Raw genomic sequence first — 56145 nt, forward strand, 5'->3', positions numbered from 1 at the left:
GCACTACACGTACCGGGAGGACGACCTTCCCCGTACGGTGCACACCCCGGACAGCCCGTACGACCCGCGCGAGCCGGCCGACCGGTCCACCGTCTACGACTACTACGAGGACGGCCTGCCCTCGTCCGTGCGGGACCCGAACGGCCACCGGACCTCGGTGGAGTACGACGAGGCCGGACGGGCGACCAGCAGCACGGACCCGCTCGGCCGGGTCACCGAGGTCAGTTACGACGCCGAGGGCAACCCGGTCTCCACCATCACCCTCGGAGAGCGTGAGCGCCTGTCACCGCAGGAGCGGGCCCGCCGGACCGCGGTGGACACCTACGACATCGTCGGCCGCCGGGAGACGCGGGCGCTCGGCAGCGAGGGGCCCAGGTACACCTGGGGCTACGACGCCAAGGACCGGACCACCGAGTACGGCGACCCGACCGGCGTACGCACCGTCGTCTACGACGACGAGGACCAGATCGACAAGGTGACCCGTAACGAACCCGCCACCAACCTGGTGGAGGAGTTCGACTACGACTACGACGTGCGGGGCAACATCACCCTGCGCGCCTACCCGGACGGCACCCGGATCACCGCCGACTACGACGGGGACAGCCGGATCACCTCGTTGACCGCCTCCGGTGGCTCGGCCGGCGCGGTCGCCTCCACCTGGCGGTTCGGCTACGACGTCGCCGGCCGCCGGACCAGCACCACGCTGCCGACGCCGACCGGGCTGATCGAGCAACGCGGGTACGACGACGCCGGTCGCCTGACCAGCATCGGCACCACCCGCGCCCCGGCACCCGAGCAGTTCACGCTGCCCGCCGCCGAATCGGGCGGTGCCGCCGCCGGTGACGACCGGCCGAAGCCACCGACCGACGTGACCGCACAGCCGGGCGCCGGCCTGGCGGTGGTCTCGTGGAAGCCGTCGAAGGAGCACGGGCACGACGACGTCGCCGGCTACACGGTCACCGCGCAGCCCGGCGGCAAGTCGGTCACCGTCGGCCCGACCGCGAGCAGCGCGATCGTCAACGGGCTCGACGCGGGTGTCGCGTACACCTTCACCGTCACTGCCCACGACCGGTACGGCGCCGGTGCGCCGTCCGTCGCCTCGGCCCCGGTGGTGCCGGTGGCGCTGCCCCAGGATCCGATCTCGGCCTACCAGCTCGACCTGGACGAGGTCGGCAACCCGACGAAGGTGGTGACCACGCGGGGCGGCGTTTCGGAGACGGTCGCCTACGCCTACGACAAGGTCGACCGGCTCACCTCGGCCTGTTACGCGGTCGACTCGTGCGGCGGCAGGACCAAGCCGGTCGGGCGGATCGACTACGAGTACGACCTGGTCGGCAACCGGACCAGCCAGAAGCGCACCGGGAACGCCGGTGACGACACCACCACCTACCAGTACGACGACGCCGACCAGCTCATCAAGCGGGTGCTCCGGGAGCCGAAGCACGTCACCACCACCGAGTACGCCTACGACCTGAACGGCAACCAGATTCGTTCCGGCACCGACAAGTTCGAGTACAACCTCGACAACTCGCTGGCCAAGGCGACGGTCAACGGCCGGGTGGCGACGTTCGCGTACGACGCCACCGGGTTGAGGTTGACCACCACCACCGATCCCGGCGAGCAGGCACAGACGCAACGCTGGTCGTGGGACGTCAACGGCACCCTGCCCCAGATCGCCGTCGACACGGTGACCAACTCCACCGGCCAGACGATCGAGAAGCGGGACTTCGTTTACGGCCCGGATGACGAACCGCTGGCACTGCTGGACGGGGCGGCCGGGGTGCATTCCTACACCCACGACTCGCTCGGTGGTGTGGCGAACATGCTTTCGCCGACCGGAACGCCGCTGGTCGGCTACGACTACGACCCGTTCGGCAACCCCCGTGCCGGCCCGACCCTGGCCGGTCAGGGCGGCCAGGAGCACTCGCCCAGCGGCTCGGGTGGGCAGGGGCCGGGCACCCAGGCGAGCGCCCCGGAGAACCCGATGCAGTTCGCCGGGGCCTACCAGGATTCCAGTTCCGGCAACGGCAACTACTACCTGCGGGCCCGGAACTACAACCCGGAGACCGGGAGGTTCTCCTCGGCCGACCCGATGCCCCAGGGGGGTGCGGCGACCTCGGCCTACACGTACGGGGACAACAACCCGACCTCGTACACCGACCCGACCGGGGCGACCCCGGAAGCGGCTGCCACCGGGGCGGGGGAGACCGGGCCGAGTCCGGAGGACGTGGCCAAGGCCCAGCAGTTGCAGAGCAAGAGTGTGTTGGACATCGTCCTGGAGGCCGGTGGCCAGATCCTGATGGAGTTCCTCGGGATCAACGACATTCTCAACTGCATCAAGGGTGACCTGGGCGCCTGCGTATCGATGGTGATCGGCGCGTTGCCCTGGGGCAAGATCTTCAAGGCGAAGAAGATCGCCGAGGCGATCTTCCGGGCCGGCAAGGCCGTCGTCACCTTCTTCCAGGAAATCAAGTGGGCCCGCGCCATTCTCCAGGGCGCGGAGCAGGCGGCTCAGGCTGCGAAGGCGGCTGCGGCGAGAGCGGCGGCAGAGGCTGCGGCGAAGGCGGCAGCGGCCAAGGCCGCAGCTGAGACGGCAGCCAGACGGGCCGCCGCCGCCGCTGCGGCCAAGGCGAAGGCAGCGGCGGCGAAGGCCAAGGCCGCGACGAAGAAGAAGCCGGACTGCAAGGACAGCTTCGTCGCCGGCACGCCCGTCGTGCTCGCGGACGGCAGTCGCGTGCCGATCGAGCGGGTGCGGTCTGGCGACACCGTGCTCGCCACCGACCCGGAGACCGGCCGGACCGAGGCACGGCAGGTGACCCACACCATCCGTACCGACGACGACAAGGCGTATGTCGAGGTCACCGTCAAGGGCGAGGATGGCAAGGGGCAGGCGCTCACCACCACCGACCACCATCCGTTCTGGTCGGTGACGCAGGGCCGCTGGGTGGAGGCCGGAGATCTACAGCCCGGGGAACTCTTGCGTACCTCCGCGGGCACCTACGCGCAGGTCGGTGCGATCCGGCACTACCAGGCAGAGCAGGTCACCTACAACCTGACCGTCGACGGCATCCACACGTACTATGTGGTCGCAGGCGACACGCCGGTCCTTGTGCACAACGTCGGGGGCCTGCCGTCCGCGCCAGGGCTCATCGACGTGGGCGTGAGTGGGCCGTCCTGCCCGCTGTCGACCCGCGGTGAGTACTACAACATGAGCACGGCCACGAAAAAGGGTAAGCCCGCTCTGACGCCGGACGAGGTGCAGAACCTGCACGACTACGCGCGGGGCTCGAATAGGTGGCTGGAGGCGAACGGCCCGCAGGTCGTGCAGTCGACCAGGTTGTTGCAGGCAGATATGCGCGCTGCCATCGAAGCGGAGCGGAGGACCAACCCCGGCAGTTATCCGGCGGGGTGGGTGCCGGGCCACATGCCGGACACGGGAGTGACTGGTATGGCGAATCCGCCGTCGTGGTTGCCCTCCCCATCGAGGGCAAATAGCATCGCGGGCGGCGGCCTCAGCTCCCGGATCGGGAAGACTCTGCGAGGCTTCCTCGTTGACGGCGTGTACATCACGTGATGCGGTGAGGGGATGCGATGAGCGGAGACGTTCTCCGACGTCTGCGAGGGTTGGAACTTGCAGATGTGGGACAGGCTCTAGACGATTCTGATCGAACGGAGACGCTCCTGGGAGAGCTGCCGAGCGTTTACGCGGCAGCTCTCCGCATCGCAAACGGATTCACGGTTCACAGCGGCATGAACCGCGTGTTCGGGATCCGTGCGGACCGGCACATGGATCTCCGGTCCTGGAACGAGGAGGAAGGATGGCGATTCGCCTGGGGTGGAAAGGCGGATCCCTCCTTCCTCATGTTCGGCGAGACTGCGTTCGGAGATCAGTACGCGCTGCGTTGGACCGGAAGTTCCTACGAAGACGTTGTCTACCTTCTTGATGTGAATCTTTTGAGTGTGCGGCCCATCTTCGACTCGTTTGCACACTTCTTGGATCAGGAGATCGTGCAGAATGCACTGAGTCCCTCCCATCCGGTGGCGGTGGCCTGTGTCGGCAAATTCGGCCGCGTGTCTCCTGACGAGAATGTTGTCCTTACTCCTTCCCTCCTGTTGGGCGGGTACGAGGATGTTTCGAACATGGTGAAGATCGAGAGTTACACGGCGATGATTTATGGAGGCGACATCTACACGGCAGTGGTGTCGGCACCCGACGAGGCCGCCGTCGTGGGCGTGGAGCCCTGGGTCGATGACGTCGGCCGGCAAAGATTGCGTGTCGTATTCGCGGAGGAAGCCTGAGCACCTACAGGTGGGGGTCGAGGCGAAAGCCTCGACCCCCATCCCGTTGGTGGCGCAGCAGGGCGCTAGCTGTTGATGGTGAAGGTGTCGCCGTAGACCTGCCAGGTCAGTGGCGTGTTCAGGTCGAGGTTGCCGTTGCGCAGGAAGACCCGTTGCGCGGTGTCGACCCGACTGGTGTCGCTGTGCGCCTCCTCGGTCTTCATCGCGGCCACCCGCGCGTCGAGGAACGCGTTGAGGTAGTCGACCTCGCTGCCGCCCTGTGCCGGCGTACGGGCGACCCGCATCGCGGCGGCACGGATGCCGCCGAAGCTGACCGCGCTGTTGCCGGGGCCGTGCATGACGATGGCGTCGTAGTAGGCGAACTGCCCGAGGGCGCGCAGCCCGTCCTGCTTGGCCTGGTTCACCGACGGGTTGAAGTAGGTCCCGTCCCGTTCGGCGTCCTGCGCCGCCTGGAACACCGGATCCTGGGCGGCGGTACGCCAGTCGGCGGGGAAGTTGGGGTCGAGCCCGGCGTGCGAGTCGGAGCCGTTCACGTTGCGCAGCGCCGGCAGGTACCTGGCGAGGACGTTGTTCGGGGACTGGTTGGTGTAGCGCTGCACCACCTGGAGCATGTCCCCGGTCCCGGAGCAGAAACCGATGATGCCGGCGGTGTACCCGCGCCCGTCCCGGATGTCCTCGATGTAGCGGTACTGCGCCCGCCAGTCCAGTGACGAGTTTTCCGCGCTGGACACCAGTTGCATGGCGATGTCCTTCTTGTGCGGGTCGGTCAGGTCCACCCGGCCGGGCGTGCTGGGTGTGGGGGTGGGCGTACCGCCGCCGGAGCCGGCGCCGTAGACGGTCAGTTCCCAGAGCGAGTAACCGTACGGGGTGCCCCGGCTGGTGCCGTACATCCGGAGGTAACGCCCGGTGCCGGTGAGCCCGGTCAGGTCGTCCACCCCGCCGTCGCCGCTGCTCGTGGAGTAGATGGTGGTCCAGGTCGTCCCGTCGGCCGAGGTCTGGATCTGGTACGCGCTGCCGTACGCGGCCTCCCAGTCCAGCTTGACGTGCGTGATCGTACGGGTCCCGCCGAGGTCTACCCGGAGCCACTGCGGGTCGACGCCCTCGGCGCTGGCCCATCGGGTGCCGGCGGACCCGTCGACCGCGTTGCCCGGTCCGAGGGTCGAGGTTTCCACCGACGAACTGGTGGTCGGGCGACCCTGGGAGAGCACGGTTTCGGCCGCGCTGGCGGAGTTGCCCCAGACCAGCGGCAGCGTGGCCGTCACCGCCACCGCAGCCGTGGCGGCGGCGAAACCGGCCGTTCTACGTGGACTTTTCACCTGATCTCCCCAAGAAAACTGTTAAGACTGTTTACATCTCGTAGGGAACCACTCCCGTCGATCCGGGTCAACCCACCAAAGCTGGACTTAATACTCGTACCCGGTCCCGGTGCGCCGCACGCGCCGGGCCCGGCGGCCCCGGAACGAACGCTGCCCCGGTCGATGACCGGGGCAGCGTTCCGCGGCGGGGTGGGCGCCACGCGGTTCAGTGGGTCTCAGTACCGCTTGATGATTCCCGGCAGGATCTTCTCGGCCAGCCGGATGTCGGTGAAGTACTCGCGGCAGGGTGACTCCAGGGCGCCGGTGTAGTGGTCGCCGCCACCGCCACCGCCGCCGCTGTGGATGCCCTTGGCGATGATCTTCCCGGCGGAGTTGATGGTGAAGATCGGGCCGCCGGAGTCACCGGGCGCGGTGCAGTGGCCGTGCTTGGTGCCCTTGGTCATGTTGCGGGCGACGGTCCCGTCGCTGTACTTGACCGTCACGTTGACCGAGGTCACCTTCCAGTCGCAGATGGTGCCCTTGGTGCTGCCGCCGGTGCAGTAGCGGTCCCCGGTCTTCGGGGCCCGCGACGAGATCCCGCCGACGACTCGACTCGTGTTGGAGGTCGGGCCGCCGGTGTACACCCGCGGGAAGGTCGAGTAGCCGCTGTTCATCTTGACCAGCGACAGGTCCCCGCTGTAGTACGACGCGCCGTTGATCTTCGTCGAGCCGCTGGCGTTCGCCCAGTTGTCGTCGATCACCTTGCCGACCGCGGACGAGTACCCGTTCATGTAGACGTTCTGGTTGAGGCTGGTGCAGTGCCCGGCGGTGATGAAGTACCGCTGGCCCTCGTGGGTCCAGGAGAACCCGATCGTGCAGCCGTCCGGGCCCATCCGCGCGCCACCGTAGAACGGGCTGGTGTCGTTGTGCCGGGCCTGGATCTCGCCCGCGTTCTCGCCGGGAGTGAGCCGCAGCGCCACCATCCGCGTTCCGTACCGCACGGCCAGGGCCAGACGCATGCCCTGGGTGACGCCGGATGCCTCGACCACCACCCGGTTGCCGGGTGCGTCGATGTAGGCGGAGTACATGTGCTCGGAACCGGCCAGGCCGGCGGACAGCACCTCGTCGCGCGCCGCGGCGAGCTGGGCGAGGCTGTACGTCACCCGCGGGGTCGCGGGGTAGTAGAGCACCGGGAAGGCCGGTACGTCGGCCGCGCGGGGTGCGGACAGCGGCGCCACGGCATCGGTCTCCTTGACCGACGACTCGCCCGGCACACTCTCGTCCACGCCCTGCTCGTCCGGATCGACCGACGGGACCGCGATGCTGCCGGCGGCGTAGGCCACCTTCGTCGGACTCGCCGTGGTGAGCACCGGGGCGGCCACCCGACCGGTCAGCGCGTCGTAGTAGGGCGGCGCGAGGTCGGTCGGATCGGCCTCGGCACGGGCCTCCGCCGTCTCCAGCGCGGCCGCGTCCCGCGCCGACAACTCGGTCAGCCCGTCGCCCGGGTCGGCGGTGAAGACCGCCACCGCGGTATCGGTGGCGGCGGCGTCCTCGGTCACCTCCGTGTCGGCGCTGGCCACCCCGGGCAGGGCTAGCACCACGCCGGACGCAAGCAGCCCGAGCACCAGGGCTCGGGCCATCGCCGGCCGCATTCGTACCCTCATACAGATTCCTCCCGTGGGGCGGGTCCACTTCGGACCGCCGTTGGTGACAGCATGCGGAGCGCCAGTGGGCCGGGAGTTGAACAGAATCTTGACAAGCAGGTGAGGGTCACGCAGGGTGCAAATCTTGAACGACGTGAATGTTCGTCTGCTCGGCAGTGCCGATGGTTCGATCCGACCGCAGCAACGCCTGGTGCTGGCCGCGCTCGCCGTCGACGCCGGCCGGCTGGTGCCCTGGGACGTCCTGGTCGACCGGGTCTGGGGCGAGGACCCACCGGCCCGGGCCCGGCAGACGTTGTACACCCACATCGCCAGGATCAGGAAGTCCGCGCCGGTGAGCCGGGTCGCCGGCGGCTACCTGCTCGACATCGACCCGGACCGGGTCGACCTGCACCTGTTCAGCCGCCTGGTCGAGCGGGCGAGATCGACACCGGTCGGATCCGGGCACGGAGGACCCGACGAACCCGAACGTGCCGACACACTGCGCCGCGCGCTGGAGTTGTGGCGCGGCGAGCCGCTGGCCGGGCTGCCCGGCGACTGGGCCGGGCGCACCCGTGAGCAGTGGCGGCAGCGCCACCTGGAGGCCGTCGCCGCCTGGGCACAGGCCGAACTGGACCGGGACAACCCGCAGCCGACCCTGCGTCCGCTGACCGCGCTCGTCGACGAGCACCCGCTGGTCGAACCACTGGTGGCAACACTCATCCGGGCACTGCACCGGGTCGGGCGTACCGCCCAGGCGCTGGAGCGGTACGTCGCGTACCGCCGCCGGCTCGCCGACGAACTCGGCATCGACCCCGGTACCGAAATGCTGGAACTGCACCGGCTGCTGGTGAGCGAACCGGCGCCGGCACCACCGGCGGACCGGGTGTTCGCCGAACCGGCCACCGTACCGGCGCAGTTGCCCGCGGCGGTCACCGGCTTCGTCGGACGGCACCGCCCCCTCGCCCGGCTCGACGCGCTCGCCGACACCCGCGCCGGGGTGGCGATCCTCATCGGCATGGCGGGGGTGGGCAAGACCGCACTTGCCGTGCACTGGGGCCGGGAGTCGCGGGCACGCTTCCCGGACGGGCAGCTCTACCTCAACCTGCGCGGCTTCGAAACGGACCAGACCGTGGTGCAGTCGTCGACCGCGCTGCGGATCCTGCTGGAGACGTTGGGCGTACCGGCGCAGCGCATCCCGGTCGAACCGCAGTCCCAGGTGGGGCTCTACCGGAGCCTGCTGGCGAACAAGCGGATGCTGGTGCTGCTCGACAACGTGCGCGATGTCGAACAGGTACGACTGCTGCTGCCCGGTACACCCGACTGCTTCGTCGTCATCACCAGCCGCGATCAGCTCACCGGGCTGATCGCGAAGATCGGTGCCCATCCCGTACCGCTGGAGCCGCTGGACCAGCAGGAGGCGCGCGACCTGCTGGCGGTACGCCTCGGCGAGCGGGTCGCCGCCCAACCCGAGGCGGTCGGGCGGATCGTGCAACGGTGTGCCCGGCTGCCGTTGGCGCTGGCGATAGCGGCAGCCCGCGCCGCCGTACAACCCGACCTGCCGCTCGCCGCGCTCGCCGACGACATGTACGCCGAGACCGTGCTCGACTCCTTCGCCGCCGATCCGGGCACCGACCTGCGGGCCACCTTCTCCTGGTCGTACCGGGGACTCGGTGCGCCGGCCGCCCGGATGTTCCGGTTGCTCGGGGCGCACGTCGGGCCGGACATCTCGCTGGCGCTGGCGGCGAGCATGGCCGGGGTCGGCCTGACCGACGCACAGCACCTGCTGCGGGAGCTGACCCGGGCCCAACTGCTGATGATCGCCTGCGCACCGCAGCGCTGGGTCTTCCACGACCTGCTCAAGGCGTACGCCGCCGAACTGCTCGACGACACCGAGCGGGCGTACGCCACCGTGCGCCTGCTTGACCACTGCCTGTACCACGCCCTGCGGGCCGCCGCCCGGCTCGAACCGAACCGGAAGCTGATCACCGTCGCACCGGTGTCGCCGACCCCGGCCGGACCGGCGCCGGCCAGCCTCGACACGGCCATGAGCTGGATGCAGGCCGAACATGCGGTGGTCGAGGCGGCGGTCGCACGGGCCGAACGCGACGGCTACGACACCCACGCCTGGCAGCTTGCCTGGACCCTGTTCACCTACCACCGGCGGCAGGGGATGGTTCGGGAGTGGGTGGACTGCCAGCGGACAGCGGTACGGGCCGCGGCCCGCGCCGGTGACCCGGTCGGGCAGGCGAACGCCCACTACCAGTTGGCCGCCGCGCAGTTCCGGTACGGCTGCCACGACTCGGCCGAGCAGAACGTACGGCAGGCACTGCGCCACTACGGCGACCTCGCCGACCACTACGGGCTCGCCAGCAGCCACTATCTGGTCACCAACCAACGGGAGGCGACCGGCGACTTCGCCGGGGCACTGGAGCACGCCGACGCGGTGTACCGGCACTACCGGTTGGCCGGGCATCTCGCCGGGCAGGGCCGGGCGCTCTGCGCCATGGGCTACTACCAGGCGAGACTGGGCCGGTACGAGGCCGGGCTGGTGCAGTGCCGTGCGGCGTTGACCCTGCTGCGCGAGGCGCGTGACGTCACCGGGGAGGCGTTCACCTGGCACAGCCTCGGCTACATCCACCAGCAGCGCGAGGAACCGGACGCGGCGGTGGCCGCGTACGGGACGGCGGTGACCATCCACCAGGAGCTCGACGACCGTAACAATCTCGCGCCGACGCTGGAACACCTGGGTGACGCGCAGTTGGCCGCCGGTGACCCGGTGGCGGCGGGGGTGAGTTGGCGGCGGGCGCTGGACCTGCTGACCGGGTTGGGGCGCGCCGACGCCAGCGGCCTGGCGGCAAAACTCGACCGGCTGACCGGTACGGCCATCCACCGGTAATCATCCCGACGGCGGCGACACAGGACAGGGTGAAGGTCGCCGACGAGTTGGGAGTTCGGATGGGTCCACCGCACAGACGAGACGAGAGCTGGTTCACCGGGATCTACACCGAGCACCACGCCCACATCGTCAGCTACGGGCAGCGGCGGCTCGGTGATCCCGAGGCGTCGGCCGAACTCGCCCAGGAGGTCTTCGTGATCGCCTGGCGGCGCCGCGCCGAGGTACCGGACCGCACCCTGCCCTGGCTGTACGGGGTGGCCCGGCGCCTGCTGGCCAACCACTGGCGGGCCCGGCGGGCCGCCCCCGACGTACTGCCGATCGGTGACCCGGAACGGCTCTGGGAACCGGTCCCGTCCGGACCCGAGGCGAGTGTCGCGGTCGCCGACATCCGTACCGCGCTGGCCACCCTCACCGACCTCGACCAGGAGATCCTCCGCCTGGTCGGCTGGGAGGAGCTGACCGTGTCCGAGGCCGCCCAGGTCCTCGGGTGCACCCGTACGACCGCCGCGGTGCGGTTGCATCGCGCCCGCAAGCGACTGACCGCCGCGATAACCACCTGTACGGCCCGTCCCGTGCAGCAGCCGGCGCCGGCCCGGTCCTGAGAGGAAGTCTGATGTTCGGAGAACAGCAAACCCGTACCCTGCTCGGACCGGCCGACCCGGTCCGGCCCGGCACCGTCGCGCCGCCCCGGCTCTCGGCGCACGACCTGATCATCCTCGCCGAGGCCGCGCCCGCACCGGTCGGTGACCGGCGCACCGCCCGCCCGACCCGGCGACTCGTCCTGTCGGCGGGCGCCGTGGTCGCGCTGGCCGCCGCCGGAACCGTCGTCTACACCTCCGACGACCGGAGAGTGCAGGTGCCGCACATCGTCGACCAGCCCGGAGGGGCCGACGCGGCGGGTCCGGTGGGTCCGGTGGATCCGGGGAGCCGGGTGCTGGTGCCGATCGCGTACCAGTTCGCCGAGAGCACCACCCCGGCCGCCGCCGAACTGCGCGCCCTCGCCGGACGCCTCGAAGACGCGCCGTACGAGAACAGCACCGGCAGGTACGCCTACCACTCCTCGAAGTCGTGGGGTGATCCGCTGATGGGCAACGGTCCCTATGTGATGGGGATGGTCAGCGAACTCAAAATCTGGCAGGCCGCAGACGGGTCCGGAAAGCAGATCCGGACCGAACTCGACCCGGAGTTTCCGGACGAGGCGTCCCGCGACTACTGGACCCGCAACCCCCCGCAGCCGAACAAGAAGTTCCCGGAGGCCGGCGGTGCCGACTCGCTGCCGCCGATCGAGATCCGGCCGCTGCCGGCGGACCGCGCGGGCCTGTCCGACCTGCTCAAGGTCGAGCACGGCGCCGGCGCCGTGAGCAAGGAGACCATGACCGTGTACGGGCGCTACGTCGTCCCGCGCCGGACCCGGGCGGAGATCCTGCGGGTGCTGGCCGACGTACCCGGTTTCCGGTGGCGCGGCGAGGTGACCGACCGGGTCGGACGGGCGGGACTGGCCATCACCTTCGACGACCGCGTACACGACCAGCAGCACCTCCTGATCTTCAACCCGAAGACCGGAGAACTCACCGCCCACGAACTCGTGCTGCTAGACCCGATGCAGATCACCAGCTACACAACCCTCCTCGACACCACCCGCACCAACACCCCCGGCTGACCCTCCCGTCCCACCCCTCCCGTCCCTCCCCGCCCGTCCTCGCCTCCCGGCCCTCCCCGCCCGTCCTCGCCTCGGCGATCTTGCAGTTGTGGTGCCTCATAAAAGTGGTTAATCCGGCATCCTGGGCGCCACAACTGCAAGATCAACGGGGGTCGAGGCGGGGGTGGGGAGGGTGCGGGTGATGGGGGTGGCGGGGTAGGGGGTGGTGCGGGTGGTGCCGTGGAGGTGCCAGTAGAAGTCGTTCAGGACGGCGGTGGTGGGGGCGTGGCGGCGGATGATGGCGGTGGCGGTTGGGGGGAGGTTCGCGGGTTGCTCGCCCTCGGCGTACCGGCGGACCAGTTCGTTGCGTTCGGCGGCGGTGAACCGGCCCTCGACGGTCGGGCCGACCAGGGCGGTGACCAGCCAGTTGACCAGCGTCGTCACCGCGTACGCGGCGTCGTGGCTCGCGTTCGTGACGAGGAAGTCCCGCTCGGCGGGGGACAGATCGAACCGGGGCGAGGTCGCCAGGCCGAAATCGGCGAGGTAGAGCCGCCGGCCGTCGGTGAGGATGTTGCGAAAGTGCGGGTCGAAGTGCACCAACCCGTTGCCGTTCATGAAGGCGACGTCGGCGACCAGGTTCCGTTCCACCATGACGCAGGCCGCCTCGACCGCGTCGCTGCCGAGGGCGACCTGTTCGGTCAGCCAGACGTCCAGCGTCTGCGGCAGGCGTTCGAGGAACAGCACCACGGTGGCGGTGGACCTGGCCGTCGCCAGCAGCCGCTCCCGTACGGCCGACGAACCGCCCCAGTACGCGACCGTCGCCTCCACGTCGAGGTGTTCCTCCGGCGTCGGCAACACCCCGGGCAGTACGCGCCAGTGGTACATCAGCGGGAAGCTCTCGCTCTGCCCGGCGAGCACCCAGTTCGTCGTCATGACGTTCGCGGCCAGTTCCCGCCACACGCCGAAGCTCGGGCCACCGACGCCGTACTGGTTGGCGGTGGGAAGTTGGAACATGTTCGCGGTGGACCTGACGTTGCCGGGCTGCCGTTCCAGGTCGGTCAGGGGTACGCGCTTCGCGAAGACCGGTACGCCCTCGACCTCCAGCGCCACCGCCGCGCCCCCGATACCGGAGACGATCGGCGGCGCCTCGTCCACCAGCCCGCCGAGTTGCCGGTCACCGAGCAGTGCCAGGGCGGTGGAGACGGCCGAATATCTGTGCAGCCGGGCGGAGTGGGACATGCCGGAAAGTCTATGGAGTCACATCGATCGACATTGGCCGGCGAATAAATCGGGCCAGCCCAGCGAGCGGGGGGAGAGACGAGTGTGGTCAGCGGCCCTTGACCGTGGTGACGAACGCCTGCCACGCCGTGGGGTCGAAGGTCAGAGCGGGCCCCTGGCGGTCCTTGCTGTCGCGTACGCCGACGATGCCGGGCAGGTTGTCGGCCACCTCGACGCAGGTGTCACCGCCGTTGGACGAGCGGGTGGACTTGCGCCAGGTCGCGCCGGTCAGCTCCATGTCTACGCCTCTCCCTTGATCAGGTTGGTGGACCGGTGGCCGGTGGGGCAGTGGTGTCAGCGTCCCTTGACCGTACGGACGAACGCCTGCCACGCCGTAGGTTCGAAGGTGAGCACGGGCCCCTGGCGGTCCTTGCTGTCGCGTACGCCGACGATGCCGGAGAGGTTGTCGGCCACCTCGATGCAGGTGTTGCCGCCGTTGGACGAGCGGGTGGACGTACGCCAGGTCGCGCCGGTCAGCTCCATGTCTGTGCCACTTCCTTGATCAGGTTGACAGATTGCCGGTGCGGCAATGCCTCGCCCCGAATACGCTCCCACGTCTCCTGGAGAGTCGCAATGTCGTTGGTGTGGCTGAAGACCTGGCCTCTGAGTTGGTTGTCCAGGTAGGCCACCCAGCTGCCGTCGTCGAATCCGGCGAGCAGGAACGGGCCGTTCAACCCGACGTGTACGCCGACCTCGTATGGCACCACGTGGATGTCGATGTGCGGCAGTTCGGTCAGGGCAACCAGGTGATCGAGTTGTTCGACCATTGCCTTTCTGTCGCCCACCCGCCGATGCAGGGTCGCTTCGTCCAGAACGGCGATGAGCTGGGCTGGCTCCTCGCGGGTCAGGATGGACTGCCGTTCCAGTCGCGCGGTGACCCGGCGGTCGACCTCCTCTGCCTTCAGTGGACGACCGGAGAGGATGACGGCGCGGGCGTACGCCTCGGTCTGGAGCAGGCCCGGCACCAGGTTCGGCTGGAACGTGCGGAAGAGCTTCGCCTCCTGCTCGGCCTCCCGCCAGGGGCGGAACCAGGTCGGCTCACCTTCTCGCAGGGCGATCTTCAAAAGCTGGACCAGTAGGCCGCCGGTTTGTAACACCTCGTCCACCCGCTTCAGGAGCGGGACGTCCGGCGGGCGGGTGCCCACCTCCGCCGCGCTGATCGACGAGGCCGAAAAGTTGATCTTTTTGCCGAACTCCTCCTGGTTCATCCCGGCGGTGGTACGCAGCCGGCGTAGCTGGAATCGGATCAGATCCATGGTCGGGGTGTCGGTTGTCATATCGCCTCCCGTGATTGCCGCCGGTATGGGGGACGACCGTAGTCGGGTGCTGCCCGAACGGGTGACCGACTGCCCGGTAGTCGACAAGGAAGTCCTCTGTTGGGGCAGGGCGGTGGCAGCGCGGTGGCAATGTGTGGCGTGGTTGTGGAACCGGTACGAAGTGGGCGGAGGCCCATGGGCTCCTCGTCCGTGAGTCCTGATCATGTTTGGTGCAAACCCCGGTCGGGCAAACCTGGCCGCAACCGAAACATGAACGAGAGGTGGCCCGAGGGTGTCCAAGGAGACCGAGAAGCAGCGCTGGCAGCGCAACTTCGCCGATCTGCTCCAGGAGTTGAGGGTCGCACAGACCGGCGTGCAGATCCTGTTCGCGTTCCTGCTCACGCTCCCGTTCAGCAACGGCTTCCCGGACACGAGCCAGTTCCAGAAGGACGTGTACGTGGTGGCGCTGCTCGCCGCCGCCGCCGCGACCGCGCTGATCATCTCGCCGGTTGCATTCCACCGGGCGTTGTTCCGTCAGGGTCGCAAGCCCGAACTGGTGCTCTTCGCGCACAGCATGGCCACCGGTGGGCTGGGCTTCATGCTGATCGCGATGGTCAGCTCGGTGCTGCTGATCACCGACTTCGTGTTGCCGCGACCGATCGCGTTCGTGCTGAGCGGGCTGACCGCGCTCTGGTTCCTGACCTTCTGGGCCGGGCTGCCGTACCTGCGGCGCAAGTGGGGCGAGGACGACGACGAGGACGAGGACGCGGCCGAGGACGACGAGCCGAGGGTGTTGCCGGGGAGCTGACCGGGGCCGAGACGTGGTTTCGGAGCGTCACCGGTCGATGTCGAAGAGTTGAGCCAGATTCACTAAAAAAACTATCGCGGTTGAGGTAGATATTCCTTGCCGGGCAGGGTAACGTTCCTGGTGTCGAGAGAGCACGATCAACAAAGACGCGGACGGACTGCCCGGGATGTGAGGACACGACCGGCAGAGAAGTTGGGGCCAGGCACCTGAAGAGGGCTCCGGCTTGATCGAGTGTCGTCGAAAGTGCATGGGGCCAGGTGGTTTGCTAGGGGCTCCGGCAGCGACAGACACCGCAGTGGTAGCAAGTAGCAGTAGCAAGGTAAGTGGAAGTAACGGTTAGTAGGAACAGCAAGGTAAGTAGAGGAATCAGAGGAAAGGGGAGGGAAAGACACCGTTGGATCGCCCGTCGGCGACGCTCTTGTGCGTCGGACGGACACCGTAGTCCCATCGGAACGAAAGGTGGTCTCCGGTCACGATTATGCGATCCTCGCACCGCCAGCCGCTTCAGACGGCCGGTGCGCACACGAGAGACCGGCGTCAGCGCCGGTAAATGGTGTTCAACCCAAGACCCTGGGCCCCGGTGCTTCGGCACCGGGGCCCTCGTGACGCGGAGGTGCAATGGGTCAAGACCCGAACACGACGTTCGACGACGAGCACTACCCCGCCTACACCATGGGCCGGGCCGCGGAGATGCTCGGGATCACCCCGGGATTCCTGCGCAGCCTGGACGAGGCGAAACTGATCGAACCCCAACGCTCGGCCGGCGGCCACCGCCGATACTCCCGTTACCAGTTGCGCCTCGCCGCCCGGGCGCGGGAACTGGTCGACCAGGGCACCGCCCTCGACGCGGCCTGCCGGATCATCATCCTCGAAGACCAGCTTGAGGAAGCGCTGCGGATCAACGAGGAGCTGCGCGGACGCGAGTGACCGACCCCGGTACGCCGACCGGTCGGCGTACCGGCACAGGTGCCGTTCGTTGCCGGAATCCTGGGGAGTGCACGAACCTACCGCTGGGTAACAGAGCGCAGTAGCGTTGTCCGTGCAGGGCAACGCGGGCTTGCACCGTACCTCGCTAGGGGGTTGCCATGACCACCACGCAGAACGACCGGCCGGCGGCGGACGGCACCGACGAACCGGGGCCGACCAGCTCGAAGGACGGAGCCGGACCACTGCCCAAGGAGGCCGGTCAGGTCTCCGAAAAGGAGGCCCGCCAGGTCGCCGAGGCGGCCCGGCAGACCGACTGGGGCAAACCGAGCTTCGGCAAGGAACTCTTCCTCGGCCGGTTCCGGCTCGACCTGATCGACCCGTGGCCGCGAACCGACCCGGACCGCGCCGGCAAGGCCGAGGAGTTCCTTGCCCGGCTCGACACCTACGTGCGCACCGAGGTCGACGGCGCCCGGATCGAACGCGACGCGAAGATCCCGGACGAGGTGTTCCACGGGCTGGCCCGGCTCGGCGCCTTCGGGATGAAAATCGACGAGGAGTACGGCGGCCTCGGGCTGTCGAACCTGCACTACTGCAGGGCCCTGACCCTCGCCGGGTCGGCCAGCCCGGCGATCGGGGCGCTGCTCTCCGCCCACCAGTCGATCGGTGTGCCGCAGCCGTTGAAGATGTTCGGTTCCGACGAGCAGAAGCAGCGTTTCCTGCCCCGGCTCGCCGCCGGTGAGGTCTCCGCCTTCCTGCTCACCGAGCCCGACGTCGGCTCCGACCCGGCCCGGGTCGGCACCACCGCCGAACCCACCGAGGACGGCACCGGGTACCGGCTCAACGGGGTCAAGCTCTGGGCCACCAACGGCACCGTCGCCACCCTGCTCGTGGTGATGGCCCGGGTCCCGGCCGCCGAGGGTCGGCGCGGCGGGATCACCGCGTTCGTGGTCGAGGGCGACTCGCCGGGCATCACCGTGGAACGACGCAACGAGTTCCTCGGCCTGCGCGGGCTGGAGAACAGCGTCACCCGGTTCCACGACGTCTTCGTGCCGAACGAGAACGTCATCGGCGCCGAGGGCAAGGGGCTGAAGATCGCCCTGACCACGCTCAACACCGGACGGCTGTCGCTGCCCGCGATGTGTGTCGGTGCCGCCAAGTGGTCGCTCAACGTGGCCCGCGAATGGTCCGCCGAGCGGATCCAGTGGGGGCGCCCGGTCGGGCAGCACGAGGCGGTGGCGAAGAAACTCTCCTTCATCGCCGCCAGCACGTACGGCCTGGAGACGATGCTCGACCTCTGCTGCCTGCTCGCCGACGACAACCGCAACGACATCCGGATCGAAGCGGCCCTGGTCAAGCTCTACGCCAGCGAGATCGCCTGGCAGATCGGCGACGAACTGGTCCAGATCCGGGGCGGGCGGGGTTACGAGACCGCGGACTCGATCGCCGCCCGAGGTGAACGCGCCGCCGGGGTCGAACAGCTCCTGCGCGACCTGCGGATCAACCGGATCTTCGAGGGCTCCACCGAGATCATGCACCTGCTGATCGCCCGCGAGGCGGTCGACGCCCACCTCGCCGTCGCCGGAGACATCATCGATCCCGACGCCGGACTCGGCCGCAAGGCCCGCGCCGCAGCCACCGCCGGAGCCTTCTACGCAAAATGGCTGCCGACGCTCACCGTCGGTCGCGGCCAGCAACCCACCTCGTACGCCGAGTTCGGCCCGTTGGCCCAGCACCTGCGTTACGTCGAGCGGTCCTCCCGGAAGCTGGCCCGGTCGACCTTCTACGCGATGTCCCGCTGGCAGGGCAAACTCGAACGCAAGCAGGCGTTCCTCGGCCGGATCGTGGACATCGGCGCGGAACTGTTCGCGATGGCGGCGGTCGCCGTCCGGGCCCGCGCCGAATCCGAGCAGCGCCCCGAGGGCGTCGAACTGGCCGACCTGTTCTGCCGCCAGGCCCGGTCCAGGGCCGAAATCCTTTTCCACACGCTCTGGGAGAACACCGACTCGGTCGACGCGGCGGCGGCCAAGCGGATCCTCGCCGGCCGGTACGCGTTCGTCGAGGACGGTGTGATCACCCCGGCCGCCGAGCGGGAGTGGGTCGCCGCCTGGGAGCCGGGCCCGTCGACCGTGCCGGACGTACGCCGCCGCATCCCACCGGACCCGTCCACTGCCGCCGCCCGGCCGGAGGCGGCGGATTCGTCACCAGACGATCAGGATGACCAGGGCGACCACGGCCAGGTTGAGCGGGATCAGGAGCAGGTAGGCGATCCGGGGGATGCCCCGACCCCGCTGGGCGGCCCAGAGCAGGGCAGCCGCGTAGAGCAGCAGAAGGACGCTCAGTAGGCCCAGCAGGATACGCACAGTTGTCGACTCTATCGACCGACACGCAGGCCGAGGCGCCTAAGTTCCAGGGCGGCCAGCGCATCGACGGTGGATTCGTCGCCGCGCCGCCACGCCTCGGCCACGTCCGGATCGATCTTCGTGAGCTGGCGCAGCGGCTGGTTGGTCAGCGCCCGCAGCGCCAGCAGGTCCCGTCCGGCCGGTGCGTTGCGCAACGAGGTCGCCGCGTTGGCCCGGCGGATCCACCGCAGCCGCAGCGGCAACCAGCCGAGCAGCACCAGGGCGAGCGGGAAGACGAGGGCGAGCAGGGCCAGCGTGAGAGCCAGGTCGGCGACCTGTTCCTGCTGGTTGTGACCGGCTTCGGCGAGCGACCGGGCGGCGTCGGCCGCCCGGTCGAACGGGCCGGTCAGGTCGTCGCCGACCAGTGGCGTACGACCGATCTTGTCGCTCGTCTCGGCGAAGTTCCGGGCCAGGTCGGTGCCGGCGCCCTCCAGTTTCTGGCCCGGAACGGCGAGCTTCTGGATCAGGTCGTGGAGCCACATCGAGAACCGGATCGACAGGTACACCCAGGCGATCACGAGGAGATCGGTGAAAACCTGCCGGGCGGCTTTGGGAAAACGGTCAGCGTAAATCTTCACGCCGGCCAGGGTGCCACGTTCGGGCGGAGTGCACGAGGTCCCGACGGACGCACCTGCGCTACGCCCAGGGGGCGGTGGGGTACCAGGGGATGATTTCCCGCCGGTCGAGCAGCCGTACGTCCCAGTAGAGGAAGGTGAAGACCCCGGCCACCAGCAGCGCGACCGCGGTGACCACGGTGATCCGGCGCGGGTTGACGGCGATCCACCGTTGCAACCGCCCACCGACCACGTACGTGAGGATCAGGAACAGGACCGCCATCACCACGACGTTGCCCAGCGACTGGAGGGTGAAGGCGGCGGCGCCGTACAGGGGGTTGCCGCTCTCGGCGGCGTCCCGGAACATCTGCCGGAACAGCGGGAACGGGCGTCCGATCAGGAATGCGCCGATCAGCACCCCCATGAACACCATCGGTGCGTTCGGAAAGCGCCGGGCGATCCGGGCGAACGGGTCGCGTACGACTCCGAGAGCCGCCAACCCGAGATAGGTCATCGCGAGTCCGACCAGCCCGAACACCACCATCGACTGGATGCTGCGCGGTGACAGTTCACCGACCGGATTCGGTGCGGTCGAGAACTGCGGCATGTCCGTGCCGACGAGTCCGACGACAACGCCGTACGGGATGGAGACGGCGAACATGCCGATGGCCAGCCAGCCCAGTGGCTTCAACGTCTGGCCGAGCCGCTGCCACCGGCCCCCGGTACCGCCGAGCAGCGGTGCCACCGCCCCGAACGCGGCGATGTTGCAGGCGGTGAACGTTCCGGCCAGCCCGGACACGAAGGCGAACGCGATACCGGCGGCGATGCCGGCGATCGGGGTCTCCTTGGCGTCGTGGCCCAGCAGGGTGTTGGCGACGTTGTCGCCGATGGTCGAGTCGACGAACTCCGCGGACCAGACCACGGTCAGCAGGAAACCGCCGAGCACGCTGAGCAGGATGATGAGTCCGCGTCGACGGGGGAAATACCCATTGACGAGGGTCGAGGTGGGGGCGGAGTCGGGAACTGCGGTGGAGGGGATGTGGACGAGATCCGGATCGCGGGTCTGACTCATGGCGGTCCTCCCGATTCGCAGCCGTGCCCGGGCGACGGCAAACATGCCGACCGAGTATCGAATCGGGATCGTCGCAGCGGCTACTCCGAGAGTGCTCAGATTCGTAACCGTGAATGGGTTCAGGCGGCGCAGTCCGGGCAGGTGCCGAAGATCTCCAGGGTGTGGCTGACGTCGGCGTACCCGTGTCTGGCGGCGACCCGGTCCGCCCAGTTCTCCACCGCCGGCCCCTCGATCTCGACCGTACGGCCACAGCCCCGGCAGACCAGGTGGTGGTGGTGCCCGTCGCTGCACCGCCGGTAGAGGTGCTCGCCGCCGGCCGGGCGCATCACGTCGATCTCACCGGCGTCGGCGAGCCCCTGCAACGTCCGGTAGACGGTGGTCAGACCGACCCGTTCGCCCCGGTCGCGCAGCATCCCGTGCAGGTCCTGGGCGCTGTGGAAGCCCGCCACCTCGGCCAGCAGGGCGCTCACCGCGCTGCGCTGCCGGGTGTTGCGTACGGCTGTGCCGGTCTCCGCCTCCGCGTCCACCATGATCCCCTCCAGCTCGCCGGCAGGTCGCTCAGCTCGCGGTCAGGCGGGCCGGTGCCGCCTCGCCCGCGTGGCTGACCGCGTCCGCGACGATGTGCGCGATGTGCTCGTCGACCAGGGCGTACGCGATCTCCCGGCCACGGCGTGAGCCGCGCACCACACCCGCCCCGCGCAGCACCCGCAGGTGCTGGGAGACCAGTGGCTGGGCCGCGCCGAGCTTCTCCACCAGCTCGTGCACGCAGCGCTCCCCGTCGGCCAGCTCCGTGACGATCGCGACCCGGATCGGGGCGGACAACGCGCGCAGCAGTTCACCCGCGCTCTCGTACACTTCGTATCCGCTTCCGCTCGTCACCCCGTAACGGTAACCACTATCGTCCCGGTCCGACCAACGGGGCCGCGTGCTCCAGCACCGATTCGGGCGTCTCGACCGGCGGAATGCCCGCCGCGACCGGCACCACCCGCCGACGGACCGCCCGCCAGCCGGCACCACCGGCGGCGATGAGCAGGAAACCGGCGATCGAGACCACCACGATCGTCGCCCCCGGTGCGGTGTCGGCGGTCCCGGCCAGCCACACCCCGACCGCGGCGGCGACCAGGCCGAGCGTCATCGCCGCCGTCATGGTGCTCCGGAAGCCCCTGGTGAACTGCTGGGCGGTGGCGACCGGGATCACCATCAGGGCGCTGATCAGCAGCAGCCCGACGGTCCGCATGGCGATCGTCACGGTCACCGCCGTGGTCGCGGCGAGCAGGAGGTTCAGGGCGCGTACCGGGACCCCGGACACCCGGGCGTACTCCTCGTCGTGTGAGATCGCGAACAGCACCGGGCGCAGGCCGATCATGGTGACCAGGACCACGGCCGCGACCACCACGATCACCACCAGATCGCGGGGCGCCGTCGTGGTCAGCGCGCCGAACAGGTACGACATCAGGTTCGCGTTGCTCCGGTTGTCGGAGAGACCGACCAGCATCACCCCACCGGCGATCCCGCCGTAGAACAGCAGCGCGAGCGCCAGGTCCCCGGAGGTCCGGCCCCGTTCCCGTACCAGCTCGATGGCGACCGCCCCGACCGCCGAGACGATCACGGCGGTGAGCACCGGGGAGGTGTTCAGGAGCAGGCCCACCCCGACCCCGGTGAGGGCGACGTGCCCGACCCCGTCACCGATCAGCGACATCCGGCGCTGCACCAGGTAGATCCCGAGCGCCGGGGCGGCCAGCCCGATGACCAGTGCCCCGGCCAGCGCGCGGAGCATGAATTCGTACTGGAAGAGGCTCATTTGATGCACAACCCCGGTAGTTCCTCCGGACCGTGCGGGTGGACGTGGTCGTGCCCGGCACCGGCGTGATGACCCGCCGGCTCCGGCACCGCGCCGTTGTGCACGATCTCTCCCTGTCCGACGACCACCGCCCGGCTGATCAGCGGTGCGAGGGGGCCGAGTTCGTGGGCGACGAGCAGCACCGTCCCACCGTCGTCGACGAAGTGGCGCAGTGCACCGGCGAACGCCTCCTGGCTGGTCGCGTCGACACCCGCGGTCGGCTCGTCCAGGATCAGCAGCTCCGGCTGCCCGGCCAGGGCGCGGGCGATCAGGGTCCGCTGCTGCTGGCCGCCGGAGAGGGTGGCGACCGGGTCGTCGGCCCGGTCGGCGAGGCCGACCGCGCGCAGGGCGCTGGCCACCGCCGTACGGTCGGCCGCGCCGGGCGGGCGCAGGAAGCCGCGCCGGGCCAGCCGGCCGGACCCGACCACCTCGGCCACCGTCGCCGGTACGCCGCCACCCGCCCCGAGCCGCTGCGGTACGTAACCGAGTCGGGCCCACTGCCGGAACCGCCGCAACGGGGTGCCGAACAGCTCGACCGACCCCCGGCTCAGCGGGACCAGCCCGAGTACGGCCCGGATCAGGGTCGACTTGCCGGACCCGTTGGCGCCGAGTACGGCGACCACCTCACCGGCGGTCACCTCCAGCGAGACGCCGCGCAGGATGGGGCGTTCGTCGTACGCGACGATGGCCCGGTCGACGGTGATCACCGTCCGGGACTGCCCGCGCTGTTCCCCGTCCACCCGTTGATGCTCGCTCATGGGCAGTTCAGGGCGGTCTTGAGGGCGCCGAGGTTGGTACGCATCACCGAAAGGTAGTCCGCGTTCCCGCCCGCCGGCAGTCCCTCGATTGGATCAAGGACGGCGGTCTTCGCCCCGACCTCCCGGGCGATGGTCTCGGCGACCTTCGGGCTGACCAGGGTCTCGAAGAAGATCGTGGTGGCGCCGTGCTCCCTGGCCTCGTCGGCGACCTCGGCCAGCCGCTTCGGCGACGGCTCGTCCTCCGGGGTGACCCCGGAGATGCCGACCTGTTCGAGCTGGTAGCGGGCGGCGAGGTAGCCGAAGGCGGTGTGCGCGGTCACGAGTTCCCGGCGCTGGCAGGTGCGCAGCCCCCGGGTGTACTCCTGGTCCAGCGCGGTCAGCTCCGTACGCAGCGCCTGTGCCCGCGCGGTGTAGTCGGCGGCCCGGTCCGGGTCGGTTCTGGCGAGGCGTTCGGCGAGCCGGTCGGCGATGGTGGCGAGCCGGGTCGGGTCGAGCCAGACGTGCGGGTCCTTGACCTCGGACCGCCCGCCGGCACCGCCGCCCTCGTCGTGCTCGTGGCCACCCTCGGCGGCGTCGCGCAGCGGCTCCACCCCGGCGACGTCGAAGGCACGGTCGCCCCCGACCTGGTCCACCGCGTCGTCGACGGCCGGCTGGAAGCCCTTCAGGAAGACGATCACGTCCGCCTCGCTGACCTGGCCGACCTGGCCCGGGTTCAGCTCCAGGTCGTGCGGTTCGGCACCCGGCTTGGCCAGGTTGGTGACCCGTACGGCGTCCCCGCCGACCCGCTCGGCGACGTACTGGAGGGGGTAGAACGCGGCGACGACCTCGACCCGGCCCCCGGCATCGCCCCCGACGGCGTCCTGCCCGCAGGCGGCGAGGCCGCCCAGCAGGAGCAGGGCGCCGGCCGCGGCGGCCAGGGTACGCGGAGCCGAGCGGATCACCATGTCACCCACTGTCCGCGCAGGCGACAATGATTGTCAAAAACGCATGAGTGCATGTAAGGAAGGCAACTACAGGATCTTCACCAGGGCGATCGCCACCAGCAGGGTCAACATCACCAGGCGGATGGTCCGGGTGACCGGCGCCTGCACCGGCCAGGTGACCCGCATCAGGGCGGCCAGGCCGGCGGCGAGCGCCAGCAGCACCGCCCCGCCGACGATCCCCGGTGCGAAGAGTCCCACCAGCGCCACGGCGACCGTGGCGAGGAACACGGCGGTCGGGTTCGCCCGGGCGAGACGGGCCAGCAAGACGCTCTGCGTACGCTGCATGGCTACAGACTCTACGAGGAGGCACCGGGTGCTGGTGACGAACCGGTTCGTGGTCGACGAGGACAACGCCGAGTCCTTCACGGAACGGGCCCATGCCGCGCTGGCGGCGCTGGCCGCCCGACCCGGCTACCAGCGCGGGCAGCTCGTCCGCGCCCTGGAGGACCCCCGGCAGTGGTCGCTGGTCACCGAGTGGGAGTCGGTGGGCACCTACCGGCGGGCGCTCGGCGCGTTCGACGTCAAGATCTACGCCACCCCGCTGCTCGCCGAGTCGCTGGACGAGCCGTCGGCGTTCGAGGCCCTCGCCACCGCCGAACCGGGCGGCCAGGTCGAGGTCGCCGTCAGTGACCGGGCCACCGACCCGAGCCGGTGAGGTCGGGGTCGGGGTCGATGGGTTCACGGTCGGCACCGATGCGGTTGCGGTCGGAGCCGACGATGCCGAGGGCACTACCCTTGCGTCCATGACCTTTCCGGGGCCGGGCGGCCCGCCGATGCCGTACCCGGTGACACCCGGACCGGAGGGTGCGCCCGCCGTGTACCCGGCGCCGTACGGCGTGCCCGCACCGCCGCCGGGGCCGGGCGTGACGCCCCCGTTCGCCGCCCCGCCGACCGAGGGTCGGACCATGCGGATGTGGATCGGGCTCGGGGTCGCCGGCCTCGCCGTCCTGCTCTGCTGCGGTGGCGGGGTGGCGGCCGTGGTCGGCCTGACCGTCGCCGGCACCGAGGCGATCAACGAGCAGGCCCGCGCGGTCGCCGGTGACTACTTCGAGGCGGTCAGCAACGAGGAGTACGACAAGGCGTACGACTTCCTCTGTGACGCCGCCCAGCGCCGGGAGTCGCCCCGGGAGTTCGAGGAGCGGGTCTCCGAGGAGCCGGAGATCGACTCGTTCCTGATCGGCGAGGTGACGGTGGTCAGCGACCTGATCGTCCCGGTCGGGGTGACGTACGCCGGTGGTGGACGCGACGACCTGCAGGTGCGGTTGGCGCAGGACGGCCGGACCGGTGCGCTGGAGATCTGCGGCATCACCTGACGGGGCGGCATCACCTGACGGGCGGCCGGCACCGGCCAGTGGGGGAGTCGGCGGTGGTGCCGGCCGGCGGAGTAACCTGCTGGGCTTGGACCTCCGGCGACGTCTGCCGGGTTCCGCCCTGCCCGTCCCGTCCCCGAACACGTCCCCGCCGACCGCCAGTCGGCGTAGGAGGAGAACCAATGCCGGCCGACCGTATCGATGCCGTGGTCAGTCTCGCCAAGCGTCGAGGCTTCGTCTTCCCCTCCAGCGAGATCTACGGAGGCACCCGGTCGGCCTGGGACTACGGCCCGCTCGGCGTCGAGCTGAAGGAGAACGTCCGCCGCCAGTGGTGGCGCAACATGGTGCAGCAGCGTGACGACGTGGTCGGTCTCGACTCGGCCGTCATCCTCGCCCGGGACGTCTGGGCCGCCTCCGGGCACCTGGAGGCGTTCGTCGACCCGCTGACCGAGTGCCAGTCCTGCCACAAGCGGTACCGGGCGGACCACCTGGAGGAGGCGTTCGAGGCCCGCAACGGCCGTCCGCCGGCCTCGCTGGCCGAGCTGAACTGCGCGAACTGCGGCAACAAGGGCACCTTCACCGAGCCCCGGATGTTCAACGGGCTGATGAAGACCTACCTCGGCCCGGTGGAGAGCGACGAGGGCCTGCACTACCTGCGGCCGGAGACGGCGCAGGGGATCTTCGTCAACTTCGCCAACGTGATGACCTCGGCGCGCAAGAAGCCGCCGTTCGGGATCGCCCAGGTCGGCAAGTCGTTCCGCAACGAGATCACGCCGGGCAACTTCATCTTCCGTACGCGTGAGTTCGAGCAGATGGAGATGGAGTTCTTCGTCGAGCCGGGCTCGGACGAGCAGTGGCACGAATACTGGCTGCGCGAGCGCTGGAACTGGTACCTCGACCTCGGGCTCAGCGAGTCGAACCTGCGGATGTTCGAGCACCCGCAGGAGAAGCTCTCGCACTACTCGAAGCGCACGGTGGACATCGAGTACAAGTTCATGTTCGGCGGGACCGAGTTTTCCGAGTTGGAGGGCATCGCCAACCGGACCGACTTCGACCTGACCACGCACAGCAAGCACTCCGGGGTCGACCTCTCCTACTTCGACCAGGAGAAGGGCGAGCGCTGGATGCCGTACGTGATCGAGCCGGCCGCCGGCCTGACCCGCGCGGTGCTGGCGTTCCTGCTCGAGGCGTACGACGAGGACGAGGCGCCGAACACCAAGGGCGGGGTGGACAAGCGGACCGTGCTGCGGTTCGACCCCCGGCTGTCTCCGGTGAAGGTCGCCGTCCTGCCGCTGTCGCGCAACCCGGAGCTGTCCCCGAAGGCCCGCGACCTCAGTACGGCGCTGCGCAAGCGCTGGGTGGTCGAGTTCGACGACTCGCAGGCGATCGGTCGGCGTTACCGCCGCCAGGACGAGATCGGGACCCCGTTCTGCGTCACGGTCGACTTCGACACCCTGAACGACAACGCGGTCACCGTACGGAACCGGGACACCATGCTCCAGGAGCGGGTCTCCCTCGACCAGGTGGAGAACTACCTGATCGAGCGCCTCCCCGGCTGCTGAGCGACCGGTCGGCCCGGTTCGTTTGCGGGTCGGTCAGCCGTCGGGCCAGACCAGCCACATGAGCAGGCCCGCCACCAGGATCACGGCCAGGCCGGTGAGGCTGAACGCCCGGGCCATCATCCGGGAGTCGGCCATCGCGTTGATCCGGCGGTGGTGCACCTGCTCGCCGGTGTCGGTGGTGAGGACCGTCACCGGTCCGCGCCGGGACGCGGCGAGCACGGTGTAGCCGCCGTCGGTCCGGGCGCTGCCGACCGCGTAGACCAGCCGGCCGGCGGGCACGACCAGTTCGGTCAGCACCAGGGTCTCGTGCTTCCTGGTGCCGACGAACGTGTCCCGGGGCACGATGGCCGGCACCAGGTTCTCGTCGTCGCGGCGGTAGCGCCGGACCGTCGTGGTGGTGATCGGCGGGTCCCCGTCGGTCGACTGCCGGCGCAGCAGTCGAGGGTCGAGGAGCAGTTGCCCGGTGTGGTCCTGGAGGGCGGGCGGGCCGGGTGCCTCCTGCGCCCACAGGTGGTCGACGCTCGTCGCGCTGTCGTCGTACCGGCGGGACGGGTCGCGGACCAGGTCGACGGCGTACCAGGCGCAGGTGGTCCCGGTGACCGGGGAGACCACCAGTCCGGCCGGGCCGGCGGTGACCATGCCGGCGGCGGCCATGCGTCGCCGGCCGGGACGCCAGTCCGCGAACGGCACCAGCGGGGTCCGTTCCAGGATCCGCCGCTGGCGGGCCTCGCCCCAGCGGAGCAGGACGGCGATCCCGCTGACGACGAGCAGGCAGAGTCCCAGGCCGAACAGGAGCGCGGCGAAGGTAAACACGGCGATCAATATATGCCAGGTTGGCAACCAGGGGTCGTTACCGGCCGTGCGGTCCGAGGTGGGATGCTCGGAGGATGACGTCGACCGCCGCCCCGGCCGTGCCGGGATCGCTGGCCCTCGGCGGGCACCAGGTGTGGCCACCGGTGGTGCTCGCGCCGATGGCCGGCATCACCAATGTCGCCTTTCGCCAGCTCTGCCGGGAACAGGGCGGCGGGCTGTACGTCTGCGAGATGGTCACCACCCGGGCGCTGGTGGAGCGGAACCCGCGCACCATGCGCATGATCGCCTTCGGTGGTGACGAGCGCCCGCGCAGCCTCCAGCTCTACGGCGTGGACCCGGAGACCACCGCGGCGGCGGTCCGGATGGTGGTCGAGGAGGATCTGGCCGACCACATCGACCTCAACTTCGGCTGCCCGGTGCCGAAGGTCACCCGCAAGGGCGGCGGCGCGGCGTTGCCGTGGCGACGCCGGCTCTTCGCCCGGCTGGTCCGGGCCGCGGTGCAGGCGGCGGCACCGGCCGGGGTGCCGGTCACGGTGAAGATGCGCAAGGGCATCGACGACAACCACCTGACGTACGTCGAGGCCGGTCTCGCCGCCCAGGAGGCCGGGGTGGCGGCGGTGGCGCTGCACGCGCGTACGGCCGAACAGCGCTACTCGGGCAGCGCGGACTGGGACGCGATCGCCACCCTGAAGCAGGCGCTGGACGTACCGGTGCTCGGTAACGGCGACATCTGGGAGGCGGACGACGCGCTCCGGATGGTGGCCTTGACCGGGGTGGACGGGGTGGTGGTCGGCCGGGGCTGCCTGGGTCGGCCGTGGCTCTTCGCCGACCTGGCGGCGGCGTTCGAGGGGCGGTCCGAGCGGCGGCTGCCCGACCTCGGTCAGGTGGCCGCGACGATGCGTCGGCACGCCGAGTTGCTGGCCGAGTGGTTGGGCAGCGAGCGGGACGGCTGCACCGACTTCCGCAAGCATGTGGCCTGGTACCTCAAGGGCTTCCCGGTCGGCGGTGAGCTGCGCCGGGCCATGGCGATGATCAACAGCCTGGCCGAACTCGACGACCTGCTCGGCAAGCTCGACCCGGCCGAGCCGTTCCCGATCGGCACCCTCGGCCAACCGCGTGGCCGTACCAACGCGCCCGGCAAGGTCCACCTCCCCGACGGCTGGCTAACCGACCGCGACAGCGACCTAGTCCCCGCCGACGCCGAACTGGACCACTCGGGAGGCTAACCCGTCCCCGTCCCCGTCCCCACCCCGTCCCACGCGACGATCTTGCAGTTGTGGTGCCTGGATTTGGGTGCTAGGTCGGGTTTGTGAACCGCCACAAGTGCAAGATCGGCGGTTTACTGCGTGGGGGGCCAGGGGATTTCGGGGGAGGGGTGGAAGTGGATGTTGGCGTGGGTCCAGCGGGGGGAGTGGGCGGCCAGTCGTAGTCGGAAGTTGTCCCAGTCGTGTGTGGTGGCGGGGGACCAGGCTAGTTCGGCTACTGCTACCAGGCGGGGGTACGTCATGAACTCGATCTCGGCGACCGTACGGATGGTTTCCGTCCACAGTGGTGCTTCGACGCCGAGTACGGACTCCGCCGGCACCCCGTCGAGGTAGGTCCCCGGATCCCAGTCGTACGCGGTTCGTACGTCGATCAGGCCCGCCCAGTCCTGCCCCAGCGTGGTCGCATCGGTGTACTTCATGTCCAGGTAGGTGCGGTTGCCCGGCGACATGATCACCCGCGCGCCCTGGCGTACCGCCGAGGCCACGTTCTCGTCGCTGGTGGTGGTGCCCCAGTACTGGAGCACCCGGCCCGGTACGTGCTCGGCCGGCGCGAGTTGGTGCCAGCCGACCACCGTCTTGCTCTTGGCGGCGACGATCCGCTGCACCCGGTTCATCACGGTGCCGTAGTCGGTCGCGTCGAGCTTGAACGCCTCGTCGCCCCCGATGTGCAGGTACGGGCCTGGGGTGAGGGCGGCCAGCTCGCCGAGTACGTCGTCGACGAAGTCGTACGTCCGCTCGCTCGCCACGGCCACCGAGCTGAACCCGACCTCGGTGCCGGTGTACGGCGCCGGTGCGACCCCGTCCGGCGCGAGTTCTCCGTACGCGCTGAGCGCGGCGTTGGTGTGGCCGGGCAGGTCGATCTCGGGTACGACGGTGATCCGGCGGGCGGCGGCGTACTCGACGATGGTCCGGTAGTCGGCCTGGGTGTAGTAGCCGCCGGTCCCGCCGTCGACCTCGGTGGCGCCGCCGATCTCGGCCAGCCGGGGCCAGGAGGCGATGGCGATTCGCCAGCCCTGGTCGTCGGTGAGGTGCAGGTGCAGGTGGTTGAGCTTGTAGCGGGCGAGTTGGTCGACGAAGCGGAGGACGTCGGGCATCTCGAAGAAGTGCCGGGAGACGTCGAGCATCGCGCCCCGGTAGGCGAACCGGGGTGCGTCGACGATCTGGCCGCCGGGTACCTCCCACGGGCCGGGCGCGACGGTGGTGCTCTCGATCTCCGCCGGCAGCAACTGCCGCAGGGTCTGTACGCCGTAGAAGAGGCCGGTCGCGGTCGCCGCCCGGATCACGACCTGCTCGGCGGTCACGTCGAGCCGGTACCCGCCGTCCGGTTCGGTGGCCGGTGCCGGTTCGGTGGCCGGTTCGAGGAGCAGGGTGACGGTGTCGGCCGGGGGAGTGTCGTCGGCGGCGAGCGTGGCGACCGGTAGCGGGTGGCCGGTGGCCGGGCGGAGCAGGTCGGCGAGGTGCTCCCCGACGGCGAGCGCGGCCGGGTCGTCGCTGGTCCGGATCGTCGTCCCGGCGGTGAGCAGGTAACGCACCCCTGGGGTGGGCCGCACGCTCACCGGCGCGGGGATCACCTCGGTCAGCCGACTCCCGACGCCGTCGAGCGCCGGGGAGCCGGTGCGGGGGCGGGGTACGGGCGGGTGCGTGCGGGACTGCTCCAGGGGTGCACTGCTCATCGTCAGTCAGCTTCCTCGCGGCCAGACCGGGGGTGGATGCCGTACGGGTGTGCCCACCAAGGTTAGCGCTGCTGGGATGCGTGCTCGTGCGCGTGGAAACGCTCCCATAAACCGGTGCGAACACGGACAGGGACGACGCCTGTGCCTATTGTCACCCAATGCTGACGGGTCGCCTTAGGCTGGCTTAACCTTCGCGGACCAATGGCCAATGGTTCTCCCCGGTACGGACTTCCTCCGTCGGGGTAACAGACCAACTAAACCTTCGTTCAGCGTCGTACGTGGGAGGCTTCTGGTGGCATCGAGCGAAACCGCAGCGAGGGACAGCGCACCGAGAGACAGCGCACCGAGCGGAACGCGCAAGTTCGTCTACAACTTCGCCGAGGGCAACATGGATCTCAAGGATCTGCTCGGCGGCAAGGGCGCCAACCTGGCCGAGATGACCAACCTCGGCCTGCCGGTGCCACCCGGATTCACCATCACCACCGAGGCCTGCCAGGCGTACCTGGCCACCGGAACCGCACCCGGCGAACTCGCCGAGCAGATCACCGCGCACCTGACCGCACTGGAGCGGGCGATGGGCAAGCGGCTCGGCGACCCGGCGGACCCGCTGCTGGTGTCGGTCCGGTCCGGGGCGAAGTTCTCCATGCCGGGGATGATGGAGACGGTCCTCAACGTCGGGCTCAACGACAACAGCGTGGCCGGGCTCGCCACCCAGTCCGGCGGAAACGACCGGTTCGCCTGGGACTCGTACCGGCGGTTGATCCAGATGTTCGGCAAGACCGTCTGCGAGGTGCCGGGCGAGGAGTTCGAAGACGCGCTGGACGAGGCCAAGCGGGCCAAGGACACCACGAACGACCTCGATCTCGACGCGGCCGACCTGCGGGCGCTGGTCGACACGTACAAGACGATCTTCCGTAAGCACACCGGGCGGGACTTTCCGCAGACCCCGCGCGAGCAGCTCGACCTGGCCATCTTCGCCGTCTTCGGCTCGTGGAACGCCGACCGGGCGGTGCTCTACCGCCGGCAGGAGCGGATCCCGACCGACCTCGGCACCGCGGTCAACGTGGTCGCGATGGTCTTCGGCAACCTCGGCCCGGACTCCGGCACCGGGGTCGCGTTCACCCGCGACCCGGCCAGCGGAGCCCAGGGGATCTACGGCGACTACCTGGCCAACGCCCAGGGCGAGGACGTGGTCGCCGGCATCCGCAGCACCGTCCCGCTGCAACAACTCGAAAAGCTCGACCCCCGCTCGTACGGGGAACTGCTCGGCATCATGGCCCGGCTGGAGGAGCACTACCGGGACCTGTGCGACATCGAGTTCACCATCGAGCGCGGCAAGCTGTGGATGCTCCAGACCCGGGTGGGCAAGCGGACCGCGGCGGCGGCGTTCGTGATCGCCGCACAACTCGTCGACGAGGGGCTGATCGACCTGGACGAGGCGCTGCACCGGGTCAACGGCGCCCAGCTCGCCCAGCTCATGTTCCCGAGGTTCCGGCTGGAGCACGACATCGCCCCGCTGGCCGACGGGATCGGGGCCTCACCGGGCGCGGCGGTCGGGAAGGTGGTCTTCGACGCCGCCCGCGCGGTGGAGCTTGCCGGCGAGGGTGAGTCGGTCATCCTGGTCCGCCGGGAGACCAGCCCGGACGACCTGCCCGGCATGATCGCCGCCCAGGGCATCCTCACCTCGCGCGGTGGCAAGACCAGCCACGCCGCGGTGGTCGCCCGGGGGATGGGCAAGACCTGCGTCTGCGGCGCCGACGCCCTGGAGGTGAACGTACGCGAGAAGCGGTTCACCGCGCACGGGCAGGTGGTGCAGGAGGGCGACGTTGTCTCGATCGACGGCACCACCGGTCGGGTCTACCTCGGCGAGGTGCCGGTGTCGCCGTCCGAGGTGGTGCGCTACTTCGAGGGCAGCCTCGAGCCGGCCGAGTCGGACGATCCGCTGGTGCAGGCCGTACACCGGATCATGGCGCACGCCGACCAGCGGCGGGTCCTGCGGGTACGGACGAACGCCGACACCGGGGAGGACGCGGCCCGGGCCCGGCGGTTCGGGGCCGAGGGGATCGGCCTGTGCCGGACCGAGCACATGTTCCTCGGTGACCGTCGGGAGCTGGTCGAGCGGCTGATCCTGGCCCGGACCGACACCGAGCGGCAGGAGGCGCTGGCCGCGCTGCTGCCGCTGCAACGGGCCGACTTCGTGGAGATCTTCCGCGAGATGGACGGGCAGCCGGTGACCGTACGCCTGATCGATCCGCCGTTGCACGAGTTCCTGCCCCCGCTGGAGGAGTTGGCGGTGAACGTGGCGGTCGCCCAGGAGCGCGGTCAGGACGTGGCCAAGCAGGAGGCGCTGCTGTCGGCGGTACGCCGGATGCACGAGCAGAACCCGATGCTCGGGCTGCGCGGTGTCCGTCTCGGCCTGGTCATCCCCGGCCTGTTCGCGATGCAGGTACGGGCGATCGTGGAGGCGGCGGTGGCGTGCGCCCGCGAGGGACTGGTGGCCGAGCCGGAGATCATGGTCCCGCTGGTCGGCGCGGTGCAGGAGCTGGAGACCGTACGCGCCGAGGCCGAAAAGATCATCACTGAGGTGGTCGGGGACAGCGGGGTGAAGGTGCTGGTCGGGACCATGATCGAGGTGCCCCGGGCGGCGCTGACCGCCGGACAGATCGCCGAGGCGGCGGAGTTCTTCTCCTTCGGCACCAACGACCTGACCCAGATGGGCTGGGGCTTCTCCCGCGACGACGTGGAGGGTGCCTTCTTCTGGCGTTACCTGGAGCTGGGCATCTTCGGCATCTCCCCGTTCGAGTCGATCGACCGGGACGGGGTGGGTCGGCTGGTCCGGATCGCCACCGAGGAGGGCCGGGCCGCCCGCCCCGGACTCAAGATCGGCGTCTGCGGTGAGCACGGGGGCGATCCGGAGTCGGTGCACTTCTTCCACGAGGTCGGGCTGGACTACGTCTCCTGCTCGCCGTTCCGGGTGCCAGTCGCCCGGCTGGAGGCGGGTCGGGCCGCGATCGAGACCGCCGGTTCGGACAGCCGCTGAGTCACCGTCCACCGGGGACTGCGCGTCAGTGCAGCCCCGGTGGGCGCAGTCCGCCCGTCTCGGCCCAGAGGTCGGCCGGCAGGGTGGCCATCGGTGTGCGTACGGCGAGCGGGGCGGTGGGGTCGGGGCTCGGGCCGTTGGCCATCGCCGCCGCGTGCCGCAGGGAGTCGACCATCGTCCCGAGCCGCTGCGCGGTCGCCCGTGCCTCGGGGTGGATCCGTTCCACGTTGCTGTCCGGATAGGTCACCAGCGTCAGCAGGCCGTACGCCCCGGCCGGGTAGGTGATGACGCAGCCACCGGCGCTGCGTACGACCGACTCGTGCAGGGCGCCGTGACCGGCCGACTGGGCGAAGCGGTGACCGATGCCGAGGGTCGCGGCGGAGAGTGCGGCGAGGTGGTGCGGGTCACCGGCGGTCAGGTCGTACGCGACCATGAGTCCGTCCACTCCGCCGAGCACCGCGCCCGACAGATCGGGTAGCCGGCGGCGCAGCCGGTACAGCTCGGCCCGGATGGCGGCGTCAGCATCCACGGGAAAGTCTCCTTTAACTGTCCTGCTGAGGGTTCCGGACGGCCGGCATGTCCGGGCGGTATCGGTGGCGCGGCTGGGCAGTGGCACGAATGAGCGGTGGCACGAATGAGCGATGGCACGGGGTGGCGCGGGTGGGCAGCACCTGGGCGTGCCCCGTCGGGTCGACGCCGGTCGGCAACGCGGATGGTCGCGGGTGGGACAGTGGACCGGTCGGCCGCACTGGGCCCGGGGCCGGTGTCGCCGCCGGCTGGTGACCTTCTGTTTACGGCACGCTACACCTGGCCATTGGTCGATGTCATCCCGTGACGGTCGGCAATTGGACAGCAACTCTGGACTGATCGGTGGTTGCGGCCGATCACCAATCGACCGCGTTCAGTGCGGTCCGATCGGCGGTGCGCCGACCCGGACGGGCGGGCGTAACCTGGGCGTCACTCAGTTTTCGTCGCCTGATCACAACGGAGGTCTCTGCCATGGGCAGTCTCTGGGAGAACCTGGTGGTCGACGCCCAGGACCCGGCGCGGCTCGCGCGTTGGTGGGCCGAGGCACTCGGCTACCGGATCACCTACGAGAAGCCCGACGAGGTGGAGATCCGGCGGTCCGCCGACGAGCTTCCCGGCCTCATCTTCGTGCCCGTACCGGAGGGCAAGTCGACGAAGAACCGGCTCCACATCGACCTGCGCCCGACCGATCGGGAGGCCGAGGTGGAACGCCTGGTCAACATGGGTGCCCGGCACGTCGACGTCGGGCAGCGGCGGACCGACCGGTGGACCGTGCTGGCCGACCCGGAGGGGAACGAGTTCTGCGTGCTGCAGGCGCCGTCGACCGCTCCGTGAACGGGTGACAGGGTGAACGGGTGAACCACGACGGCGACGCCGAGCGCCTGGTCGCCGAGGCACCCAAGGACACCGGGCACGGGCGCGGGCCGTACCAGCGCGACCGGGCCCGGGTGCTGCACTCGGCCGCCTTCCGCCGGTTGGCGGCCAAGACCCAGGTGCACACCGCGGGCACCGATGACTTCCTGCGTACCCGGCTGACCCACTCGCTGGAGGTGGCGCAGATCGGCCGGGAGATGGGCCAGCGCCTCGGCGCCGACCCGGACGTGGTCGACGTGGCCGGGTTGGCGCACGACCTCGGGCACCCGCCGTTCGGCCACCACGGCGAGGCGGTGCTCGACGGACTGTCCCAGTCCTGCGGCGGCTTCGAGGGCAACGCGCAGACGCTGCGCGTACTGTCCCGGTTGGAGGCCAAGGTGCTGCGGCCCGACGGCGCCTCCGCGGGCCTCAACCTGACCCGCGCCTCGCTCGACGCGACCGGGAAGTACCCCTGGCCGCGCCGGCCCGGCCAGCGCAAGTACGGCGTGTACGCCGACGACACCGAGGTCTTCGCCTGGCTGCGTCGGGGCGCCCCGGAGCGGGCGGTCTGCCTGGAGGCGCAGGTGATGGACTGGGCCGACGACGTGGCCTACTCGGTGCACGACGTGGAGGACGGGGTCTACCGGGGCTACCTGCGGCTGCCGGACCTGCTCGACGACGCGCAGGAGCGGGCCGCCCTCTGCGCCGACGTGGCCGCGAACTACTCCGGGGAGTCCGCCGACGACCTGGGCGTGGTGCTGGTCGACCTGCTCGCCGACCCGGTGCTGGCGCCGCTTGCCGGTTACGACGGCAGCCACCGGGCCCAGGTCGCGCTGAAGCAGACGACCAGCGCGCTGACCGGTCGGTTCGTCTCCACCGCGGTCGACGCCACCCGGGCCGCGTACGGACCCGGCCCGTTGCGCCGGTACGCCGCCGACCTCGTCGTCCCCCGCCCGGTCAGGGCCCAGTGCGCGTTGCTGAAGGGCATGGCACTGCGGTACGTGATGCGCCGCCCCGGTGCCGACCGGTGGTACGCCCGCCAGCGGGAGGTGCTCACCGAACTGGTGCACGCCCTGACCCTGCGCGCCCCGGACGCGCTCGACCCGGTTTTCGCACCACTGTGGCGGGCCGCCGGCACCGACGCGGCGCGGCTGCGCGTGGTGATCGACCAGGTCGCCTCGCTGACCGATCCGGCGGCGATCGCCTGGCACCACCGCCTCGCCGCGGGCTGACCCGGCCGCTCCCGCGAGGGGTGATCCGAACCACTCCGGCGTGGTTGACTCGGGGGCATGCTGCCCTGGGACCACGAGCTGGCCGGCCGGCTCGACCGTCACGTCATCTCCTCCGAACTGCTGCGCGGCAACCCCCTCGGTGACCCGTACGAGCGGCCGATCTGGGTGTACGTGCCACCGGGTTACGACGACGACCCGCAGGTGCGTTACCCCACCGTGTACGTGATCCAGGGCTACACCGGGCACCTGTCGATGTGGGCTAACCGGACGCCGTACCGGCAGCCGTTCGTCGAGACCGCCGACCAGGTGTTCGCCTCCGGTGAGGCACCCGGCTGCGTCGTGGTGTACGTCGATGCCTGGACCACGTACGGCGGCTCGCAGTTCGTCGACTCGCCCGGCACCGGGGCGTACCACTCGTACCTCTGCGACGAGGTGGTGCCGTGGGTGGACGCGCGGTACCGGACCATCGACGACCGGGAGTCGCGGGCCATCTCGGGCAAGTCGTCCGGCGGCTTCGGTGCGCTGATCACGCCGATGCTGCGGCCGGACCTGTTCGGGGCGCTGGCCAGCCACGCCGGTGACACCCTCTACGAGCTGTGTTACCTGCCGGAGTTCGGTCAGGCGGTCCGCTACCTGCGCGAGTACGACCAGGACATCTTCCGGTGGTGGGAGGACTTCCAGACCCGGCCCTCGTTCACCAAGCCGGGCGACCAGACCCTGCTGATGGTCCTCGGCTGCACGGCGTGCTTCTCCGCCGGCCCGGACGGTACGCCGGAACTGCCGTTCGACCCGCGTACGGGGGTGTTGCGGCCGGAGGTGTGGCAGCGCTGGCTGGACTGGGATCCGGTCCGGATGGTCGAGCGGTACCGGGACGCGGTCGGTTCGCTGCGGGCGGTCTGGCTCGACGCCGGCACCCGCGACGAGTGGTTCCTCGACCTCGGCGCCGAGGCGTTCCGGGCCGAACTCACCCGGATCGGGGTGCCGGACGACCGGGTGCGGTTCGAACTCTTCGAGGCGGGTCACGGGGGGATCGACTACCGCTATCCGCTGGCCCTGTCCTGGCTGGCCCACCGCCTGGCCCGCTGAGCCGGGCCGTCTCGTGGGGGCGTCGGGCGTGATGTGCGCCTCGGTCGGGAATCCGTCCGGCGCCGTCCAGGAAGTTAGGCTAACCTAACCTCATGACGGACCGTAAAGCGCGTGCCCAGGTCACCAACGCTACCGTGAGCCGCACCGAGCAACTCACACCGCACATGATCCGGGTCGTGCTCGGCGGCCCGGAGCTGGCCGGACTCGACATCGGCCGGTGTACCGACCACTACGTCAAGCTGCTCTTTCTCCGCCCGGACGTCGACTATCCGGTGCCGTTCGACCTGGAGGCGATCCGCCGCGACCTGCCGGCGGAGCAGTGGCCGAGGCTGCGGGCGTACACCGTCCGGGCCTACGACCCGGTGGCGCTGGAGCTGACCATCGACTTCGTCTACCACGGCGACGAGGGGTTGGCCGGACCGTGGGCGGTCGGCGCCCGCCCCGGCGACCCGGTCATGTTCGTCGGCCCCGGCGGCGGCTACGCCCCGGACCCGGACGCCGACTGGCACCTCCTGGTCGGTGACGAGAGCGCCCTGCCGGCCATCGCCGCCACCCTGGAGCGGCTGCCGCTGGACGCCACCGTCCGGGTCTTCCTCGAGGTCGCCGGCCCCGAGGAGGAACAGAAGCTGACCGTCGAGTCGCCCGCCGACATCGTCTGGCTGCACCGGGGCGCCGGGACCGTCGGCGAGGCCCTGGTCGCCGCCGTCCGGGAGGCGGAACTTCCCCCGGGTACGCCGCACGCCTTCGTCCACGGCGAGGCCGCTTTCGTCAAGGAACTGCGGCACCTGCTCCGGGTCGAGCGCGGCCTGAGCCGGGACCGGCTCTCCATCTCCGGCTACTGGCGCCTCGGCGCCGACGACGAGGGCTGGCGCGCGGTCAAGCCCGAGTGGAACCGCCGGATCGAGGAGCAGGAAGCCCTCGAACTCGCCTGACCGGCGCTGTCCCGTCGCCGACGCTGTCCCAAGACCGGCGCCGACCTGCCCGTCCGGCTGACGGGTCAGGTGGTGGCGGCGCGGGCGTCGCCGAGGTGGGCGATGTGCCGGCTGACCACGATGGCGTAGGCGACCAGGACGACGGCGAGCAGGCAGAGCAGGGTGAACGGGTCGGTCACCACGGTCGTGATGACCACGATCGGGGCGATGCCGCACACCCCGATGATCGCCCGGCGGCGCGGTATGTAGCCCAGCGACACCCACTGCAGGCCGAGCCCGCAGAGCATCCAGACGATCAGCGCCACCGCCAGCAGTAGGCGCAGGCGGTCCGGTGCCGCGTCGGCGTGCACACTGATCTGCCCGACGACCTCCCCGAGTCCCCAGCCGAGCAGCAGCAGCGCGGCACCGAGGAAGGAGTGCACGTACGAGTAGGCCAGTCCCGCGCTCAGCCGGGGCAGGGCCAGCCCGGTGGTGACGAAGGTGGTGTAGACCCACCACACCGCCGCCGGGATGACCAGCGCGACGGCGGCGGCCATGACCACGTCGACCTCGGGCCGGGGGGCGATCGCGTCCCGCAGGTCGGTCAGGGTGGTGCCGAGCAGGATGATGGTGAACTGGCCGATCCGTTCGGGCAGGTGCGAGGTGTCCACCGGGATCCGGGTCACCCGGGACCGGCCCAGCCACGGGGTGAGGAACTCGATCGTGAGCGCGATCGCCCACAGCAGCGGCCGGATGCGCTCGGGTACGGCCAGCGAGACGACCCAGACCAGCACGCCGGCACCGAAGCCGATCAGGTACACGGTGGTGAGCAGGTGGGTGGCCGGGCTGCTGTTGCGTACGCGCAGGTAGAGCACGATCAGCATGACCCGTACGACGATGTAGCCGATCGGGAGCAGCAGGGTGTGCGGGGCGCTGGCGGCGCCGACCGCCATCGCCCCGGCGCCGATCATGCCGACGAGTACGGCGAGCCGGTGGATGAGGTCGTCGGGGTCGAACCGGGTGTCGTAGAACGCCTGCCCGATCCAGGCCAGCCAGACCACCGCGAAGAGGCCGAGGGTGGCGGCGAGGTCGCCGAGGTGCGGGGTCGGCACGTCCAGCCGGTTCTGCACCGTGGCCAGGGCGAGCACGAAGACCAGGTCGAAGAAGAGTTCCAACCAGGTGGCGTGCCGTTCGTCCTGGTCGAGGGGGAGTTCGGACTCGTGCAGCCCGAGCCGCAGCCACCCGATGCCACGGCGGCGGACGTTCGCCGGATTCCACCAGCTCACCGCAGGTTCGCCCGGTCAGATCCGGCGCGCGTACGAGCCGGTTTCGATCTCGTCGAGCAGGGACGGTCCGATCGGCTTCCAGCCGAGTTCGCGGGCCTTGGCGCCGCTGGCCTGCTGGTCCATGCAGAACGCCTCGGCGATCGGGCCGAGCCGGCGGCGGCTGTCCTCCGGCGGTTCGGGGGCGATCCGGCCGCCGAGCCCTCGGGACCGGCTGGCGGCGGCGGCGATCTCGCGCATGGTCGGGTTCTGGCCGCTGGCCACGATGTAGTACGACCCGGCGGGGGCCCGCATCAGGGCGGCGGAGTAGAAGGTGGCCACGTCGTCGATGTAGATGCTGGTCCAGTGCTGGTCGCCGGTGCCGGGGAAGAGCAGGGCCGGTTCGGGGTCCGAGGTCTGTGGTCCGTCGACGATCATGCGTACCAGCCCGGAGCCGTGCCCGTAGACGACGGCGGGGGAGATGATGATGTTGCGGATGCCCCTGGCGGCCCGCATCCGTTCGATGATCTTCGGTCGCCAGGCGGTGAGTTCCGGCGGGTCGAGGGGCGCGTTCTCGTCGGCCACCCCGTGGGTGTTGCCGTGGACCCAGATCCCGGAGCTGTGGATGTACGGCTTTCCGCTGCCCTCGATCCCGGCCAGGACCCCGGTCACCACCGCGTTGTCCAGCGCGTCGGTGATCTGCCCGCCGGGTGTGACCACGTGGATCACGCCATCGGCCTCGCGTGCGGCCTGGCTGAGCAGGTCGCTGTCGGTGACGTCGCCGCTGAGCGCGGTGGCTCCGGTGGCGGTGATGGTGGCGACCGCGTCGTCGCTGCGGGCGATCGCGGTGACCTCGTGTCCGTCGAGCAGCAGACCGGGCAGTACGGCGGAACCGATGTATCCGGTCGCGCCGGTGAGCAGAATGCGCATGGTAGTGACGATGCCATGGCATTGATCCGGTTATGGGCGGTCCGAGTGATTCGGCCTCCCGGCCCCGAGGTGGCGGCCGGGGAGCGTCGGCGGTGCCACCCGGAGCGGGTCGGATCGGTGCGGCAGGGCAGGATGTACGCCGGAGGGGGTGGCGCATGGCGGGGCGGATCAGGGACGAGGACATCACGCTGGTCCGTGAGCGCACCTCGATCGCCGACGTGATCTCCGAGACGGTCACCCTCAAGTCGGCCGGCGGCGGCAACCTCAAGGGGTTGTGCCCGTTCCACGACGAGAAGACCCCCTCGTTCACCGTCTCACCCGCGCGGAACGTCTACTTCTGCCACGGCTGCGGCGCAGGTGGCGACGCGATCAAGTTCCTGATGGACGCCGAGCACCTGTCGTTCCTGGAGTCGGTCGAGCGGCTCGCCGGCCGGGCCGGCATCCAGTTGCGGTACATGGAGGCCGGGCCGGCGCCCGTACGCCAGCAGCAGGGCCAGAAGCAGCGGCTGGTCGCCGCGCACGCCGCCGCGGTCGAGTTCTACGCCGGTCAGCTCGGCGCCGCCGGGGCCCGTCCGGCCCGTGAGTTCCTGGCCCAGCGGGGTTTCGACCGGGCCGCAGCCGAACGCTACGGCTGCGGGTTCGCCCCAGACGGCTGGGACCTGCTCACCAAGCACCTGCGGCAGCGGGGTTTCAGCCCGCAGGAGCTGATCACCGCCGGGCTGGCCCGGGAGGCCCGGTCCGGTTCGCTGATCGACCGGTTCCGGCGCCGGCTGCTCTGGCCTATCCGGGAGCTGACCGGGGACGTGATCGGCTTCGGGGCGCGAAAGCTGTTCGACGACGACGACGGCCCGAAGTACCTGAACACCCCCGAGACGCCGCTCTACAAGAAGTCGCACGTGCTCTACGGCATCGACCAGGCCAAGCGGGAGATCGCCAAGCAGGGGCGGGCGGTGATCGTCGAGGGTTACACCGACGTGATGGCCTGTCACCTGGCGGGCGTACCGACGGCGGTGGCGACCTGCGGGACGGCCTTCGGCGCGGACCACATCGGCGTACTGCGGCGGCTGTTGCTGGACACCGACGCGGTGGCCGGCGAGATCATCTTCACCTTCGACGGGGACGCCGCCGGGCAGAAGGCGGCGCTGCGGGCGTTCGAGGACGACCAGCGGTTCGTCGGGCGTACCTTCATCGCGGTCAGCCCGGACAGCATGGACCCGTGCGACCTGCGCCTGGCAAAGGGCGACATGGCCGTGCGCGACCTGATCGCCCGCCGGGAGCCGCTGGTCGACTTCGCCCTGCGGCACGTGCTCAACCGGTTCGACCTGGACACCGTCGACGGTCGGGTGGAGGCGATGCGGCAGGCCGCCCCGCTGGTCGCCAAGCTCAAGGACCGGGAGAAGCGCCCGGAGTACGTCCGCAAGCTCGCCGGTGACCTCGGGATGGAGATCGAGCCGGTGCAGCGGGCCGTGCTCAACGCGGCGTCCGCGCCCACCAGGCCCACCCCCGGCGGTACGGCGACCGCCCCGTCCCGCCCCGCCCCACCGGCGGCGGACAACCCGCAGGTGATGGTGGAGCGGGAGGCGCTGAAGCTGGCGTTGCAGGAGCCGGTGCTGGCCGGGCCGATGTTCGACGCGCTCGGCCCGGAGGTCTACCTGCACCCGATGCACCACGGGGTCCGCGAGGCGATCACCGAGGCCGGCGGCGCGGCGAGCGCGGCCAGCGGCGCGGTCTGGATCGAACGGGTACGCGACGCCTGCACCGACCTCGGCGGACGCGCCCTGGTCGGCGAGTTGGCGGTGGAGCCGCTGCGGATCGACGGTGACCCGGATCCTCGGTACGTGTCGATCACCCTGGCCCGGTTGGAGTGGGCGTCGGTCACCGCCCGGATCCGGGAGCTGAAGTCGAAGGTGCAGCGGATCAATCCGGTGGCCAACAAGGACGAGTACTTCGCGCTCTTCGGTGAGCTGCTCTCGTTGGAGCAGCACGCGCGGGCGTTGCGCGAGCAGGCTGCGGGAGGTTTCTGAGTGGGACTGTTCAACCGGAAGCCGAAGCTGGCGGCGGACAGGCGTCCGCCGCTGGAGCGGGACGAGCGGATGCTCTCCTGGGCGGAGACGGCCAACGGCGACGGGGTCGTGGTGGTCAGCAACCGGGGGCTCTGGCTGCCCGGTCGGGCGCACCGCCTGGGCTGGCACGACATCAACAAGGCGGTCTGGTCCGGGCGCGAACTCGCGATCACCCCGGCCGAGGTGGTGGCGGAGCGGGACGGCGGTTACCTGGTGGTGGCCGACCTGCCGGTGGAGACGTACCTGCTGTTGGAGCCGGGGGACGTGCCGCACCAGGTACGCGCGCGGGTGACCAGCTCGGTCTCGTACACCGCGCACTACAAGCTGCCGGCGGGCGGTGCGGTACGGGTGGTGGCCCGGCGGGTCAGCGGGGTCGACGGCCTGCGTTGGACGGTCCGCTACGACCCCGGTACGCCGACCGACGACGAGGCCGTGGTGGAGCAGACCGGCTCCCTGGTGGCGGCGGCCCGCGACACCGGCGACCCGGGCGCAGTGCCGGACTGACCGAGCGGCCCGCCGGCCGGGGAAGGGACTCCCCGGCCGACGGACCCTGCGGTGGTGGCTCTGCGACTCAGCAGCGGGTCGCTTTGGTGTGACTCAGAAGCGGGTCGCCTTGATGGCGTTGACGCTGCGCTCGGTGGCGCCCCAGACGCCGCCCTGCTCGACCGGGGTCGAGCCGGCGTTGTCCTGCTCCCAGATGTAGTGGTGGTCGTCGAGGGACTTCAGGCTCTTGAAGAAGTCCTCGAACGGCACGTAACCACCGGGTACGCCGAACTCGGTCATCGAGAGGCTGGTGCCCTCGGCGTTGAGCAGACCGTCCTTGACGTGGAACAGCGGGAAGCGCTCCTGCTGCTTGGCGATCGTCTTGATCGGGTCGAGGTTCTTGCGCCGGCTGGCGCCGAACTCGTCCAGGTAGGTCTTGAACCGCACCTGGGCCTGGTACGCCCAGTAGATGTCCATTTCGAAGTAGACCAGCTCGGGGTCGGTCAGGCCGAAGAAGTACTCCAGGCCGCGCTGACCGGTGGAGCGGGTCGGCTTGCCGTTGGCGTCCAGCGGGCCGGTGTCGAGCAGGAAGTTGTACTCCCCGTCGTGGTTGTGCTGGTAGAACTTCAGCCCGCGCGCCTTGGCGGCCCCGCCGACGGCGTTGTACGCGTCGGCCGCGGCCCGCCAGTCGGACTTGTACCGGCTGCCGGTCGGCGCGTTCGCGGTGCCGACGAACTTCATGCCGAGCATCTGCGCGATGTCGAGCTGCCGGGTCAGGTCGGTCTGGAACGAGCCGAAGCCGACGTGCGAGCCGACGGCCTTGAGGCCGTTGTCGTCGAGCAGCTTGCGGATCGCCAGGATGTCGGCGTCGGTCGGGTTGGTCCCGTACCCGGCGAACTCGATCTCCTTGAAGCCGAGCTGGGCGAGCTTCGGCAGCTTGTCGGCGAACGGAGCCGGGTCGCTGCGGATCGAGTAGAGCTGGATGCCGATCTTGCCGACGGGCAGCCGGTGACCCTGGCTGTCGCGTACGGCGCCGCCGTCGGCGGCCTGGGCCATCCCGCTGAACGGGCCGGCGACGGTGATCGCGCTGGCCGCGGCGCAGGCGGACAGCCCGAGGAACCCGCGACGGCTCCAGGCGGGGTTGGTGGTGTCTGGTGAGGCCATGTGTTGGCTTCCCTTTCAGCTCTCGGTGGGCAGGTGTGGTGCTGGCGTGCGCCGATTCGCCGAAGTGCGGAGCCGACCCTGGGCTCTGTGCCACCAGAGCCGAGGGCTCTGCGCCAACAGAGCCGGGGGAGACCCTGCGCCAACAGGGTCGGGATTCCGGACGGGTCGATCTCCTGTTGCGGACCGTACCCGCGATCAAGGTCAAAAAGAAAGAGTCATCTGACGGGAAACTCTCTTCCCGCAGGTGACAAAGTCGCGCTCATGAAAACGAAAACCGTAACCCGCCGGAAACTCGGTGGGAGGTGTCGTAGGTCCGGGCTAGGGTCGTCGCCGTGGCCACGGAACAACCTCTCATCCAAGCTCGCGGACTGGTCAAGCGGTTCGGTGACTTCACCGCCGTCGATGGGATCGACGTCGAGGTGCGTCCCGGCGAGGCGTTCGGCTTCCTCGGCCCCAACGGCGCCGGCAAGAGTTCGACCATGCGCATGGTCGGCTGCGTCTCCCCGCCCACCGACGGCGAGTTGCGCATCCTCGGCATGGACCCGAGACACGACGGCCCGGCGATCCGGGCCCGGCTCGGCGTCTGCCCCCAGACGGACAACCTCGACCCCGAGCTGACCGTGCGGGAAAACCTGACCACGTACGCCCGCTACTTCGGCATCCCGCGCAAGGTGGCCCGCGAGCGTTCCGTCGAGCTGCTCGACTTCGTCCAGTTGACGGAGAGGGCCAACAGCAAGGTCGAACCGCTCTCCGGTGGCATGAAGCGCCGGCTCACCATCGCCCGCGCCCTGGTCAACGAGCCCGAGATCGTCCTGCTCGACGAGCCGACCACCGGGCTCGACCCGCAGGCCCGGCACCTGGTCTGGGAGCGGCTGTTCCGGCTCAAGCAGCAGGGCGTGACGCTGGTGCTCACCACCCACTACATGGACGAGGCCGAGCAGCTCTGCGACCGCCTGGTGGTGATGGACGGCGGCAAGATCGTCGCCGAGGGTTCGCCCCGCGACCTGATCGAGCGCTACTCGACCCGCGAGGTGGTGGAGCTGCGCTTCCCGACCCAGTCGCAGGAGGAGTTCGCCGGCAAGCTCTCCGGCATCGCCGAGCGGACCGAGGTCCTACCCGACCGCATCCTGCTCTACGTCGACAACGGCGACGCCGCCCTGACCGAGGTGCACAACCGCGCCCTGCTCCCGTCCAGTTCCCTGGTCCGCCGCAGCAGCCTGGAGGACGTCTTCCTCCACCTGACCGGCCGCACCCTCATCGACTGAGGGCGCTGCTTACCAGCGTTCGGTGGTGGGCGGCATCGGTGCGCGCTGCCCCCACTGTTCCAGGGCGCGCAGGGCGGGCTCCAACTCGCGTCCCCAGTCGGTCAGCTCGTAGATCCGTACGCGGTCGGGGGCGCCGAGGTCGCGGAAGCGGACCACCTCGAACTCGACCAGCTCGCGCAGGCGCTTGCTCAGCACGTTCGGGCTGATTCCGGGCAGGCCGGCGAGGAGCGCGGGAAACTCCTTCGGGCCGGGCAGCAGGTCGCGTACCACCAGCAGTCCCCAGCGCTCACCCACGACGTCGAGACTCCGGGCGACACCGGACGGATCTCCATAACTACGACTACTGGTACTGGTCACAGCCCGCAGGTTACGCGGCCCGCCCCGCCCCGCCTCCACCCCCATCCGCCCCGCCACGCGTGGTGTCGGCGTCGGCGTCGGCATGATCCACGCGCGCTGAGCTGTTCTCCGGGCGGGGCTGACGACAGCTCAGCGCGCGTGGATCATCATTGGTCACGGTGCTCCGCAATTCCGGCAACTCCCTCTTCTGCCACATTCCTGCTTTCGTGTTCGGCGTGTCGGGAATGGGAAGTGGTATCACCGTCGGGGCGTACATCTTCTTTGATGTGCGTACATCGAATTTGATGTAAAGGTTTTTCGAGTCATATGGTCTAGACGAGGTAGACGTCGACCGGGACGCCGTCCGGTTTGACGATCCGGAAATGGCCGTCGGGCGCCAGGTCGTGCATCAGGTACGCGACCCGCAACGCCCGGTTCAACGCATCGGTACGACTCGACCGTTGCCCGGCGGCGAGCCCGGTAAGCGCGTCGGCTGCCGCCGGACTCAGGTTGACCGTCACCTTCACCAGCCGCGAACCACCCGGATCCGTCATCGGCCCAGCGTCATCGGCCAGCCCATGAACCGGGTGTAGAGGTCCTCGCGGGGGCCGTTCGGGCTGAACTCGGCCAGGTCGTCGAGGGCGCGGACGTACTGGCCGGAGAGGTAGTGGCACAGGGCGATCCGGTTGCGCCCGTAGTCGGCGAGCAGGCCGAGCTTCGCCGGTGGACACGGCCACCTACCCGCGCAGCGGCGACACCGCCACGAGGGGCGCATGGGCAGGTGCAGCCGCATCGCGCGCCGGATCCGTCCGCGCCGACTCATGCCGTCTCCTATTCGCCGTCGAGAATGGAAGGGGCCGCCCCGAGCGGGCGGGTGGGAAGCCGGGGCGGCCCCGCAGTCCCGCCCGGTCCTTTGCCGACCGAATCCGAACGGTTCCGCTGAGGACACCTTGCCCGCAGCCATTTATTTATGGGAAGGTCCTTGGGGCGCACCTGGCGGAAGCGTAGATCCCGGCCTATCTCGCCTGTGGATCAACAATGATGATCACAAAACTGTGGAGGAAGTGTGGCGACCAAACCCGTACCCACGGCGGACCTGATTCGGGCACAGTTACGGCGAATCCGAACCGCCGCCGGAATGAGTCAGGAGGAGTTCGGCAAGCGAGCCCACTACTCGGCCTCGCTGGTGTCCTCCGTGGAGGTCGGCCAGCGACCCCTGGACGAGACCTACCTGGCCCGAGCCGACCAGGTCCTCCAGACCGAGGGCCTGTTCGTCGCCATGCTGGAGCTGGCCAAGCGCGACGGCGAACCCACCTGGTTCCGCCCCTGGTTGGATGCCGAACGCAGCGCCCTCCAACTTCGGTGCTTCGAACCGAATCTGATCCCAGGACTGCTCCAGACGCCGGACTACGCCCGCGTGGTCATCCGAGGGGATGTCCGCCTCAGCGAGGACGAGGTCGACAAGTTGGTGGCCGCTCGAATCGAACGGCAGGCCATCCTGGTCCAGGAGCACCCGCCGCAGCTCACCGTCGTGGTTGACCAGTCGGCGCTACAGCGCTTCGGGGGCGGGTTCGAGAAGATCATGGCGGAGCAGCTCATGCACCTCGTCGCTTGCGCCGAACGCCCGAACGTCAGCGTGCATGTCATGCCCGCCACCGTTGGCCTGCACATCGGGCTGACCGGCCCGTTCATCCTCGCCCGCTCGGCGGACGGCGGATGGGTCGGATATCTGGACAATCAGGTCGGTGGGGATGTGGCGGACCGCACCGAGGACGTGGAAACCCTGCTGTCGAGGTGGGAGAGTGTGCGTAACGACGCCCTCCCACGGCAGCAGTCGCTAGACCTGATCAAGGAGATAGTTGAGCCATGGATCTGACCGGCACCCGTTGGCGTAAGTCCACCCGAAGCGGCGCCCAGGGCGGCAACTGTGTCGAGGTGGCGGACAACCTGCCGGGCAGGGTGTTCGTGCGGGACACCAAGGACCGTGACGGTGGCACTCTGGCCTTCGGCCCGGTGGCCTGGCGCGCCTTTGTCTCGGACGTCGCCCGCCGCCCGTAACCCCCTCGACGCTACGACCGGCGCCCGCACTGCCTCCTCGGAAGCAGAGCGGGCGCCGTCCTCTGTTCACGCAGGTGGTGGGGCCAACTCACCGGCTGATCTTGTACTGGTTGAACGAGCCGCCACCACAGACCCAGTGGGTGTGCGAGGAGACGATGTAGTAGCCGGGCGGGATCGGGGAACTCGCGCAGACGTACTCGACCGAGCCGGGGATTTTGATGGTGCGTTGGTTGTAGGCGCCGCCGCCGCAGGCCCAGTGGTTCTGGATCGCCACGACGACGTAGCCGGGTGGGTTGGGCGAGCTGGCGCAGACGTTCTCGCTCGGGCCGGGGATTTTGATCGTCTGTTCGTTGTAGGTCCCGCCGCCGCAGGCCCAGCCGGTCTGGATGGAGATGACCACCCAACCGGACGGGACCGGCTGGCTGATACAGATGTCGACCGGATTGGCGCTCGCCGCAGTGGGTGCGACGAGCACTACGGCCGCCGTGGTCAGAAGCATGGATAAGATCACAGACCGCAACATGGTACGCATATCGCCATGTTAGGGATCGTCATCCGTTGATCGGAACGCTCGACATTGGACAGATCACGGACTCGACTGGTTCGGAGAAGACGCTCAGCGGTTCGACAGCAGCAGGATGGTGGTGATGACCACGGCTGCCGCACCGAGCAGGCCGACCAGATACTGCCAACTGTCGCCCATGCCACGGGACCTGCCCGCTATGGAGGTCACCCGGTCGTTGAGTTCGACGATCTTCTCAGACATCGACGCGATCCGTTCCTCCGCCTCGATCCGGGGTAGGAGGTTGCGCTCGCGGTCGTTCATCGCCGCCCGCCACTCGTTCGTGGACTCCAACCGTTTCTCGACGAAGTCCTCCGCCTTGTTCACCGCCTGCTGGGAGGCGTGGAACGCCGCCTTCACCGCGTTCTCCTGGGTCGCCAGTGCCGCCAACACGGCCTTGTCCTGAGCCAGGAGCGCCGCTGCCGCCAACTTTTCGTGCGACGACAGCGCGGCCGTTATCCACTGGTCGCGAGCCGCGAGGGCCGCTTTCATGCTCTCTTCGTGCGCGGCGAACCGTTGCTCATAGCGCTGATCGTTTGCCTTCATCAGTTCGTAGATGATGTCGGCGGTTCACTGCATGCCGACCACGATCTCGCGTGGCTGCTCAGCGCGCGACGCCATCATGGCGAGCCGAGGCGCACAAAAGTTGGCCGAGGTCCCACACTCCGGATGGATAACATTTCATTGCTCCTAGATGCCGGCCTTGAAGGTACGGACGCTAGCGAGCCGCACTCAGCCACATCGAACAGTAACCGCCTCGACGAACATAAGTCCAGGTCAGGCCGTGCCACATCGGAAGGTGATCGTCTGGGGTCACGTTCTGTAGTCGCGCGAGGGGTGGCCCCGGTCCGCTCTGCGTGTCGGTGACGAAAGGACGGGTTTCAGACTGGGCAAACGCTCGTTGACCTGCGACTGTGGAGATGTAGAGGTGTCGTACCCGGTCACCGGGTGCCTCCACGGTCGATCACCAAAGCATCGACACGGGCACGTCCTGGCCCCGCCCGACACCCGCTCCGGCGGGTAGGTGACGGGCCACCCCCTTCCGGATCCATCCGACGCGACACGGAACGGAAGATAGGGATCTCCATGAACAAGCACATGACGATCGCCATACGCCAGGACCGACGAGCGTGGGTCCTGACATGACCGCGCCCCAGCGTTCATCGAGTGAGAATGATGCCTATAACCGCGGGCTGGACGCGGGACGGATCGAGCAGCGACTCAAGGGGCATGATGATCATTTCAGGCTGATAAACGGTTCGATCGATGAGATGACCCAGGCTTTGCAGGTTCTCACCGATGAACTACGGGCGAACGTCAGCAGGTTCAGTGCCTCTGCGACCTCCGACCGCCGCGACGCCGGAGAGCGGGAGAAGATCGCCGTGACGGTTGCCGCCGCGCTGATGGAAAAGGAATCCAGCGTACGTGAGGAAAAGACCCAGCGGTGGACGGCCTGGCAGCGGCTGTTCGCCGTCCTCGGTGCGATCGTGCTGGTCGCCAACTTCACCCTGGCGATCTACCTCGCGCTCACCCGCTGACCCGCATCGTGATGGGTGCGGTGGACTAGCGTCGGGGGCGTGGAAGCGACGTACCGGCCCGCGACGCGGGTGATCTGCCTCGATGCCGTCGATCGGGTGCTGCTGCTGCGGTGGCGGGACCCGTTCGACGGCGCGTTGCTCTGGGAGCCGCCCGGCGGTGGCATCGAGCCGGGCGAGACGCCGTACGACGCGGCCCGGCGTGAGCTGTTCGAGGAGACCGGGCTCGACCCGGCGGCCATCCTCGACCACTCGGTGCCGGTGCAGCGGGACGTCCGGTGGAACGGCAAGTGGTTCGTCGGCCCGGAACAGTTCTTCCTGGCTCGTTTTCCCGACGAGCGACCCGCCCTGACCCGCGCCGGGCTGCTCGTCGACGAACAGCAAAACCTGGACGCGACCGGTTGGTTCGCGGATGCCGAGCTGGATTCACTTCCGGACCGGTTGGAGCCCCCGGAGTTGCGATCGGTCATCGCCACCCTGCTGGGCACCCGGTAGCAGCGGCCATATCGACCTGTCGACCCCTCACCCCGTGGTACGAATATCGGCGGTGGATGAGGTGAGGCGGACGAATTAGTGGCGGGGAACCTGGCGGCGAGGCTGCTGCGTAAGCGTGAGCATCCGCGCCAGGCCTCGGCCCTCGAACTCTTCTTCGACCTGGCCTTCATCTTCGGGCTGACCCTGCTGTCCAGACGCCTGTTCGACGATCTGAGCTGGGGCAATCTGCTCGAGACGCTGATCCTCTTCGCGGCCACGTACTGGATCTGGATCGCGACCGCGTGGTCGACCGACTGGTACAACCCGAACGAGCCGATCATCCGGGGACTCGTTCTCAGCATCATGTTCGTCGGCCTGGTGATGGTGTCCGCCATACCGAGCGCGTTCGGGCCGCACGGGCTGATCTTTGCCGGGGCGTACGTCCTCATCCACCTCGGCCGGGGCGTGTTGCTGCTGTCGCTGCTGCGTGGGCATCCGCTGCAACGCCGTTCGTTGCTGGTCCTGATCTGGTTCTCGATCTCGGCGGTGCCCTGGCTGGTCGGGGCCTTCCTGCCGGAGCCCGAGCGGGTGGCGCTCTGGCTGGTCGCGTTGGTGATCGACTACGGGATTGCCTGGCTCGGCTGGCCGACTCCGGGGCTCGGCCGGGTGCCGGAGGAGAACCTCCGCAACGTCGGCGAGCATCTGTCGGAGCGGTACCAGCAGGTTTTCATCATCGCCCTGGGTGAGGTGATCCTGGTGAACGGCCTCACCTACGCCACCGCGGGAATCACCCCGCTGCGTACGCTCGCCTTCGGGTTGTCGTTCCTCAACGTGGTGCTGCTCTGGCGCGGTTATCTGATTCCCGGTGGTCTCCGGATCGGCGGCATTCTCGATCAGAACCGACCTCGGATGGCGGTCTCCGTGGCGCTCTGCCACGCGTTGGTGATCGCGGGGACCCTGCTCACCGCGGTCGGTAACGAGGTGTTGATCATCGAGCCGCTCAGCGACCCCCGGGGCGCGTGGGTGATGCTCATCGTCGGCGGGGCCGCGCTTTTCCTGTTCGGCCGGTTCATGTTCCACGTGTCGGTGTTCCGCCGGCTGCCGTGGCCGGGGCTGGTCGGTCTGGTGATCCTCGGGCTGCTGAGCCCCGTACTGCTCCTGCTCCGTCCGATGGTGGTCTCGCTGGTCACCAACCTGGCGCTGTTCGGGGCCGTGGCCGTCGACGTCTACCTGCTGCGACGCTCGGTCCGGGAGGGCCGGATACCCCCGCCGCCCGGTGGCGACGCACTCTGACGATCGACCCAGGTCCCCAGCTTTGACTTATATAACCGTGCGCTGATAACTTGCTGCTCGTGCACGCGTTCGACGTACTCGGGGATCCGGTGCGGCGGCGGATCCTCGAACTGCTCGCCGAGGGCGAGCTGACCTCCGGTGCGGTCACCACGGTGATCTCCGAGGAGTTCGGGATCAGCCAGCCGGCGGTGTCGCAGCACCTGCGGGTGCTGCGCGAGAACGGCTTCGCGACCGTACGACCACAGGGTGCCCGCCGGCTCTACGCGGTGAACTCCGAACCCCTGCGGGACGTGGACGTGTGGCTGGACCGCTTCCGCCGGTTCTGGACCCCGCACCTGGCCGCGCTGGCGACCGAGATCGCCCGGGGCAAGCGGGAGCGCCGCCTGAACCCACCCCAGACGCAGACGGACCCGATCGACCACCCGACAGAGCAGAGGAACGAACCATGATCGATGTGAACGAGAAGATCAACGCCGTACGGCGACAGGTCGGCAAGCGGGTCCTGGAGGCGGGGGAGGCGCGCGTACAGACGATCAGCCAGGTGTACGACACCACCCTCGAAGACCTCTGGGACGCCTGCACCAAGCCCGAGCGGATCGCCCGGTGGTTCCTGCCCGTCACCGGTGACCTCCAGGTCGGCGGCCGTTACCAGTTCGAGGGCAACGCCGGCGGCACCGTCGAACGCTGCGACCCGCCCAAGGGCTTCGCCGCCACCTGGGAGTACGGCACCGAGGTGAGCTGGATCGAGGTCCGGCTGACCGGCGAGCCGACCGGCGGAACCCGGTTCGAGCTGGACCACATCGCCCACGTCGACGACGAGCGGTGGGCGCAGTACGGGCCGGGCGCGACCGGTGTCGGCTGGGACCTGGGATTCATCGGCCTGGGCCTGCACCTCGCCTCCGGCGGCGCCCCGGTCGACCCGGCCGCGGTCGAGGCGTGGTCCACCTCCGACGATGGCCGGCAGTTCATCACCCTGAGCAGCCAGCGGTGGGCCGACGCGGCGATCGAGGCCGGGGAGGACCCGACCGCCGCCAAGGCAGCCGCCGGGCGTACGACCGCCTTCTACACCGGAGCACCGGAGGACGCCGCCGGAGCCGAGGCGCCAGCGGAATAATGCGGCGAAAACGTCAGCCGCTCGCCGTACAGTTCCGGCGGTACGACGCCTTGGTCGTACCGCCGAGCTGTGCGGAGGCTGACGTGATGCGGTGGGTGGCGGAAACCGGCCGGACCGGGACGCGCTGATGGTGGCCGTCGACGGGGCGACCCCGACACGTGCGCCGGTCCGCCCACCGGGCGGGCTCGCGCCGGCGCTGGCCGTACTCGAATATCACCTGGTCAACTCCCGGCGGACCTGGCGGTCCAGCGCGGTCTCCTCGTTCGTCCTGCCGCTGCTGACCATGGTCGGCTTCGGTCTCGGGGTCGGCACCTACGTCACCCAGGGTGTGGACGGCGTCGACTACCTCGACTTCCTCGTTCCCGGCCTGATCGCCTCCACCGCGCTCCAGGTCGCGGTCGGCGAGTCGACCTGGCCGGTGCTGAGCAACTTCAACTGGATCCGGACCTACTTCGCGCAGGCCGCCGCGCCGCTACGGGTGTTCGACATCATCGGCGGACACCTGGCCTTCGTCGCGTTCCGGGTGCTCGCCAGCAGTGCGGTGTTCCTGCTGGTGGCGACGGTCTTCGGCGCGCTGCACTCGGTCTGGGCGCTGGCCACCCTGCCGCTGGTCGTGCTGATCGGGCTGGCCATGGCCACCCCCGTCTTCGCCTACTCCGCCTGGGTGCCCACCGACAGCTACCTGGCGATCCTGTTCCGGTTCGCGATCATCCCGATGACCCTGTTCGCCGGGGTCTTCTTCCCGGTCGACTCGCTCCCGGTCGGGCTGCGCTGGGCCGCGTACGTGTCGCCGCTCTGGCACGGCGTCGACCTGTGCCGGGCCGCGACCCTCGGCGTCGCGCCGCAGTGGTCGGTCGCCGGTCACCTGCTCTACCTCGGCGCCTGGGTGGTCGGCGGCTGGCTGCTGGCCGGGGCCGCGTTCCGCCGACGGCTCGTGATCTAGGAAAGGGACACCAGTGGTCAGCCTCGTCCTGCCCCGGTTGATCGGCTTCGAGGGCGCCCGCCGTTCGGTCTCGGTGGCCGAACGCAACGTCGCCGCGCTCAAGTCCGCCTACTGGGTGGTACTGGTCTCCGGCTTCTTCGAGCCGTTGCTCTACCTGCTCTCGATCGGCGTCGGCGTCGGCGCCCTGATCGGCGACCTCACCCTGCCCGGCGGGCAGGTCGTGACGTACGCGGCGTTCGTCGCCCCGGCGATGCTCGCCTCGTCGGCGATGAGCGGCGCGCTGTCGGAGACCACCTTCAACTTCTTCGGCAAGATGAAGTACCAGAAGCTGTACGACGGGATCCTCGCGACCCCCGTACGGCCGTTCGAGATCGCCCTCGGTGAGCTGGGCTGGGCGATGCTGCGCGGCACCCTCTACTCGGGCGCGTTCCTCGCCGTCATGGTCGCGATGGACCTGACCACTCCCGTACGGGCGCTCGCCGCCTTCCCCGCCGCGGTGCTGGTCGGGTTCGCCTTCGGTGCGCTCGGCATGGCCCTGTCCACGTTCATGCGTAGCTGGCAGGACTTCGACCTGATGGGGTCGGCCCAGTTCGCCCTCTTCCTCTTCTCCGGCACCTTCGTGCCGGCCCAGGGCTACCCGACGGTGCTGCGCTGGCTCGTGGAGGCGAGCCCGCTCTACCGGGCGGTGGACCTGGTCCGGGGCATCACCACCGGGACCGGCGGCTGGCTGCGGATGGTCGACGTGTTGTACCTGCTCGCCGCCACCCTCGTGGGCCTGCTCGTCGCGTCCCGCCGGATGGGCCGGATGTTGTACAAGTGAGCTGATCGAATGGATTACCCCGGCTGCCCGTGGGGCAACAGGTGGTGACCGCGCCTCACAGACAGGAGGGCCGCCATGGCCCCGGACCGGCCTTCCGACCCACCGGCGTCGAAGGACGGGCCACCTGTGCCGGCGGACGGGTCACCTTCCCCGGTCGACGGGCCACCGGCGCCGGACGACGGGCCGTCGAGTCCGGTCCGGCTCTCCGGCACCTCCTGGTGGGCGGCGCTGCGGCGTACGGTCGCCGAGTTCCAGAAGGACAACCTGACCGACCTGGCGGCGGCGCTGACCTACTACAGCGTGCTGTCGATCTTTCCCGGCGTGCTGGTGCTGGTCTCCCTGCTCGGGCTTCTCGGCAAGCAGACCACCGACGACGTGCAGGGGACCATCCGGGACGTGGTCCCGCAGCCGGAGATCCAGCAGATCCTGGACGGCGCGATCAACCAGGTACGCGAGAACAGCGGCACGGCCAGCCTGGCGGCGATCCTCGGTCTGCTGACCGCGTTCTGGTCCGCCTCCGGTTACATCGGCGCGTTCATGCGGGCGTCGAACGCGATCTACGACGTCCCCGAGGGGCGGCCGATCTGGAAGACGCTGCCGATCCGGCTCGCCGTGACCGCCGTGATCGGGGTGATGCTGCTGGCCAGTGCCCTGATCGTGGTGTTCACCGGGCGCCTGGCGGAGGTGGCCGGCAACGTGCTCGGGATCGGCGGGGCGGCGGTGACGGTCTGGGACATCGCCAAGTGGCCGGTGCTGTTACTGCTGGTCACCCTGATGTTCGCGATCCTCTACTGGGCATCGCCGAACGCCCGGCAGGGCGGGTTCCGGTGGATCACCCCGGGTGGTCTGGTGGCCGTGGTGGTCTGGCTGCTCGCCTCGGGTGGACTCGCCCTCTACGTGGTCAACTTCAACTCGTACAACAAGACGTACGGCACCCTGGCGGCCGTGATCGTCTTCCTGGTCTGGCTCTGGCTGACCAACGTGGCGATCCTCGTCGGCGCCGAACTCAACGCCGAACTGGAGCGGGGGAGGGCGATCGCGGCCGGCTACCCGGTGGACAAGGAGCCGTACCTGGAGCTCCGCGACGATCGCACACTACGCAAGGCTGCGCGTCCGCCGAACGAATGAGTTTTCTTGATCAGGACGCTGCTTTTGCTGGAGAAGACAAAAGTTCGTTCCAGATCTCCTGAAGCTCTAGACAGGTACGCCAGAAGGCTCCTACTGTGTCGGGCACAACACCTCGACGTTGCGTCGATGTGAACAGACCCGACCGGGAGGTGAGTCCACGTGCGTACGGCGGAGCCACTCCACCTCCGGTTGCTGCGACTGCTCCGTGACCAGGGAGCCGTCTCCCGCGCCGAACTCGCCGACCGGCTGGAGATGCCCCGACCGCGCCTGCTCGCCGAGCTGGACCGGTTGGTGAACGCCGGCTACGTCGCCGAGGCGGGGCTCGCCGCGTCACGGGGCGGTCGCCGGTCCACACTGGTCGAACTCAACCCCGCCCTGCGGTTCGCCGCGGTGGACCTGGGTGCGAGTTCGATCGACGTCGAGGTGGTCAACGGCCGCCTCGAACCGGTGATCGCGTACACCGAGGCGAGCGACATCCGCTCCGGCCCAAAGGTCGTTTTGCAGCGGGTCAACGAGCTGCTGCACAAGGCCAAGGTGGAGGGCGCGTACGAGCGGCTCGACGCGGTCGGCATCGGCGTACCCGGCCCGGTGAGTTTCCGGGACGGTGTGCCCGTGTCCCCGCCGATCATGCCGGGGTGGGACCGTTTCCCCGTACGTGAGCTACTCACCCGCGAGCACAACTGCCCCGCGGTGGTGGACAACGACGTCAACATCATGGCGATCGGAGAACGGCACGGAGGTGTCGCCCACTCGGTGGACGACTTCCTCTTTGTCAAGATTGGCACCGGTATCGGGT

At 69.6% G+C, this 56145-nt stretch carries 55 protein-coding genes and 1 pseudogene (2 of these 56 running past the window's edge); 31 read left to right on the forward strand and 25 right to left on the reverse strand.

Features of this window, described 5'->3' with window-relative positions:
• Together OIE47_RS21360 and OIE47_RS21365 are read left to right on the forward strand one after the other, a co-directional pair.
• Positions 1 to 3574 carry the 3' portion of a polymorphic toxin-type HINT domain-containing protein gene (locus OIE47_RS21360; RefSeq protein ID WP_326556310.1) on the forward strand. The gene continues 2948 nt to the left of window position 1, outside the view, so the window shows 3574 of its 6522 coding nt (coding positions 2949-6522); its start codon lies off the left edge, out of view; it ends in the stop codon at positions 3572 to 3574.
• A gap of 17 nt (positions 3575 to 3591) precedes the next feature.
• Complete coding sequence (locus OIE47_RS21365) at positions 3592 to 4299, forward strand: SMI1/KNR4 family protein (protein WP_326556311.1); 708 nt, start codon at positions 3592 to 3594, stop codon at positions 4297 to 4299.
• Between the two features lie 65 nt (positions 4300 to 4364).
• On the opposite strand, the gene OIE47_RS21370 is transcribed toward OIE47_RS21365, so the two are convergent.
• Together OIE47_RS21370 and OIE47_RS21375 are read right to left on the reverse strand one after the other, a co-directional pair.
• On the reverse strand, positions 4365 to 5615 hold the full coding sequence (locus tag OIE47_RS21370; protein ID WP_326556312.1) for a chitosanase: 1251 nt from the start codon (positions 5613 to 5615) through the stop codon (positions 4365 to 4367).
• Between the two features lie 215 nt (positions 5616 to 5830).
• Positions 5831 to 7258: a trypsin-like serine protease gene (locus tag OIE47_RS21375; protein ID WP_326556313.1), complete on the reverse strand. Its 1428-nt coding sequence runs from the start codon at positions 7256 to 7258 to the stop codon at positions 5831 to 5833.
• Between the two features lie 133 nt (positions 7259 to 7391).
• Between OIE47_RS21375 and OIE47_RS21380 the strand changes: the two genes are divergently transcribed.
• The 3 genes from OIE47_RS21380 to OIE47_RS21390 are packed head-to-tail and all read left to right on the forward strand — an operon-like array spanning position 7392 to position 11793.
• Entirely contained in the window at positions 7392 to 10133 is a 2742-nt protein-coding gene (locus tag OIE47_RS21380) for an AfsR/SARP family transcriptional regulator (RefSeq protein ID WP_326563190.1), read from the forward strand.
• Positions 10134 to 10192: 59 nt separating this feature from the next.
• Positions 10193 to 10735 carry an RNA polymerase sigma factor gene (locus OIE47_RS21385; protein WP_326556314.1) on the forward strand — a complete coding sequence of 181 codons (543 nt, stop codon included), beginning with the start codon at positions 10193 to 10195 and terminating at the stop codon, positions 10733 to 10735.
• Positions 10736 to 10746: 11 nt separating this feature from the next.
• The gene (locus OIE47_RS21390; protein ID WP_326556315.1) at positions 10747 to 11793 is read left to right on the forward strand and encodes a CU044_5270 family protein; all 1047 of its coding nucleotides are present in this window, start codon (positions 10747 to 10749) and stop codon (positions 11791 to 11793) included.
• Between the two features lie 108 nt (positions 11794 to 11901).
• Here OIE47_RS21390 and OIE47_RS21395 read toward each other — a convergent pair whose 3' ends face one another.
• The 4 genes from OIE47_RS21395 to OIE47_RS21410 form a co-directional block, all read right to left on the reverse strand.
• A complete protein-coding gene (locus tag OIE47_RS21395; protein ID WP_326556316.1) occupies positions 11902 to 13011 on the reverse strand; it encodes a serine/threonine protein phosphatase in 1110 nt (369 codons plus the stop codon).
• 88 nt (positions 13012 to 13099) lie between these two features.
• The gene (locus tag OIE47_RS21400; RefSeq protein WP_326556317.1) at positions 13100 to 13288 is read right to left on the reverse strand and encodes a DUF397 domain-containing protein; all 189 of its coding nucleotides are present in this window, start codon (positions 13286 to 13288) and stop codon (positions 13100 to 13102) included.
• A gap of 56 nt (positions 13289 to 13344) precedes the next feature.
• Positions 13345 to 13533 (reverse strand): DUF397 domain-containing protein, encoded by a 189-nt coding sequence (locus tag OIE47_RS21405; RefSeq protein WP_326556318.1) that lies wholly within the window; start codon positions 13531 to 13533, stop codon positions 13345 to 13347.
• On the reverse strand, positions 13524 to 14327 hold the full coding sequence (locus tag OIE47_RS21410) for a helix-turn-helix domain-containing protein (RefSeq protein WP_326556319.1): 804 nt from the start codon (positions 14325 to 14327) through the stop codon (positions 13524 to 13526). The genes OIE47_RS21405 and OIE47_RS21410 overlap by 10 nt, the downstream gene beginning before the upstream one ends.
• A 271-nt stretch (positions 14328 to 14598) precedes the next feature.
• On the opposite strand from OIE47_RS21410, the gene OIE47_RS21415 reads away from it, so the two are divergent.
• The 3 genes and pseudogenes from OIE47_RS21415 to OIE47_RS21425 all read left to right on the forward strand — a co-directional run.
• A complete protein-coding gene (locus OIE47_RS21415; protein WP_326556320.1) occupies positions 14599 to 15114 on the forward strand; it encodes a DUF6328 family protein in 516 nt (171 codons plus the stop codon).
• 618 nt (positions 15115 to 15732) lie between these two features.
• On the forward strand, positions 15733 to 16041 hold the full coding sequence (locus OIE47_RS21420) for a MerR family transcriptional regulator (protein ID WP_326556321.1): 309 nt from the start codon (positions 15733 to 15735) through the stop codon (positions 16039 to 16041).
• Between the two features lie 158 nt (positions 16042 to 16199).
• Positions 16200 to 18197, forward strand: a pseudogene (locus OIE47_RS21425) (acyl-CoA dehydrogenase family protein); the annotation flags it as partial.
• Between the two features lie 215 nt (positions 18198 to 18412).
• Here the strand turns inward: OIE47_RS21425 and OIE47_RS21430 are convergent.
• From OIE47_RS21430 to OIE47_RS21465, 8 genes are all read right to left on the reverse strand, one after another.
• Positions 18413 to 19018: a hypothetical protein gene (locus OIE47_RS21430; protein WP_326556322.1), complete on the reverse strand. Its 606-nt coding sequence runs from the start codon at positions 19016 to 19018 to the stop codon at positions 18413 to 18415.
• A gap of 58 nt (positions 19019 to 19076) precedes the next feature.
• Entirely contained in the window at positions 19077 to 20066 is a 990-nt protein-coding gene (locus OIE47_RS21435) for a hypothetical protein (RefSeq protein WP_326556323.1), read from the reverse strand.
• A gap of 119 nt (positions 20067 to 20185) precedes the next feature.
• Positions 20186 to 20596 (reverse strand): Fur family transcriptional regulator, encoded by a 411-nt coding sequence (locus tag OIE47_RS21440; RefSeq protein ID WP_326556324.1) that lies wholly within the window; start codon positions 20594 to 20596, stop codon positions 20186 to 20188.
• A gap of 28 nt (positions 20597 to 20624) precedes the next feature.
• A complete protein-coding gene (locus OIE47_RS21445) occupies positions 20625 to 20945 on the reverse strand; it encodes an ArsR/SmtB family transcription factor (RefSeq protein ID WP_326556325.1) in 321 nt (106 codons plus the stop codon).
• 16 nt (positions 20946 to 20961) lie between these two features.
• On the reverse strand, positions 20962 to 21867 hold the full coding sequence (locus OIE47_RS21450) for a metal ABC transporter permease (RefSeq protein WP_326556326.1): 906 nt from the start codon (positions 21865 to 21867) through the stop codon (positions 20962 to 20964).
• Positions 21864 to 22664 (reverse strand): metal ABC transporter ATP-binding protein, encoded by an 801-nt coding sequence (locus tag OIE47_RS21455; protein WP_326556327.1) that lies wholly within the window; start codon positions 22662 to 22664, stop codon positions 21864 to 21866. Before OIE47_RS21455 ends, OIE47_RS21450 begins: the two co-directional genes overlap by 4 nt.
• Positions 22661 to 23608, reverse strand: coding sequence for a metal ABC transporter substrate-binding protein (locus tag OIE47_RS21460; protein ID WP_326556328.1), 948 nt, complete (start codon positions 23606 to 23608; stop codon positions 22661 to 22663). The genes OIE47_RS21455 and OIE47_RS21460 overlap by 4 nt, the downstream gene beginning before the upstream one ends.
• 66 nt (positions 23609 to 23674) lie before the next feature.
• Entirely contained in the window at positions 23675 to 23932 is a 258-nt protein-coding gene (locus tag OIE47_RS21465; protein WP_326556329.1) for a DUF6703 family protein, read from the reverse strand.
• 28 nt (positions 23933 to 23960) lie between these two features.
• Here OIE47_RS21465 and OIE47_RS21470 point away from each other — a divergent pair, with 28 nt between their 5' ends.
• The 3 genes from OIE47_RS21470 to OIE47_RS21480 all read left to right on the forward strand — a co-directional run bounded on the left by OIE47_RS21470 (position 23961) and on the right by OIE47_RS21480 (position 26519).
• The gene (locus OIE47_RS21470; RefSeq protein ID WP_326556330.1) at positions 23961 to 24302 is read left to right on the forward strand and encodes an antibiotic biosynthesis monooxygenase family protein; all 342 of its coding nucleotides are present in this window, start codon (positions 23961 to 23963) and stop codon (positions 24300 to 24302) included.
• A gap of 181 nt (positions 24303 to 24483) precedes the next feature.
• Positions 24484 to 24960 (forward strand): hypothetical protein, encoded by a 477-nt coding sequence (locus tag OIE47_RS21475; RefSeq protein WP_326563191.1) that lies wholly within the window; start codon positions 24484 to 24486, stop codon positions 24958 to 24960.
• Between the two features lie 179 nt (positions 24961 to 25139).
• Positions 25140 to 26519, forward strand: coding sequence for a glycine--tRNA ligase (locus tag OIE47_RS21480; RefSeq protein ID WP_326556331.1), 1380 nt, complete (start codon positions 25140 to 25142; stop codon positions 26517 to 26519).
• A 33-nt stretch (positions 26520 to 26552) separates the two neighbouring features.
• On the opposite strand, the gene OIE47_RS21485 is transcribed toward OIE47_RS21480, so the two are convergent.
• Entirely contained in the window at positions 26553 to 27332 is a 780-nt protein-coding gene (locus OIE47_RS21485) for a hypothetical protein (RefSeq protein ID WP_326556332.1), read from the reverse strand.
• A 74-nt stretch (positions 27333 to 27406) separates the two neighbouring features.
• Between OIE47_RS21485 and dusB the strand changes: the two genes are divergently transcribed.
• Positions 27407 to 28558, forward strand: coding sequence for a tRNA dihydrouridine synthase DusB (gene dusB, locus OIE47_RS21490; RefSeq protein ID WP_326556333.1), 1152 nt, complete (start codon positions 27407 to 27409; stop codon positions 28556 to 28558).
• 113 nt (positions 28559 to 28671) lie between these two features.
• Here the strand turns inward: dusB and OIE47_RS21495 are convergent, their stop codons facing one another.
• On the reverse strand, positions 28672 to 30270 hold the full coding sequence (locus tag OIE47_RS21495; RefSeq protein ID WP_326556334.1) for a beta-N-acetylhexosaminidase: 1599 nt from the start codon (positions 30268 to 30270) through the stop codon (positions 28672 to 28674).
• 292 nt (positions 30271 to 30562) lie between these two features.
• On the opposite strand from OIE47_RS21495, the gene ppdK reads away from it, so the two are divergent.
• Complete coding sequence (gene ppdK, locus OIE47_RS21500) at positions 30563 to 33310, forward strand: pyruvate, phosphate dikinase (protein ID WP_326556335.1); 2748 nt, start codon at positions 30563 to 30565, stop codon at positions 33308 to 33310.
• Between the two features lie 25 nt (positions 33311 to 33335).
• Here the strand turns inward: ppdK and OIE47_RS21505 are convergent, their stop codons facing one another.
• Complete coding sequence (locus OIE47_RS21505; protein WP_326556336.1) at positions 33336 to 33839, reverse strand: roadblock/LC7 domain-containing protein; 504 nt, start codon at positions 33837 to 33839, stop codon at positions 33336 to 33338.
• Positions 33840 to 34309: 470 nt separating this feature from the next.
• On the opposite strand from OIE47_RS21505, the gene OIE47_RS21510 reads away from it, so the two are divergent.
• The 4 genes from OIE47_RS21510 (at position 34310) to OIE47_RS21525 (ending at position 37940) form a co-directional block, all read left to right on the forward strand.
• Positions 34310 to 34672 carry a VOC family protein gene (locus tag OIE47_RS21510; RefSeq protein ID WP_326556337.1) on the forward strand — a complete coding sequence of 121 codons (363 nt, stop codon included), beginning with the start codon at positions 34310 to 34312 and terminating at the stop codon, positions 34670 to 34672.
• A gap of 20 nt (positions 34673 to 34692) precedes the next feature.
• A complete protein-coding gene (locus OIE47_RS21515) occupies positions 34693 to 35922 on the forward strand; it encodes a deoxyguanosinetriphosphate triphosphohydrolase (RefSeq protein ID WP_326556338.1) in 1230 nt (409 codons plus the stop codon).
• A gap of 57 nt (positions 35923 to 35979) precedes the next feature.
• On the forward strand, positions 35980 to 37008 hold the full coding sequence (locus tag OIE47_RS21520; RefSeq protein WP_326556339.1) for an alpha/beta hydrolase: 1029 nt from the start codon (positions 35980 to 35982) through the stop codon (positions 37006 to 37008).
• 92 nt (positions 37009 to 37100) lie between these two features.
• Positions 37101 to 37940: a siderophore-interacting protein gene (locus tag OIE47_RS21525; protein ID WP_326556340.1), complete on the forward strand. Its 840-nt coding sequence runs from the start codon at positions 37101 to 37103 to the stop codon at positions 37938 to 37940.
• 65 nt (positions 37941 to 38005) lie between these two features.
• On the opposite strand, the gene OIE47_RS21530 is transcribed toward OIE47_RS21525, so the two are convergent.
• Together OIE47_RS21530 and OIE47_RS21535 are read right to left on the reverse strand one after the other, a co-directional pair.
• Entirely contained in the window at positions 38006 to 39205 is a 1200-nt protein-coding gene (locus OIE47_RS21530; RefSeq protein ID WP_326556341.1) for a low temperature requirement protein A, read from the reverse strand.
• 15 nt (positions 39206 to 39220) lie between these two features.
• Positions 39221 to 40111 carry an NAD-dependent epimerase/dehydratase family protein gene (locus tag OIE47_RS21535; RefSeq protein WP_326556342.1) on the reverse strand — a complete coding sequence of 297 codons (891 nt, stop codon included), beginning with the start codon at positions 40109 to 40111 and terminating at the stop codon, positions 39221 to 39223.
• A 155-nt stretch (positions 40112 to 40266) separates the two neighbouring features.
• On the opposite strand from OIE47_RS21535, the gene dnaG reads away from it, so the two are divergent.
• Both dnaG and OIE47_RS21545 read left to right on the forward strand, forming a co-directional pair.
• Complete coding sequence (gene dnaG / locus OIE47_RS21540) at positions 40267 to 42135, forward strand: DNA primase (RefSeq protein WP_326556343.1); 1869 nt, start codon at positions 40267 to 40269, stop codon at positions 42133 to 42135.
• Positions 42136 to 42678, forward strand: a complete 543-nt coding sequence (locus OIE47_RS21545) for a hypothetical protein (protein WP_326556344.1) — start codon at positions 42136 to 42138, stop codon at positions 42676 to 42678.
• Positions 42679 to 42771: 93 nt separating this feature from the next.
• On the opposite strand, the gene OIE47_RS21550 is transcribed toward OIE47_RS21545, so the two are convergent.
• Entirely contained in the window at positions 42772 to 43821 is a 1050-nt protein-coding gene (locus OIE47_RS21550) for a sugar phosphate isomerase/epimerase family protein (RefSeq protein ID WP_326556345.1), read from the reverse strand.
• A gap of 332 nt (positions 43822 to 44153) precedes the next feature.
• Between OIE47_RS21550 and OIE47_RS21555 the strand changes: the two genes are divergently transcribed.
• Positions 44154 to 45086: an ABC transporter ATP-binding protein gene (locus OIE47_RS21555; RefSeq protein ID WP_326556346.1), complete on the forward strand. Its 933-nt coding sequence runs from the start codon at positions 44154 to 44156 to the stop codon at positions 45084 to 45086.
• Between the two features lie 9 nt (positions 45087 to 45095).
• On the opposite strand, the gene OIE47_RS21560 is transcribed toward OIE47_RS21555, so the two are convergent.
• The 3 genes from OIE47_RS21560 to OIE47_RS21570 form a co-directional block, all read right to left on the reverse strand.
• Positions 45096 to 45443 carry a winged helix-turn-helix transcriptional regulator gene (locus tag OIE47_RS21560; protein ID WP_326556347.1) on the reverse strand — a complete coding sequence of 116 codons (348 nt, stop codon included), beginning with the start codon at positions 45441 to 45443 and terminating at the stop codon, positions 45096 to 45098.
• Positions 45444 to 45754: 311 nt separating this feature from the next.
• Positions 45755 to 45976 (reverse strand): hypothetical protein, encoded by a 222-nt coding sequence (locus OIE47_RS21565; RefSeq protein ID WP_326556348.1) that lies wholly within the window; start codon positions 45974 to 45976, stop codon positions 45755 to 45757.
• Positions 45973 to 46245: a hypothetical protein gene (locus OIE47_RS21570; protein WP_326556349.1), complete on the reverse strand. Its 273-nt coding sequence runs from the start codon at positions 46243 to 46245 to the stop codon at positions 45973 to 45975. The genes OIE47_RS21565 and OIE47_RS21570 overlap by 4 nt, the downstream gene beginning before the upstream one ends.
• Positions 46246 to 46488: 243 nt before the next feature.
• Between OIE47_RS21570 and OIE47_RS21575 the strand changes: the two genes are divergently transcribed.
• The gene (locus tag OIE47_RS21575) at positions 46489 to 47298 is read left to right on the forward strand and encodes a helix-turn-helix domain-containing protein (RefSeq protein WP_326556350.1); all 810 of its coding nucleotides are present in this window, start codon (positions 46489 to 46491) and stop codon (positions 47296 to 47298) included.
• A complete protein-coding gene (locus OIE47_RS21580) occupies positions 47289 to 47480 on the forward strand; it encodes a DUF397 domain-containing protein (protein ID WP_326556351.1) in 192 nt (63 codons plus the stop codon). Before OIE47_RS21575 ends, OIE47_RS21580 begins: the two co-directional genes overlap by 10 nt.
• 88 nt (positions 47481 to 47568) lie before the next feature.
• Here OIE47_RS21580 and OIE47_RS21585 read toward each other — a convergent pair whose 3' ends face one another.
• Positions 47569 to 47979 carry a hypothetical protein gene (locus OIE47_RS21585; protein WP_326556352.1) on the reverse strand — a complete coding sequence of 137 codons (411 nt, stop codon included), beginning with the start codon at positions 47977 to 47979 and terminating at the stop codon, positions 47569 to 47571.
• Positions 47980 to 48096: 117 nt separating this feature from the next.
• Complete coding sequence (locus OIE47_RS21590; protein WP_326556353.1) at positions 48097 to 48588, reverse strand: hypothetical protein; 492 nt, start codon at positions 48586 to 48588, stop codon at positions 48097 to 48099.
• Between the two features lie 596 nt (positions 48589 to 49184).
• On the opposite strand from OIE47_RS21590, the gene OIE47_RS21595 reads away from it, so the two are divergent.
• From OIE47_RS21595 to OIE47_RS21635, 9 genes are all read left to right on the forward strand, one after another.
• The gene (locus OIE47_RS21595) at positions 49185 to 49580 is read left to right on the forward strand and encodes a hypothetical protein (protein ID WP_326556354.1); all 396 of its coding nucleotides are present in this window, start codon (positions 49185 to 49187) and stop codon (positions 49578 to 49580) included.
• A 39-nt stretch (positions 49581 to 49619) separates the two neighbouring features.
• A complete protein-coding gene (locus OIE47_RS21600; RefSeq protein ID WP_326556355.1) occupies positions 49620 to 50072 on the forward strand; it encodes an NUDIX hydrolase in 453 nt (150 codons plus the stop codon).
• 78 nt (positions 50073 to 50150) lie between these two features.
• Positions 50151 to 51344, forward strand: a complete 1194-nt coding sequence (locus tag OIE47_RS21605) for a low temperature requirement protein A (protein WP_326556356.1) — start codon at positions 50151 to 50153, stop codon at positions 51342 to 51344.
• 59 nt (positions 51345 to 51403) lie between these two features.
• Positions 51404 to 51793 carry an ArsR/SmtB family transcription factor gene (locus OIE47_RS21610; RefSeq protein WP_326556357.1) on the forward strand — a complete coding sequence of 130 codons (390 nt, stop codon included), beginning with the start codon at positions 51404 to 51406 and terminating at the stop codon, positions 51791 to 51793.
• Positions 51790 to 52458: an SRPBCC family protein gene (locus tag OIE47_RS21615; protein WP_326556358.1), complete on the forward strand. Its 669-nt coding sequence runs from the start codon at positions 51790 to 51792 to the stop codon at positions 52456 to 52458. The genes OIE47_RS21610 and OIE47_RS21615 overlap by 4 nt, the downstream gene beginning before the upstream one ends.
• A 127-nt stretch (positions 52459 to 52585) precedes the next feature.
• Entirely contained in the window at positions 52586 to 53401 is an 816-nt protein-coding gene (locus OIE47_RS21620; RefSeq protein WP_326563192.1) for an ABC transporter permease, read from the forward strand.
• A 13-nt stretch (positions 53402 to 53414) separates the two neighbouring features.
• On the forward strand, positions 53415 to 54221 hold the full coding sequence (locus tag OIE47_RS21625) for an ABC transporter permease (RefSeq protein ID WP_326556359.1): 807 nt from the start codon (positions 53415 to 53417) through the stop codon (positions 54219 to 54221).
• Positions 54222 to 54296: 75 nt separating this feature from the next.
• On the forward strand, positions 54297 to 55349 hold the full coding sequence (locus tag OIE47_RS21630) for a YihY/virulence factor BrkB family protein (RefSeq protein WP_326556360.1): 1053 nt from the start codon (positions 54297 to 54299) through the stop codon (positions 55347 to 55349).
• Positions 55350 to 55508: 159 nt separating this feature from the next.
• On the forward strand, positions 55509 to 56145 hold the 5' portion of the coding sequence (locus OIE47_RS21635; RefSeq protein WP_326556361.1) for an ROK family protein. It continues 542 nt past the right edge of the window; only the first 637 of its 1179 coding nucleotides appear in the window; its start codon is at positions 55509 to 55511; its stop codon lies off the right edge, out of view.

This window comes from Micromonospora sp. NBC_01796 (assembly GCF_035917455.1).
Taxonomy (GTDB): domain Bacteria; phylum Actinomycetota; class Actinomycetes; order Mycobacteriales; family Micromonosporaceae; genus Micromonospora_G.

What these genes read in the sequence shown, in the direction of transcription:
- dnaG (WP_326556343.1), top strand. Translation starts at nt 40,267, where the DNA reads ATGGCGGGGCGGATCAGGGACGAGGACATCACGCTGGTCCGTGAGCGC.
- OIE47_RS21590 (WP_326556353.1), bottom strand. Translation starts at nt 48,588, where the DNA reads ATGAAGGCAAACGATCAGCGCTATGAGCAACGGTTCGCCGCGCACGAA.
- OIE47_RS21400 (WP_326556317.1), bottom strand. Translation starts at nt 13,288, where the DNA reads ATGGAGCTGACCGGCGCGACCTGGCGCAAGTCCACCCGCTCGTCCAAC.
- OIE47_RS21390 (WP_326556315.1), top strand. Translation starts at nt 10,747, where the DNA reads ATGTTCGGAGAACAGCAAACCCGTACCCTGCTCGGACCGGCCGACCCG.
- OIE47_RS21580 (WP_326556351.1), top strand. Translation starts at nt 47,289, where the DNA reads ATGGATCTGACCGGCACCCGTTGGCGTAAGTCCACCCGAAGCGGCGCC.
- OIE47_RS21410 (WP_326556319.1), bottom strand. Translation starts at nt 14,327, where the DNA reads ATGACAACCGACACCCCGACCATGGATCTGATCCGATTCCAGCTACGC.
- OIE47_RS21455 (WP_326556327.1), bottom strand. Translation starts at nt 22,664, where the DNA reads ATGAGCGAGCATCAACGGGTGGACGGGGAACAGCGCGGGCAGTCCCGG.
- OIE47_RS21420 (WP_326556321.1), top strand. Translation starts at nt 15,733, where the DNA reads ATGGGTCAAGACCCGAACACGACGTTCGACGACGAGCACTACCCCGCC.
- OIE47_RS21395 (WP_326556316.1), bottom strand. Translation starts at nt 13,011, where the DNA reads ATGTCCCACTCCGCCCGGCTGCACAGATATTCGGCCGTCTCCACCGCC.
- OIE47_RS21620 (WP_326563192.1), top strand. Translation starts at nt 52,586, where the DNA reads ATGGTGGCCGTCGACGGGGCGACCCCGACACGTGCGCCGGTCCGCCCA.
- OIE47_RS21615 (WP_326556358.1), top strand. Translation starts at nt 51,790, where the DNA reads ATGATCGATGTGAACGAGAAGATCAACGCCGTACGGCGACAGGTCGGC.
- OIE47_RS21465 (WP_326556329.1), bottom strand. Translation starts at nt 23,932, where the DNA reads ATGCAGCGTACGCAGAGCGTCTTGCTGGCCCGTCTCGCCCGGGCGAAC.
- OIE47_RS21585 (WP_326556352.1), bottom strand. Translation starts at nt 47,979, where the DNA reads ATGCTTCTGACCACGGCGGCCGTAGTGCTCGTCGCACCCACTGCGGCG.
- OIE47_RS21440 (WP_326556324.1), bottom strand. Translation starts at nt 20,596, where the DNA reads ATGGTGGACGCGGAGGCGGAGACCGGCACAGCCGTACGCAACACCCGG.
- OIE47_RS21525 (WP_326556340.1), top strand. Translation starts at nt 37,101, where the DNA reads ATGACGGACCGTAAAGCGCGTGCCCAGGTCACCAACGCTACCGTGAGC.
- OIE47_RS21375 (WP_326556313.1), bottom strand. Translation starts at nt 7,258, where the DNA reads ATGAGGGTACGAATGCGGCCGGCGATGGCCCGAGCCCTGGTGCTCGGG.
- OIE47_RS21570 (WP_326556349.1), bottom strand. Translation starts at nt 46,245, where the DNA reads ATGAGTCGGCGCGGACGGATCCGGCGCGCGATGCGGCTGCACCTGCCC.
- OIE47_RS21450 (WP_326556326.1), bottom strand. Translation starts at nt 21,867, where the DNA reads ATGAGCCTCTTCCAGTACGAATTCATGCTCCGCGCGCTGGCCGGGGCA.
- OIE47_RS21520 (WP_326556339.1), top strand. Translation starts at nt 35,980, where the DNA reads ATGCTGCCCTGGGACCACGAGCTGGCCGGCCGGCTCGACCGTCACGTC.
- OIE47_RS21535 (WP_326556342.1), bottom strand. Translation starts at nt 40,111, where the DNA reads ATGCGCATTCTGCTCACCGGCGCGACCGGATACATCGGTTCCGCCGTA.
- OIE47_RS21595 (WP_326556354.1), top strand. Translation starts at nt 49,185, where the DNA reads ATGACCGCGCCCCAGCGTTCATCGAGTGAGAATGATGCCTATAACCGC.
- OIE47_RS21630 (WP_326556360.1), top strand. Translation starts at nt 54,297, where the DNA reads ATGGCCCCGGACCGGCCTTCCGACCCACCGGCGTCGAAGGACGGGCCA.
- OIE47_RS21480 (WP_326556331.1), top strand. Translation starts at nt 25,140, where the DNA reads ATGCCGGCCGACCGTATCGATGCCGTGGTCAGTCTCGCCAAGCGTCGA.
- OIE47_RS21460 (WP_326556328.1), bottom strand. Translation starts at nt 23,608, where the DNA reads ATGGTGATCCGCTCGGCTCCGCGTACCCTGGCCGCCGCGGCCGGCGCC.
- OIE47_RS21495 (WP_326556334.1), bottom strand. Translation starts at nt 30,270, where the DNA reads ATGAGCAGTGCACCCCTGGAGCAGTCCCGCACGCACCCGCCCGTACCC.
- OIE47_RS21510 (WP_326556337.1), top strand. Translation starts at nt 34,310, where the DNA reads ATGGGCAGTCTCTGGGAGAACCTGGTGGTCGACGCCCAGGACCCGGCG.
- OIE47_RS21565 (WP_326556348.1), bottom strand. Translation starts at nt 45,976, where the DNA reads ATGACGGATCCGGGTGGTTCGCGGCTGGTGAAGGTGACGGTCAACCTG.
- OIE47_RS21365 (WP_326556311.1), top strand. Translation starts at nt 3,592, where the DNA reads ATGAGCGGAGACGTTCTCCGACGTCTGCGAGGGTTGGAACTTGCAGAT.
- OIE47_RS21385 (WP_326556314.1), top strand. Translation starts at nt 10,193, where the DNA reads ATGGGTCCACCGCACAGACGAGACGAGAGCTGGTTCACCGGGATCTAC.
- OIE47_RS21435 (WP_326556323.1), bottom strand. Translation starts at nt 20,066, where the DNA reads ATGAGTCAGACCCGCGATCCGGATCTCGTCCACATCCCCTCCACCGCA.
- OIE47_RS21405 (WP_326556318.1), bottom strand. Translation starts at nt 13,533, where the DNA reads ATGGAGCTGACCGGCGCGACCTGGCGTACGTCCACCCGCTCGTCCAAC.
- OIE47_RS21550 (WP_326556345.1), bottom strand. Translation starts at nt 43,821, where the DNA reads ATGGCCTCACCAGACACCACCAACCCCGCCTGGAGCCGTCGCGGGTTC.
- dusB (WP_326556333.1), top strand. Translation starts at nt 27,407, where the DNA reads ATGACGTCGACCGCCGCCCCGGCCGTGCCGGGATCGCTGGCCCTCGGC.